Raw genomic sequence first — 43950 nt, forward strand, 5'->3', positions numbered from 1 at the left:
CTTTGACCCGCATGCGCCGAAATCGGCGAATGCAGCTCAGTTTCTGAGCCTCTTTGGCCAACATTCGGCGGAAACAAAGCAAGGGCTGTCCCAGACGGTCGGTCGACTTACACCTTCCGGGACAGCCCCCCCTTACCCCCGCACCCCAAGCACGGTTTTGTTCCGCCTCCCGGACCTCCAACAGCCGCTCTAAGCCTTCGGCTTTCCGGAGCGGAAGACGAGCGAGTGGAACGCCCCGATATGCCTGAACAGCTCCCGGCCGTCCGCAGGGAGCGGCTTGTTCGGGTCGAACGACAGGTACATCGCCCGGTAAGGCTCCGGCACCCAAATATATTGGTGCACATACGGGGTCAGCGTAAACCCGCAGCGCTCCCAGAAACGGATCCGCCCTAAGTTCTCCGGCTCCGGACCGGCCTCGGCCTCGAGGATGAGGCCGTCCAGCCCCATCGCCCGGGCCTGCCGCTTGATCTCGTCCACCAGCCTCGCGCCCCATCCCCGGCGGCGCTCCGCCTTGCGGACGGCGATATAATCGATAAGCAGCGCATTTGCCTGCCGCAGCAGCCCGGTGAACGCCATCGCGACGACCTCGCCGCCTTCCACGGCGACATGCCCGTAGCCGACGCCCTTCGCGAACGAATTGGCGATAATGCGATCGGGCTTCCCGTTAGGAAAAGCCTCGTGGTACAATCGCAGCGCAGCAGGCCAATAACGGTCGTCCGGACGGTCAAACGTAATGAACTCCATGCGCTTCATCCTCCGCGTTCCGAGCAATAGAGCCGCTGCCCCACTTCCTGGGCTCGCGGCTCTCCGTGCTTTATTTGCTATGCATTTTAAATTCGAGGAACAGCTCGTTGTAGTGGGCGAGCATCTTTTTCCCCAGATTGTCGTAGACTTCGAGCTTGTCCGTCAACTCCGCGTCCGGATAGAAGCGCTTGTCGCCCGAGATGTCCTCCGGCAACAGCTTCAGCGCTTCGCTGTTGGGCGTGGAATAGCCGACGTACTCCGCGTTCTGCGCCGCATTCTCCGGGTCGAGCATGAAATTGATGAACCGGTGCGCCGCCTCCAAATTCCGGGCCGTCTTCGGAATGACCATATTGTCGAACCATAGGTTCGAGCCTTCCTTCGGCACGACGTATTCCAGCTTGTCGTTCTCGTCCAAAATTTCGGCCGCGTCACCCGACCAGACGAGACCGACCGCAGCTTCCTCGTTCGCGAGCAGCATCTTGATCTCGTCCCCGACGAGCGCCTTGACGTTCGGCGTCAGCTTGTTCAGCTTTTTCAACGCTTCCTGCAGGTGCTCCTCGTTCGTGTCGTTCAGCGAATAGCCGAGGCTGTTCAGCCCCATGCCGATCACTTCGCGGGCGCCGTCCACGAGCAAAATCTGGTTGCGCAAATCCGGCGACCAGAGGTCTTCCCAGCTCTCGAACGTCTTGCCTTTAACCAGCTCCGGGTTGTACACGATGCCGACCGTCCCCCAGAAATAAGGAACCGAGTAGACGTTGTCCGGATCGAAGCTCAGGTTCAGGAAGCGCGGATCGATGTATTTCAGGTTCGGAAGCTTCGTCTTGTCGATCGGCAGCAGCAGGTTCTCTTCCCGCATTTTGCTGATCGCATAGTCGGAAGGAACGGCCACGTCGAACGTCGTGCCGCCCTGGGCGATCTTCGTCAGCATCGCTTCGTTGGAATCGAACGTCTGGTAGATGACCTTGACGCCCGTCTCCTTCTCGAACTTCGCGATCAGATCGGGATCGATGTAATCGCCCCAGTTATAGACGGTTAGCGTATTGCCTCCGGAATAGCCCTGCTCCGAATTCAGATAAGACGTCAAATACATGAGCGCGAAGCCTGCGATCAGCACCGACGCGAACAGCCTGACGATCTGCTTCATGGCCGCGCACCCGCTTCCACGATGCGGCCGCCCCGCCGGTTAATCAGATAGTATCCGATCACAAGCGCGATCGTAAACAGGAACAGCAGCGTCGACAGCGCGTTGATGGACAGCGACACGCCCTGCCGCGCCCGCGAATAAATCTCGACGGACAGCGTGGAGAAGCCGTTGCCGGTGACGAAGAACGTGACGGCGAAATCGTCCAGCGAGTAAGTGAGCGCCATGAAGAAGCCCGCAAAAATGCCCGGCTTGATAAACGGCAGCACCACCTTCGACAGCACGTCCCATCCGTTCGCCCCCAGGTCGCGGGCGGCGTCGATCAAGGCCGGATTCATCTCCTGCAGCTTCGGCAGCACCATCAGCACGACGATCGGCACGCTGAACGCAATATGCGAGATGAGCACCGAGCCGAACCCGAGCTTCAGGCCGACGATCGTGAACAGAATGAGGAACGAAGCCCCGATGACGACGTCCGGATTGACGATCAGCACGTTGTTGAACGAGAGCAGCGCGTTTTTGGCCCGGAGGCTTCGCACCTTATGAATGGCCAGCGCCCCGACTACCCCGAGCGCCGTCGAGATGGCCGACGAGAACAGCGCGATGACGAACGTGTTCAACACGATGATGAGCAGGCGCGTATCGGAGAACACCTCTCCGTACCATTCCAGCGTAAACCCGTCGTAGCCGTGCATCGTGCCGCCGCTGTTGAACGAATAGTAGACGAGATACAGAATCGGGGCGTACAGAACGACGAACACCGCGATCAAATACAGGTTGGACCAGGCCCACTTGCCTTTGCTTGTGCGGCTCATCCTCTCGCCCCCTTTCTGCGCTGGCCGGTAACGACCATAATGACGGCCATGACGATGACGAGGAAGACGGCGATCGTCGCGCCCATTCCCCAGTCCTGCGTCACGAGAAAATGCTGCTCGATCGCGGTGCCGAGCGTGATGACCCGGTTGCCGGCAATGAGCCGCGTGATCATAAAGAGCGACAGCGCCGGAATGAAGACGGCCTGGCAGCCCGACTTGACGCCGCCGATCGTCAGCGGGAACACCACGCGGCGGAACGTCGTCCACGGAGACGCCCCCAGATCGCGCGCCGCCTGCACGAGCGACGGGTTCAGCTCCTCCAGCGAGTTGAAGACGGGGAGCAGCATGAACGGGATGAAGATGTAGACCGATACGAAAACAAAGCTGAAGTCGGTGAACAAAATTTGCTGTCTGCCGATGCCGACCGCCTCCAGGAAGGCGTTCGCGGCGCCGTATGTGCCGAAAAGGCCGATGAACGCGTACGCCTTCAGCAGCAGATTAACCCAGCTCGGCAGGATAATCAGCAGCAGCCACAGCTGCTTATGCTTCGCTCTCGTCAGCAAAAACGCCGTCGGATAAGCGATCAGCAGCGAGAAAAAGGTGATGAGCAGCGCGTACCAGAACGAGCTGAGCGTCATGCGCATGTACACCGGCGTGAAGAAATGCGCGTAGTTGCCGAGCGACCAGTTCCCTTCGATATCCTGAAAGGAATAGTAAACGATCAGCACGATCGGTGCGACGACGAACAGCGCGATCCACGCGACGTACGGGACGAGATAATAATTGCGGGCGCTAGTTCTCATCGCCCACCTCGGTGAACGCCTCGATGCGCTTGTCGAATTCTTCCTCGGTCTCCCCGAACCGCATAATATGGATCGCTTCCGGGTCGAAGTCGAGGCCGATCTCTTCGCCGACCCGAACCTTCCGGGTCGAGTGGACGAGCCAGCGGTTGCCGGATTCGTCGTGGCCCGTGATCTCGTAATGAACGCCGCGGAAAAGCTGCGAGTCGACCCGGATTTGCAGCTTGCCCGCCCCCGCCGCAGTAATCTCCAAATCCTCCGGCCGGATGACGACTTCCACCTGTTCGTTCGGATGGAAGCCCCCGTCCATGCAGTCGAACGAACGGCCCGCAAACTCGACGTAATAGTCGCGAATCATGACGCCCGGCAGGATGTTCGACTCTCCGATGAAGTCGGCCACGAACCGGTTGATCGGCTCGTCGTAAATGTCCGTCGGCGTGCCGCTCTGCTCGATGCGTCCTTTGTTGAGCACGAAGATCTCGTCCGACATCGCCAGCGCCTCCTCCTGGTCGTGGGTGACGAAGATGAACGTGATGCCGAGACGCCGCTGCAGCTCCCGCAGCTCCGACTGCATCTCCGTGCGCAGCTTCAGGTCGAGCGCGGAGAGGGGCTCGTCCAGCAGCAGCACCTCCGGCTCGTTGACGATGGCGCGGGCGATGGCGACCCGCTGGCGCTGCCCGCCCGACATCTCGCGAATCTCCCGGTTCTCGTAGCCCGTCAGATTGACGAAGCGCAGCGCTTCCTTCACCTTCTCGTCGATAACCGCCTGCTTCAGCTTTTTGACCCGAAGGCCGAAGGCGACATTCTCGTAAACGTTCAAATGGGGAAACAACGCATAATCCTGGAAAACGGTGTTCACCTGCCGCTTGTTGGCGGGCACGCCGTTGATCCGTTGGCCGTTCAGGTAAATATCGCCCTTGGACGGCTGGATGAAGCCGGCGATCAGGCGCAGGATCGTCGTCTTGCCGCAGCCCGAAGGCCCGAGCAAGGTGTAGAACTTGCCGGGCTCGATCTCGAAGCTGACGTCGCTCAGCACGGCGTCGTCTCCGTCGTACTGCATCGTCACGTTGTCGAAGCGAATAATGGGTTGACTGGTCATATCGGCCTCCAATCTTGTCCCGGGACTTCCGCCATTCGTTGCGGTGCTTCGGTCCCGCCTTGTGTTCTATCTTTTGAACGACGATTTCTTAGTGATTCCAAACGATGAAGTCGGTTTTAGTTTAAACAGAGCGCTGACAAGTTTCAACAAAATTATTAGAAAAGTCTCTCCGCTCTGCGGAAGAGAAAGCGGCCGCGGCACGCACTCTAAGATCGATTTTCGATCTTACAGCGCCACTTCCATAAGAAAGAGCCGCCTCCCCTTCGGAGCGCGGCCCTTCTTACTCTTCATATCATGTTTAACCTGCAGCTTAAGACGAGAAAGCGATCCGGTCGAAGGCCTGCTCCAAATCGGCGATCAGCTCGCCGTGATTTTCCAGGCCGACGTACAGACGCACCAGCGTCTCCTGCGCCCCTGGCCGGTAGGACGACTTCGGGTTCACGGTGACGAGGCTCTCGTAGCCTCCCCAGCTCACGCCGATGCGGAAATACTTGAGCCGCTCCGCCCATCTTCTCATAACGTCCAGCGGCAGTTCCGTCTCGAAGGAGAACAAGCTGCCGCAGCCTTTCATCTGCCGCATCGCCAGCTCGTGCTGCGGGTGCGACGGAAGCCCCGGGTGGTTGACCCGGGAGACGAGCGCGTGGGCTTCCAGCCAGCGGGCCACTTCCAGACCTTGCCCGTGGAGCTTCTCCATGCGCAGCGGCAGCGTGCGGAGCCCTCTCATCATGAGGCTCGCCGTGGCGGGCGTCATGATGCCTCCGAGGAGCATATATTCGTTTTTGACCAGCGCCTTCATCCGTTCGCGGCTGCCGATCACCGCTCCCCCCAGCGCATCGCTGTGGCCGGAGACATACTTGGTGAGCGAATGCACCACCAGATCGAAGCCGAATTCGAGCGGATTCTGGTAGCAAGGGGTCGCCCACGTATTGTCGATGATCGTCGCGATTCCTTTGCTTCTCGCAAGCTGCGCCGCCGCGCGCAAATCCTGAACCTGGAACAGCATGCTGGTCGGGCTCTCCAAATAGAGAAGCGTCGTATTGTCGCGGATCGCCGATTCGATCTGCTCCAGGCTGGAGCCTTCCACGAACGTCGTGTCGATCCGGTACTTTTTTAGATAGCTGCCCATAAATTCCTTGGCGGGTCCGTATGCCTCGTTTACGCACACGATATGATCGCCCGACCTGACGACAGAGAGAATCGCCGAGGAGATCGCGGCCATGCCCGACGCGAAGCATCGGGCCTCCTCCCCCCGCTCGATCCGGGCGAGCCGCCGCTCCAGTTCCCTTACGGTCGGATTCGTGCCTCTGCTGTAGACGCTTCTGTCCGTTTCGTTCTGCATGGCGGACAGAAAGTCGTCGTAGGAACGGAAGGTGAACAGGCTGTTCTGGTAGATCGGCTTGGTGACCGCTCCCTCGTGCCGTTCGTCGTGCGGGTCGTGCGCAACGGCGGTTTGAACGTCGAGCCATTGATCGTCGGTCATTGTCATTATCCTTTCCTCGCGCGTATGCCGTCAGGGTTCCGCATATCAACCTTTCTCGGCTCCCTGGGTCAGGCCTTGAACGATCAGCCTCTGGCATAATGCGAACAAAATCATCGTCGGGATGACCGACAGCACCGTGGCCGCGGACATCGATCCCCAATCGACGTCGAACTTCGTAATGAAGCTGTTCATCGCGACCGGAATCGTCTTCAAATGCTCGCTGTTGATGACGATGACGGAGAAGAACAGCTCGTTCCAGTTCTGAACGAAGGAGAAAATGAACGTGGCGGACAAGCCCGGCAGCATGACCGGCAGGATGACCCGGATCAAGGCGCCGAGCCTGGAGCAGCCGTCGATCTGGGCCGCTTCCTCCAGGCTGGACGGAACGCGCTGGAAAAACCCCTTCAGCATAATCGTGCTGAAAGGAATGCCCATGACGGTGTAGATCAGGATCAAGCCCTGCGTTGTGTTGACCAGATTCATTTTCGACAGCATCAGATACAACGGAGCGAACCCGATAAAGGCGGGAATGACCTGTGTCAGGAAGAAGAAAAACATAATTTGCCCGCTGCCCCGGAACTTGTGCCTCGCCAACACGTAGCTGCTCAGAGTCGCCACGGCCAGCACGATGACGGCCGCCGACAACGAGACGATTACGCTGTTGAAAATATAGACGTGAAACTTCGTAATTTTGAATATATTTTCGTAATTGGCCAGCGTGAACGTCTTCGGCCAATAATAGATCGGCAGGCTGAAAATATCTTTCTGCGGCTTTAACGAAGTGATCAGCATCCAATAGAGAGGAAACACCATCACCACGAGGTAGACCGCCATGACGAGAAGCCGGACGGCCCGCTCCGCCGCATATGCTTTGCCCCGCATCAGAAATCACCCGCCTTCTCGCGTCTCGCGGCCGCGAAATAGAACACCATGAACAAGACGAGCACGACCATCATGACGACACCGACGGCCGAAGCCTTCCCGTAGTCGCCGCCGAAGATGATCTTGTCCATCATATACGTCGCCAGAATGTGCGTGCTGCCCGCGGGACCGCCGTTCGTCATGGCATAAATCAGGTCGGGAAAGTTCATGATCCAAATAATCCGAAGAATGACCGTCGTCAGAATGGTCGGCATAATGTAAGGAATCGTAATCCGGAACAGCCGCTGGAGCCGGTTCGCCCCGTCCACTTCGGCGGCTTCGGATATTTCTTCCGGAACCGACTGCAGGGCGGCCAGCAGCATAATGGCGAAGAAGGCGATCCCGTACCAGACGTTGGCCGTAATGACCGCGAACATCCCCCACTTCGGGCTGGACAGGAAGGGGATCGGCGTGTCGATCAGCCCGATCTTGATGAGCAGGTTGTTGATGACGCCGATCTGCCCGTTGTACAGCCACCGCCAGATCAATCCGATCAGGAAGCCGGACATCGCCCACGGGAAGAAAATCATGCCCTGGTAAAACCCTCGGCCGAAGAAGCGGTTCTTGAGCAGCAGGGCTATGCCAAAGCCGAGGACGAATTGGCAGATGAGCGAGAAGAAGACCCAGTAAACGCTGTTCTTTAAAGCGGTTATAAATTGGGGATTGTCCAGAATCTCCTTGAAATTGCCGAATCCGACAAAGCGCGCGTCCGACAGATCGAACAGGGTGTAATTCTGGAAGGCCATCGTCACGCCCCGCAGCATCGGATAATACGTGAAGACAAGCACCAGAAGGACGGCGGGCGCCAGGCACCCCGCGATGAACCAGATGGCGGAACGGGAGTTGCGGGGCTTGTCTATAACGGCTGGAACGGAACGGTCGCTGCCGTTCATAGGCCATTCACCTCTGAAACTAAAATATTTGATGGGCAGGCGTCGCGCTGCCCATCAAAATAGGGTTTTCCTGTTTAGGACTGCTGTTGGGCTTTCTCTTTGTTCCAGAAGTCGCTGAACTCTTTGGCCAGGTCTTGGGCCGAAATCTTGCCGAAGATGAAGGCTTGTCCCTTCTCGATGCCGTTCTGTTTGTAGAGGGCATACCCCTTATAATTCGTGAACGGCTTGACGCCGACGTATTTGTCCGGCTCCTGGGCCATCTGAATATAAGGAGCGTAAGCGCCCGTTTTGAAAAACTCGTCTTCCGAAGCCGTCGTATGGATGGGAATGACGCCGGACGTCTTCGCGAACTTGAGGTTCTGTTCCGGCGACGAGAGGAACGAGATCAGCTTCCACGCTTCTTCCTTATGCTCCGAATAGGAGGTCATTCCCCACCCGGCGGAGCCGAGTACGAAGTGCGATACGCCTTCGGGGCCCGTCGGCAGCGGCGCGGTCGCCCACTGGCCTTCTTCCAAGCTGCTGGCGACCGTCTCGATCGTGTCCGGATCTTGAATCAGCATCGCCGTCGTTCCGCTGGTGAAGCCCTGCACCTGTTCCGAGAACGCCCAGTTGGCCGAGTCGGGAGGCGAGATTTCCTTGTAAATCTTCTTGTAAAGCTCCAACGCTTCGACCGCGCCCGGCGTCGAGAAAATATTCGAGCCGTCCTTGTTGAACACGGAATCCGAAGGATTCACGTTGGCGCCGTTGTAGTCCTGCACGATCTGCGTAATATATTGTTCGGCTCCGGAGCCGCCGCGGAACGAATAGCCGTACTTGTTCTGCGCCGGGTCCGTCAGCTTCTTGCCGACTTCGTAAAGCTCTTCCCAAGTCTTCGGGGCGCTCAGGCCCTTCGCGTCGAAGAGGTCTTTGCGGTAGAAGAGCTGCCGTTGGTAGATCCCGTAAGGAATATAGTACACGGTGTTGTCGATGTCCTTCGCCATCGTGAGCGCGCTCGCGGTCAGCGTGGAGAAGTCGGGCCAGTTCGCGGCGTACGAGTCCAGCTTCTCCAGGTAGCCGTTATTGACGAATTGCTTGACCGTCACGTCCCGAACTTCCACGACGTCCAGCGTTTGCTTGGCGCTGAACATCTGGTTGATTTTGCTGTCCGCGCTCTCCAGCGGCGGGGTGATCAGTTCTACCGTAATGCCCGGGTTCTGAGCCTCGAACTCGCCGATCGCCTGCTTGAGGAACTCGGTGCGCTTCGGGCTGGACAAGCTCTCGATCATCGTCAGCTTCACTTTCGGTTGCCCGGAACTTTCGCCGGACGCGCCGCCTTCGCTGCCGCCGTTCCCGCCGCATGCGGCCAACATGGACGCCATTACGGGAATGGATACAAGACTTGCCACTTTCGTCAACTTGCTCATGGAAAAATACGCCCCCTCGTCAATAGCTGCAAAATTGCAAAATAATGAAGCCTTTAGCCTAGCACCCTGACAACCTATTAACCTATCAACCTATCAGACAGGAAGATTGTAGCATGGAGAAGAAAAAGCTGTCAAGAAAGGATGTTACCTTTCCTGACAGCCGTTTCAATGGAAATCGCCCTTACCGCGCGGCATTGCGAATGGCCTTTTCGACCAAATCCATCATCTTATCGAACTCCTCCCGCGCTTTAACGGGGTCATGTTTTTTGATGGCTTCGGCCATCGTAAAGTGGAACTCGTACGTATCGTCGAAAATCGTCTTCTGTCCGAACGGATATTGCCAGAAGTGCTCCATCATCTCCCACATCGATCCGATGACGCCCTCCATGACGGGATTGCCCGCCGCTTTGTAAATGCACTGATGAAAATGCATGTCGAATTGGGATTTGTCGCCGCCGATGCGCTCCAGGCGCTTCATCTCGCCGAGATAATATTCCATCCGCTCGATATCCTGCGGCGTGGCGCGAACCGAGGCCAGCTCCACGCATTGCCCTTCCAGCGCCCGCCTCACCTCGCAGACGTGCAGCAGCATCTGCCGGAAATCCTCGACCTTCACTTTGGCCGACAGTCGGTACGTGCGAACGTCCTTCACGTAAATTCCTTTGCCGTTTATAATCTCGAGAATGTCCATCGCTTCGAGATAACGAAGCGCCTCCCGCATGGAGGAGCGTCCGACCTGAAGCATCTGGCACAGCTCATCTAGAGGAGGAAGCTTGTCTCCTTCCTGGAAATTGCGCTCTATAATATAAGATTTCAGTTCTTTCGCCGCTAGTTCGTGAACCAATTCCCGCTTGACCGGTTTCATACCGACCACTCGCCCTTCCACTTATTAGCTATCAGATAGGTTAAATCATAGAATTGTATGATTGCAATGTCAACCTTCCAGCTTATGGTACATAGTGGAAGGAGAGCTCGGGTTACAACGCCAGCCAAATTCCCCTTCTCCAAAAAAAAGAAACCGCCCCGAAGGACGGCCTCTCCGCTTCAAATCCGGTTTATCCGTTCTGCTCCCGAAGCGCCCGGAGTCCGAGCGCCAGCGATCCGCAAAGTCCGGCGTTGTCGCCCAATCCGGGCGGCACGATGTAGTCGTCGATGCCCTCGAGAACGGCCGCGGCGTTGACGTAACCGTTCAGATTGCGGCGCACTTCCTCCCGAATAAGCGGGAACAGCTGCAGCTGATGCATAACGCCGCCGCCGAGAATGACTTTCTTGGGCGAGAGCAGCAGAATCGTTCCGGCCACCGCTTGTCCGATGTAGAAAGCTTCCATCGCCCAGGCCGGATGATCCGGCGCGAGCTCGCTGCCCTTGACCTTCCAGCGCTTCTCGAGCGCCGGGCCCGCCGCGACGCCTTCCAGGCAGTCGCCGTGGTACGGGCAGAAGCCCTCGTACTTGTCGTCCGGATGGCGCCGCGTCAAGATATGCCCGCCTTCCGGATGAAGGAGGCCGTGCACCAGCTTGCCTTCCGCATATACGCCGACCCCGACTCCGGTGCCGATCGTGTAGTAGACGCAGCTGTCCAATCCTTTGGCCGCGCCCCAGGTCGCTTCTCCATAGGCCGCTGCGTTCACGTCGGTATCCCAGCCGAACGGCACGTCGAACGCCTTCTTCAACGTCGGCAGGAACGGGTAATTCGACCAGCCCGGCTTGGGCGTCGTCGTGACGTACCCATACTCGGGGCTCGCCGGATCGATATTGATCGGTCCGAACGTGCCGACGCCGATCGCCTCCACTTGTTTATCCTTGAAATAAGCGATAACTTGTTCCAGCGTCCGCTCCGGTTGTTCCGTCGGGAAGCTGACGCGATCCTCGATGATGCCTTCCTCGTTGCCGTAACCGCAGACGAATTTCGTTCCGCCCGCCTCAATGGCGCCAATCCGCATGATAGCTCCTCCTGCTTGTAAAAGTTCGCAATTCCTATTGTACTGTCTGTCGCGCAATAAATCTAAGCTTATGTTAGACCCGGCCGTCCGTGCACGTCTCCGCTACCCTTGAAGCCACACGTACAGCGGAACGCTCAGCACGCTGGCGGCGACCCCGGCCAGGCTCATCGCCAGCCCGCTGACGCCGGCCTGCGCCTCGGATTCCCTCGCGAGCCTGCCGGTGCCGATGCCGTGCGCCGCCGTGCCGACGGCCGCTCCGATCGCAAGATCGCTGTCGATCCGCAGCAGCTTCAGCACCGCGGGCCCGAACATGCTGCCGATCAAGCCCGTCAGCACGGTGAACACGCCCGACAGCTGCGGGTTCCCGCCCAGTTGTCGGGCAATGTCGATGGCGATGGCCGACGTGACCGATTTGGGCAGCATCGATAGCATCAGCTCCCTCGTGCCGCCCAGCAGCCAGACGACCAGCGCGGAGGCTGCCATTCCCGTGACCGAACCCGCCAAGACGCCCAAGGCAACCGCCCGCAAATGCCGGCGCATCGTCCGAACCGCTTTGTATAGCGGAACCGCCAGCGCCACCGTCGTCGGACCGAGGAACAGCGTGATAACGTCCCCGCCTTGGCGGTACTGATCGTAGGGGATATGGGCAAGCAGCAGGAAGACGATCAAGGCGCCGGTTGTCGCGAACAGCGGATGCAGCCACTTCCAGCGGCGGTTCAGGCGCAGCGCGAGCGCGTAAGCTCCGATCGTCAGCGCGATGCCGAACGCCGGCTCCCCGGGAAACGCCCGAAGCTCAGACACGATCGCCTTCCTCCTCATGCCGCGCCGCGAGCTTGCCGGTCACCCATCCCGTCACCGCTAGCACCGCCGCCGTGCTGACGAACAGGTTGGCGACGATCGGAAGCCACTGCGCCCCGATGTCCCCGAAGTAGACGATCACGCCAACGATCGTCGGGGCGAAGAAGAGCATCATATGCTTGAGCAAAAATTGCGCGGACTCCTCCAGCCAGGCGAGCTTGACCCAACCCGCCAGCAGGGAGACCGTGAGAAGCATCATCCCGAGCACGTTGCCGGGCAGCGGAACGTGCAGCAGCTTGTTGCCGGCGATGCCTAGCAAATTATATAGAAACAAAATCGCGAGTCCCCTCATCTTCCGTTCCTCCGCCCCTTCCTCCCGTTATCCCATCTTGCACGATCCGACGGGCTTGAAGAAGCCCGAACCGGCCTTTTCAACCGACCAGCTTGCAGCATCTCGGCGACCCTAACGAATCGCTGCGAGACTTGGATAAAGCGTCCGCTCGAACACTGGTCGATGCCATCATACACCATTGTCAGGCAAAGACGCTACGTCTTCTGAAGCTATATTGATCCGGGAGTCGTTGACCGGCATGGACTGAACAGCGGGGATAAGCCCGCAAATGCGCTGCCGGGGACATGCGAATATCAACAAGACGGTTTTTTCCGTCGGTAGACGTACCAGCGCAAAAAAAGAATCCCGTCCGATTCAACAACCGGTTCGGGATTCTTTATTTTAACCATTACAGCACGCGGCGTGCCGTTACGTAGTTTTTGGACCAGTAGCTCGAATTGAGATTGGAGATCGTAACGCCCTGGCTGCTGGTGGCGTGCAGGATCTTGCCGTTCCCTGCGTAGATGGCCACATGGCCGATGCCGCTGCCGCCCGACTTGAAGAATACGAGATCTCCCACGCTTAAGTAAGCCTTCGTCACTTTCTCGCCGACGGTCGCTTGCGCCGAAGCCGTGCGAGGAAGCGATATGTTCTGCTGCTTGAATACGTATTGCACGAACGAAGAGCAATCGAACGTGTCGGTGCTGCCGCTCGCCGAACCATATAGATAAGGGGTTCCGATAAACTCTTTGCCGATGGATAAAAGCTCCAGAGACTCCTCCGTTGCAGCGCTCGCTTGACCCGAATGGCCGGCCGCCATGCCGAACCATCCAACCGTCGCCAGTACGCAAATTGCCATGATTTTCAGCTTCATCTTGTTGCGGATGCCAACCATGAATCGTCTTTCCTCCCCGAACGTTGCTGTTGAGATTGGACCGTTTTCCACTGGAATCACTATAACACATTCGAAATATCCTATAATTTTCCATGGTGAAAACGAATCCAGTGCCGTCAACGCATCGCAGGGGTTTCTGAGAAATGGGTGAGAATTTCTTAATGATCGGAACTCATTTCTCTCATTAAACGTCTATAGCTGATGGCCAGGCTCTCGAACGGATCTCTGCGGCAATCGTCCTGCTCGACCACGTACCATTCCACGCCGATGTCCCGGCACGCCTGCACGATACCGGAGACGTCCATATTGCCCTCGCCGAGCTCGGCCGTCACCGCCTCGTCCCGCACGACCGCCATGTCCTTCAGATGAACGACCGCCATCCGGCCTTTCAACTTGCGCACCCAATCGGCCGCCGGGCCGCCGCCCGCTTGCGCCCAATAGACATCGAGCTCGAAGCCGAACGCAGCCGGGTCCGTCTCCTCCAGCAAATAATCCATACCGATTCTCGTCCCGTCCACTCTCGCAAATTCGAAACGGTGATTGTGATAAATAAATTGCAGACCGTTCTCCGCAAGCCGCGCGGCGATCGGGGCCATCTCCCGGACGAACGCGGCGTATCCTTCGCGGGATTCCCGGTACGACTGCGGCATCGAGCCGAGACCAACGTAACGGCAATTCCAGAGCTTATGCTCCCGAATGACCGCCTCCAAATCGTCCTGAAGCCGGTCGTACCCGACATGCGTCGCGCAAATGCCGAGTCCCGCTTCGTCCGCCAGCTCCTTCACCTGCTCCGGGGGCATTCGGCCGATGGCCGACACCTGCACGGCGGCGTAGCCGATGTCCGCGATTTTGCGCAGCGTCTCTCCCAATCGTTCGGGGCTCTGCGTGAACTCTCTTACGGTGTAAAGCTGGGCTGCGATCCGATCCTTGTTCATGGCTTCACTCGCTCCTCGTATCGTTATCCTTCCATGGGCGCGTTCTGCGCTCTGGCCTGTTCGAGCATTCGCTTGCGGTACGCTTCGGGACTCATTCCCGCCATCGCCTTGAACAGCCGGCTGAAGTGCGCCGGATGGGCGAACCCGACCTCGCGGCAGACGGACGACACCGAGCGCTCCGGCTCGAACCGGAACAAAATTTTCGCCTGATTGACTCTGCGGTTGTACAAGTATTTGAACACCGTCGTACCGGTAATTTTTTTGAACAGATTCGACAAATAGGGCTTCGTCAGATGAAGGGCGTCCGCGATGTCGTCGAGAACGATATCTTCGGCAAAATGCGCTTCCAGATAGGAGATGATTTCTTGCACAAGCTTCTCGCGGTGGGAACGGTGCCCCAGGTCGTCGACCGGCGCCGCGCACCATTCGCCGATTCGCTGAAGCAGCTCCAGGAACCGGAGCTCAAACCGTCCGACGGCCGGCGTTAACGCTTCCCGCTTCCCGTAGGATTCGTTCATCAGCGACAGAATCCGCTCCATCTCCGCCCGGTCCGCCGCCGGAAGCGGAATCCGGATATTGCGCAGCTCCTCGAACGGCTTCAGCAGCGCGGACGCCGGCTCCGGCTGCAGCAGCCGGAACAGGTAGGCGGGATCGAAATGCACGATCGACCGGACATACGGAAGATGCGGCGAAGGATTCGGACTGTGCAGCGTCATTCCGTGCATCAGAATTAAATCGCCCGGCTGAAGCGCCATCAGCTTGTCGCCGATCAAATACGTGCATTCGCCTTCCTGAAAGTAATAAATCTCATAGAAAGCGTGAGAGTGGAACGAAGATCGCTCGATCGGCGCATCGTTCCGATAAGACATCTCGATCGGCTGCTGCAATTGCAGAACGGACGGCATGGCTGGCGCTTCCCCCCGGGCCAAAGGTGGTGTTACGAGCATTGTATCATGGCCGGGCTTCGATCCGAATCGCCTTGTTCTGAGCAACGAGGCACAGTTCCGCCGCCTTGAAGGCATGTTCCTGCGTCATGGCGCGCTCCGTCCGGTTCAGACAGTCGAGAATCAGCTCGCCGAAAAACGGAAAGCCGACTTTCCCCCCAACCTCGTAATGCCGCTGGCCGTCATGGTTGACCAGATAGACGTGATCCCCTCGAGGGTCCCGCTCCACGTCGATATATTTGCGGATTTCAATGTAACCGTCGGTGCCGAGAATGAGCGTTCTTCCGTCGCCCCAGGTCGCCAGGCCGTCCGGCGTGAACCAATCGACGCGGAAATAGTTCGTCGCCCCGTTGTCCCCGAGCAGCGTCGCATCCCCGAAATCCTCGAGCTCCGGAACGTCGGGATTGGCGTAGTTGGCGACTTTGCTGTGCAGCACCTCGGCGTCCCGGCAGCCCGCGTAATAGAGAAACTGCTCGATCTGGTGGCTCCCGATGTCGCACAGAATGCCGCCGTACTTCTCCTTGCGGAAAAACCAGTCCGGCCGCGACGCCTTGTTCAGCCGGTGCGGACCGGTCCCGATCACCTGCAGGACGCGTCCGATCGCGCCTTCGCGGATCAATTGCCCCGCGTAGACGGCGCCTTCGTTGTGAAGCCGCTCGCTGTAATACACCATGTATTTGCGGCCGGTTCGGGCGACGGCCTCCTTGGCGGCCGCGAGTTGATCCAGCGTCGTGAACGGCGTTTTGTCGGTAAAATAGTCCTTGCCCGCCTCCATCGCCCGGATGCCCAGCGCAGCCCTATCGGACGGGATCGCGGCGGCCGCGACCATCGCCACTTCGCGGTCCTCGAGAATCGTCTCCAGCGAAGGAGCGGCCTGGGCCTGCGGATAAGTCCGAATAAACTGGGCGACCTTGGCCGGGTCCGGGTCGTACACCCATTTGAGCGTGCCGCCCGCTTCGAGCAGCCCGTTCGTCTGGCCGTAAATATGCCCGTGATCCAGCGCCGCCGCCGCGAAGACGAATTCGCCCGGCCGGCAGACCGGCTTCGGCTTGTTCGCCGCCGTCGGCGCGTAATGCATTCCGTCGGATCGGTTCACTTGGGCCTGACCTCCTCACATCGAGTTCGTTCGTTTGTTAGAACGTATTGCTCAGATCGACGGGTTTGGACGCCGCCGCGGCTGTATCCTTCCTGAAGGTCGAGCGGGAAATCCGCTTGCTTAATTCGGCAAAATGACGCTCTTCGTCCAAGGGCAAATTCGCCCAGTCGTCCGTCCAGGAGGACAGGTGGATCGCGTTGGAGATCGTCAGGCCGAGGATGCCTTCCTCTCCCGGCGCGACCAGCTCTTCGCCGTGCAGAATGGCATTGGTGAAGTTCTGGATAATGCCGGCATGCTCCGGGTTCTCGCCTTGCGGGGGAATCTCGACCTTCCAGCATTCGGGCCGTGCGAACGGCGTTGAATTGCCGGCGTTGAATTGGGACTCCGGCACCCGCAGCCGCCAGAACGTCATTTTCCCGTCTTCGATGACGATTTTCCCCCGGTCGCCGGTTACTTCGAAGCGGTTCGTGCCCGGCGCGTCCGCGGTGGACGTGATGAACACGCCCGTGGCGCCGTTCGCGTATTCGGCGTAGGCCGTTACGTCGTTCTCTACCTCGATGTTCCGGTGCTTCCCTTCTTGGCAGAAGGCGCGAATACGCGTCGGCATCATGCCGATCGTCCATTGCCACAAGTCCAGCTGGTGCGGGCACTGGTTGATCAGAACGCCGCCGCCTTCGCCGGCCCACGTCGCGCGCCACGTTCCCGAGTCGTAATAGGCTTGCGAACGATACCAGTCGGTGATGATCCAGTTCGTTCGCCGGATCTCGCCGAGCTCGCCGGAAGCGATCAGCTCCCGCAGCTTCCGGTACAGCGGATTCATGCGCTGGTTGTAGACGATGCCGAATTTCTTGCCGCTGGCCGCGGCCGCTTCGTTCATCTCCCGCACCTGCTTCGCGTATACGCCGGCCGGCTTCTCGATCAGCACGTGCTTGCCTTTGGCGAAGGCGCGGATCGCTTCGGACGGATGATCGTAATGCGGGCAGGCGACCAGAACGGCGTCGACAAGGCCGGATTCCAGCATCGCCTCGGAATTTTCGAACACCGCCACGTCCGTCCAGCGCTCCTTCGCCCACTCCCGCCTGCTCTCGCTTCCGTCGCATACCGCCGCCAATTCCGCGCCGGCGATGCGGCCCGACCACAGCAGATCGGCATGCGAGCTGCCCATGTTGCCGACGCCGACGATTCCATAACGCACCTTAGGCGTTTCCGCCTTTTGCCCATTCGATTGAACTGTCATGCGTGTTTTCTCCTCCGTTCTCAGCCTCGGCAAGCCAACGCCTTCCGCTCGGCTGCGGCGATCTTCGCCGGTTGAGACCGTCTTGCAGCCGTTGCCAAGCGTTTGATTGTCATTTCCGCTTCAATGGCAGGAAAGCGGCCGCGCCGTTGCCGCTGCGGCATGGCGCGCGTTTCCGGCAGGGCGTGTTCGCCTCCCGCGTAAGCGTTTTAAGTTGCCGTTCAGGGTCATTTTAGCACATCCGTCAGCGTGGAAAGGCTCGATTCCGGCATTGCGTAACCACAGTCAAACGAACAAGGAAAGTGCGAAACGACAGTTAAGAGTTGGCGCTATAGGAGGGGAATGGCGGGAGCAGGAGCAGGCATGCGGCACAGCCGGTGGCGGATGGGCGAACTAGAGGCGGGGGGATGTGAGGAACTCCGTTCCTCTCTTGCGGCTCTCTGGTTGCTTCAAACTTGACGATTCGATTGTCCGACATCGAAACGGAAGGCACGCTCTATGGTAGGGCACAGCAACTTGCCTTAATGTTCACGACGATTGACGATGACGAACGGCAGTCTTGGCGCGGTAGTTGAGTTCAATTGCAGTGGCATCATTACCGAGTCTTGCTGCAGCAGCAACGCCCCCTCGCCTTCAGCGAGCCTGGCGATTTCTGCAGGTTATCCCCAAACTTATCCCCAATTTAATCACATTATCCACAATTTCGCCCTATAGTTCCTATCCGCAATTTCGCCCCCTGGCTCCTATCGTCCGACTGCGCCTCATGTCCCAATCCTCGCCTCGCCGAACGACGAAGGAGGCCGCCCGGAATCGTCTGCGTTCCGAACGGCCTCCCCTGTCTTCGTCTCCGGGTTATCCCCTTGCCACGCCCGCTTGCAGCCGGCTCTCCATATACCGCTTCATCTCGCGCAGAAGCTCGACGGACGCGTCGATCTCCACCTTGCGCGTGGACACGCTCTCGACGCTGCAGCCGATCGGCATCCCTTTCTCCAGACCGAATTCGAACAGCTCCTCGAAAATTTCGCGCGACAGGCGAACCGACTTCTCCAGAATATCGTGCGAATGAAGCAATTCGTTCTCCAACCACCTCGGTATGCTGATGCCGAGCCACTTCATGAACGCCAGCGTCTTCTGCGAGCCGCACGGAGCCAGATTGAACAGGATAGGCGCCATGTCGATGCCGTTCTCCCGGCAATGATAATAGTAGTCCGACAAGAAATTTTTCGATGCTTCCACGTCGTACACCGCCTGGGAGATAAAGAACGAGCATCCGCCGTTCTGCTTCCCGACCACGCGCAGGTGCTCGTCCCCCTTGCTCTCGTGGCGCTCGGGAATGACGACGCCTCCCAGCGTCAGCCGTCTGTTCAGCTCGCCGCTAAGCCTGTAAGCTTCCGGCAACCGCATCGTGACGGCCTGCTTGCCGGACGAGGCGCCGACGAACACGGAGAAGCGGTCCTCTCCCCCGTCCGCCCGGATCCAATCCGCAAGTTCCTCGCTCGTCTGCTTGCCTACCACCTTGTAGATGATTTTCGGAACGTCCAATCCGCTTAAATATTTATGGCTGTACTCGGTCGGATCGATCGTGGACAAATACGGGAACGGCCGATCCTGGTCGATGCGGTCGGCTTCGTCCTGCACGTCGTACAGCACCAAGCCGTCGATACCGCTTCCCGCCAGCCGTTCCACCTGCTTGCGCGCGATTTCGGCAATTTTCTCCTTGTCGTACGTTTGCTTCGGGGGCGTCATGCCGTATGTCAAAATGCCGGCTTGCCGGTTTGCGATTTTCTGCTTGAGCATTCGTGTTCTCCTTAAGGCAGAGTATCGAAGGTGCGTCCTCTTCAAAGCGGTTACAACTTCTAATTTCCAGTTTAACACTTCGATATTGCGGCTTGAAGCCTTTCTTTGCTTATCCATAAAACCAAATTTTTATAACCGGCTATAGCCGCAGACTATAACGACCGAACGACGCACCGTCGAGCGATTCCTGCAAAAAAACAACCCTATGCCCGGCGGTTTAAGCCGAAACATAGGGAAGTCGGCGGCGAGAGCGTCTATCAAACGTTGAAAGCCTTCATCGCCTTCATCAGGTCTTTGACCGACGGCCGCTTGCCGTACATGAGCACGCCGGCGCGGTAGATCTTGGCGGACAACCAGCCGAGGATCAGAACGCTGGCCAGCAAAATGCCGACCGACAGCGCAATCTCCCACCACGCCGGGTTCGCGAGGCCGATGCGCAGGAACATGATGAACGGAGAGAAGAACGGAATGTAGGAGCAGACGACGACGAGCGGGCTGTCCGGGTGCGACAGGCTGAAGAGCGCGATGTAGAAGCCGGCCAGCGACAGCATCGTAACCGGCATGACCGCCTGGCCCAAGTCCTCGGTCCGGCTGACGATGGAGCCGACCGCCGCGAACAGCATCGCGTACAGGAAAAATCCGGCCAGGTAAAAGAAGACGGCGAATACAATCATCTTCGGATTGATCGTGTCCAGCCGGATGCCGAACGACTTCAGGGACTCGACGTTTTGCGGCAACATCAGGTTGGCGACCGCCGCTCCGACGAGCACCGCCAGTTGGATCAGCCCGACGAGGAACGTGCCGATCACCTTGCCGAACATTTGCTTAAGCGGAGATACGCTTGTGACGATGATCTCCATGACGCGCGAGCTTTTCTCGGACGTAATCTCGGTGGCGATCAACTGCCCGGTGATCATAACGGACATGAACAGCAGAATCAGAATGGCGTACGTCAGTCCGATCGCCGTTCCCTGCTCCTCCGCCGTCTTGCCGGTCGCCTCGTCGCTAATTTGAACGGCCTCCAGCTTCACCGGATCGAACAGCTTCGACAATTGCTCCTTCGTCAGTTTCGCGTCCCGTACCGCCTGCTCGGTCTTTACCGTCCGCAGGGCGGTCTGCAGCGCTTCCGACGTGCCGGTGTCCAGCATCTTCTTCGAATAATAGGTCACATCCGGGAAGCCGGCTTCCGGGTTGTCCGCGAACAGCAGATAGCCTTTGATCTTCTTGTCGGCGATCGCTTGCTTGAGCGCCGCCGTCCGATCCTCGGCCGATCCCGACGCCTCGACCGGCACGAGGCTGACGTCCGGCTTCTCCTGCTTGCCGAAGTAAGCCTCCAGCCCTTGGACGATCGAGCCCTGCTCACCCGCGACGTAGCCGACCTTCGTCGGTCCTCCCCCGGACGCGAACTTGTTGATGAAGGAAGGAACGTTCGCCCCCACGACGAGTACGATGCCCAGAATGACCGTCGTGATGATGAACGATTTGTTGCGGATTTTGTTCCGCATCGTAAACGACATGACGGTCCACATGCTATTCATGGCGGTCACCTACCGTTCGGATAAAAATTTCGTTCAGCGTCGGCTCCAGCAGCTCGAACCTTCGAACCGGACCTTGCACGAGCGCGTGACGGAGCACCTGCTGAGCGACGTCGGGCGTCCGCACCTTCAGCTCATAGCCCCCGTTCTCGTGCCGGGTCATGCCGAGCACGCCTGGAATTTGCTCCAGCCCTTCGACCGGCCGGTCGGCCGCAAGCACGACCCGCTCCTGCGGGAAGCGCGACTTGATCTCCTTGATCGATCCCTGCAGCACGGGGTTCGACCGGTGCATGATCGTAATGTTGCGGCACAGCTCCTCGACGTGCTCCATCCGGTGGGTGGAGAACAGAATGCTCGTGCCCGCGTCGCGGAGTTCCTTCACCGTCGACTTGAGCAACTCCACGTTCACCGGGTCCAGACCGCTGAACGCTTCGTCCAGAATGAGAATGCGGGGACGGTGGATGACGGCGGCGATGAACTGGATTTTCTGCTGGTTGCCCTTGGACAGCTCTTCGACTTTCTTGTTGTAATATTCCGAGATTTCAAAGCGCTCCAGCCACCTCTTCAGATTGTCGTCGGCGTCTTTGCGCTTCATGCCGCGCAGTTGCCCCAGATAGATGATTTGGTCGCTCACCCGGATTTTCGGATACATGCCTCTCTCTTCCGGCAAATAGCCGAGCATGCGCAGCTGTTCTTGTCCATAGGGCTTGCCGAAATAACGGATGCTTCCCTGATCGGGCATAATGAGTCCAAGCACCATTCGCATCGTGGTCGTCTTGCCCGCGCCGTTGGCGCCGAGCAGACCGTAAATTTCCCCTTCGGCCACTTCCAGGCCGATGCCGTTGACGGCGGTTTTGTCGCCGTAATGCTTCACGACTTTCTCTACAACTAACGGCTTCATCGCCTTGCTTCCTCCTTCCGAATGAGACAGTCCAGAATTTCCTCCAGTTCCATGCGCCGAACCGTCATCACCTGGCAGCCCGCCGACCGGCCGTACGCTTCCGCTTCTTCGGGCAGATCGGTCTCCAGCCGGTAAATCCCCGGGGCGGACTCCGTCAAGCCTTGAAGCCCGGGCGCCCGGGCCAGCTTGGCTTGCGCGTCCGGCTCCTGCGAAGCCAGTACGATCGAGCGCCAGCCGTCGAACAGCGCATCCTTCTCGTAGAATCCGAGACTTTTGCCCCGATGGAGGAACAGGATGCAGTCGGCCAGCCGCCTTACTTCCTCGGTAATGTGCGACGCGATCACCAAGGTGCGGTCCCCTTGCTCCATGTAGCGCCCCAGCTCGCTCAGCATCGTTTTCCAGGCAAAAGGGTCCAGGCCGGACGATGGCTCGTCAAGCAGCAGCAGCTCCGGGTTGTGGGCCATGGCGATGGCCAGCTCCACTTTGCGCCGCATGCCCTTGGACAGCTTGCGCAGCTTGGCGGTGCCGTCGGCGTCGAAGCTGCGGAGCAGCTTGCGGTAGCGGTCCCAGTCCCATCCGGGGTACCACTTGGCCGCGAAGCGGGCCTTCTCTTCCGCGGTCAGCGAGTCCTCGTAAGCGTGAGGAAGCTCCGCAAGGTAGCCGATGCGCAGCTTGACGCTCTCGTCGGTTTCCGGCCGCACCGGCTCTCCCAGCAGCTCCGCTTCGCCTTCGCGGTAAGGCTCCAACTGCATGAGCAGCCTGAACAGCGTGCTCTTGCCGGAGCCGTTCGGACCGACGATGGCGGTCACAAGTCCGCGCGGCATTTCCACGTTTAATGGCCCTAACGTGAACCGTTCCCCCCGAACGACCACCTGGCGAAGCGATACGGCGATATCATTCCTCGGATGCGCGGTCATCCGCCTCCCCCTTTCGTCCCGCAGTTCGTCTGGCGATCACATCCCGAAGGATGCTCTCCATCTCCTGAGGCGTGCAATGCAACTGCAAGCCGGTCTCCACCGCCTTCTCGAACGCTTCGACGACCCGTTCGTGCCGATGGCCTTCCCGGACGACCGCGTCGACGCCGGCCACGAACGTCCCCGTGCCCTGCCGGGTTCGGAGCAAGCCTTCGCTCTCCAAATCCTGATACACCCGGCGTATCGTAATGACGCTGCATTTGAGTGCGACGGCAAGCTCCCGAATGGAGGGCAGCAATGTGCCTTCGGCCAGCTCTTCGCCCAGAATAAGCCCCCGGAGCTGCGTCTCGATCTGATGGTACAAGGGCTCCGGGCGGTTCTCGTCAATTTGAATCGGTATCCACACATGCCCACCCCTTCTCCTGACGGATCAGAAGATATACCTCCTGATTTGCATCCGGCGAATCGTCAATCGATAGGCAAGCCCGAGCGCAACGGCTGCGACGAGAAGCGCCGCCGCCGGCAAGAGCAAGGGCTGCTTCGATACGGCGCGAAGCACTTCCCGAATGAGGCTGACGTCTTGCCAGGCCGCCAGAGCGCTGATCAGGCCCACCAGAAGCGTATATCCCAAGTACCATATGACGAACATCTTCCCAGGGAAGCCGAGCTCCAGATAAAGGTAAGCCGCCTGGACGGTCAACCCGTACCCTATCCAGACAAGACCGGCCGCTATCCATTCCGCCGCCCCGGCCGTCTTATCGAAACTCGAGTGAGCGATCGCTTGCATCGCGATAAACAGACTTCCCGCAATCGCCATGACGAGCACGGCTTGCGCAATCCGCGCCCCGACGATGGCGCGAATCGGAATGGGCATCGTGCGCCAATGGGCGATTCGCCGGGTGAACGGGTCGTTCCGCCAATAGGTGAAGACGGTCCGGTTCATGAGACAGCCGAATAGCGGGAAACCGAACAAATAAAGCCAATCCCGCATCCCGTTCAAATAGCGATCCGCACCCGTGTGAACGTCTGGTACGTCGAGGGCGCCTGTGACGAAGACGCCAAAGTAAATCGCGAAAAAAGCCGTTACCGCCACTCCGGTCCATTCCCTTCGCAGCTCGAAGGCGACGATGGCGACGATCGCCCGCCATTCCTTCATGTTCGGGACCTCCTATCCTAAAGGCGGTGTTTATACTGTGTATATCGTTATATACAGTATAAACACAATGGGAATTTCCTGTCAACAGGAGAAAATCCAGGCCCGTTTTCCTTTGTCTCTTCGCAGTCTTATAATAGGGACAGACGGTTCGTTGTTTATAGGAGGCCAATGATGATTCGAAAACCGCAGGGCAATCGCCGCAAGCCGGAGGACGCCAAGACGTTCGCCGTGCCGGAAGCCGCGGAGCTGTTGCCTTTTCTGCTCAGCCGTTTGTCCCACACCGGGCGCAATTCCGTCAAATCGATGCTGGCGAGAGGCCAGGTGTCAGTGAACGGACGCGCCGAGACGGCGTACAATTACCCGTTGAAAGCCGGAGATTCCGTCACGATAAGCAAGAAGCGAATCGAAGAAAAGCCGCGCCTGCTCGGCCTATCGATTCTTTACGAGGACGACGATCTGATCGTCGTTCACAAAGAGGCCGGCTTGCTCTCGATCGCTTCGCCCCATGATACGGAGGCCGTTACCGCTTACCGCCAGCTCATGGACCACGTTCGGCGGCAGCATCCGTCGAACCGCGTTTTTATCGTACATCGGCTCGACCGCGACACTTCGGGCGTCATGATGTACGCCAAGAGCGAGAAGATTCAGCAAGCGCTGCAGAACAACTGGCAGGAAGCGGTGCAGGAGAGGACTTATATCGCGCTCGTGGAGGGAAGGGTGCGGAAGGCGGAAGGGACGATATCCTCCTGGCTGAAGGAGAGCAAGACGCTGAAAATGTACTCCAGCCCCCACCCGGGCGACGGGCTGCATGCGGTTACGCATTACAAGACGCTGCGAACGGGCGAAGGTTTTTCCTTGCTGGAGGTTCGTCTGGAGACGGGGCGCAAAAACCAGATTCGCGTCCATATGCAGGACATCGGTCATCCGATCGTCGGCGACAAGAAGTACGGCTCCCGCTCGAAAGCCATCGGCCGCCTCGGACTGCATGCAAGCGTCCTCGCGTTCGTCCATCCGGCGACCGGCGAGCGATTGCGCTTCGAGAGCCCGCTGCCCAAGGCTTTTCTGGCCCCGTTCCGCACCGCGGAAACCTCGTAATAAAAAACGGTTGAGGCGAGGCGACTGCGCCTTGCCCAACCGTTTTTTTTCATCGGTCAAATGCCGAAAATCGCGTTGATCACCGGTTTCGTATGCCCGCCCGGATACAACAAATACAACAGCACGTAAACCGTAATGCCGGTAATGGCGGTAATAAACCAGATGACGGCGGTCACCCGTCCCCATCTGCGGTGCTTCGCAAAGCTTTGCCGGAACGCCAGCGTCAGCGTCGTGATGCCGAACACGGCCGCAACCATGGCGAGCACGATGTGGAAAATCAGGAAGATCGTATACAGCGTCTTCAGATTGTCCGGCCCGCCCCATTCGGTGTTGCCCACGAAGACCGTTCGCGACACGTATATCAGGAAGAACAGCACGGCCGCGACCGCTCCGGCCAGCATCACCTTCTGATGGGCTTCCCGCTTGCCTAGGAGGATCAGCCGCCACCCGATCGCGACCAATATCGCGCTCAGAGCGATAAAGCTTGTACTGACGGTCGGGAAAATCTCATACCAGGACATGAACAGTTCACCTGCTCCAATGGACGATTGATGGAAGCCTGTCCGCAAGCGCATGAGACGCCGTTGCCGGCGGGGAGGCTCCTAGCTGATAACATTGTACCTTGCGCCCGCAAGATGTTCAAATGCAGACGACGCAACGTCACACATTGTTCAAACGTCCGGAGGACGCATGGTCGAACGCCGGATCGTCCTCTTGGGCCCGTTCCTTCCGGTACCATTGCATGAAGACCGTGAACAGCGCCCAGATGTTGATAAACTCCTGCAGCAGCTTCATGACGATCCCGCCGAGCTGCTGGTCTTCGCGCGGCCCCATGACGCTGAAAAATCCCGGCCCCTTGAACTGCGCGAGCAGCTCGGCCGGATTGCCGGACACGCAATAGCGCATCGCTTGCGCCCATACCTGCGGATCGTTGTAAACCGAAAACAGCGGTTCGCTGGCGAAAATAATGAGGACGCACGCGGGCGTCAGCAGCAAGCCGTTAAGGAAAATGTAGCCGAGCCGGCGCAGCGAAGTCAGCTTCGCCCATTCCGGGACGGGGCACAGAATGTGCCACCAGTTCAGCAGAGCGGCAAGGAGCAGCCCGACGTAGTAAACGCCGTGTACGAAGTAGTGCACCATGATCCAATCGTGAATGTCCGGGATGTGATACACCGAGAACATCAAATTGAACAGAAAAAGTCCGAACAGCGGCTGCGCGAGAAACTTCAGCGGTCTCCAGAAGCGCAGCCGGAATAGCGACCGCCACAGCCATGCGGGAATCGCATAGAGCAGCATCGGCGGAACCATGACATAAGAGATCGCCATATCGGTCATATGGAACGTAAACATCAGATGCCCGAGCAGGCTGAGCGGTCCTCCGTGGACGAAGTAGAGCAGCACTGCCGCCAGGTAGAACGTCAACTGCTTGCCGATGGGGACCGGTTCCGAATCGGCGAACCGTTCGCGCCAAGGACCGACGATAAAGGCGTACAGCGTTGCAACGGCCAGCATGAAGACGAGAAAATACGGGCTCCACAAATCGCTGAACGAAAAATACTCCAAGCCCAACACTTCGCTCTCCCCCTTTCGATAGAAAGTGAAAAAGAGGCGGGAACGCGGCCCGCCTCTTTGCAGTTTAACCTGTAACGATTACCACCATACCCAATAGCTGGCCATGATGACCATCGTAAACACGACGATCACGCCGAACGCGATGCCAATAATCGGGAACATATGGCCGCGATCCTTCATGTGCATCCAGAACGCAAGCTGAACGAAAACTTGAATCATGGCCATACCTACAAGAATAATGTAGGTGAATTGGGTATTGATCTCGCCCGCCGCCACTGCGGCGAAAGCGATCAGCGTCAGTGCGAGGGACAGCACGAAGGCAACGATATGCTTGCGCGGGCCTTCGACCTTATGGCGTCTAGCTTCTCCTTCGGATACCGAATGGTTGCCGCTCGACATCTGGTCAACCCACCTTTCCCATCAGGTAAACAACGGTGAAGATGAATACCCATACTACGTCGATAAAGTGCCAGTAAATCGCCGACACATAAATTTTGGGGGCGGTGACGACGGTCAGGCCTTTCTTCAAAATTTGAAGAATGAGCAAGCCGATCCACAGAACCCCGAAGGCGACGTGCGCGCCGTGGAAGCCGACCAGCGTATAGAACGAGGAACTGAACGCGCTCGTATTCATGCGATGGCCTTCTTTGACGTAATTCGTGAACTCGTAAATTTCCAGGCCGAGGAAGGCCAGGCCGAGCACGATCGTGATCAGAAGCCAGCCCAGCATCGGCTTCACTTGGTTGCGGTGCATCGCTTGAACCGCGAATACGCTCATCAAGCTGGAGAACAGCAGGATCATCGTAGCCGCGAATACCATCGGCAGCTCGAACAGCTCGGAAGGCTTCGGGCCGTCGCCGATGTTGTGACGAAGGGCCAGGAAGGCCGAGAACAGGGTGCCGAACAGCACGGTCTCTGCTCCAAGGAAGAGCCAGAAGCCCAGCACCTTGTTGCGCCCTTCCAGGGTCGCCTTCTCGGGCTCATGGGGCAACTGTCCGTTTGCGATCTCATGCGCGCTCATGCGTGCACCCCCTTCTCTTGTTCCTCTTCTTCGATATGGAAGCCGTGATCGTCGAACACCGAGCGGAGGAACATGCAGAACAGCGTAACGGCAATCCCGCCGATGGCGAGATACAGCTTATCGTACATGAATCCGAAGCCCGCGATAAACAATCCGATGCTCATGATGAGCGGAAGGAAGGACGGCGAAGGCATATGGATCGGGCCGGGCGGTTCCGCGGGCGTCATCTCGGTATGGCCTTCCATCTTCTCCTTCCACCATGCATCGAAGCCGCGAACGAGCGGCAGTTGCTTGAAGTTGTATTCCGGCGGCGGCGACGGGATCGACCATTCGAGCGAGCGTCCGTCTTCCCAGGCGTCGGCCTTGGCGTTGCGCGGTTTGGCCGACGTCACGACGACGTTCACAAGGAACGCGATCGTGGCTACGCCCATCAGGAAAGCACCGATCGTGGAGATCAGGTTCATCGTGTCGAACCCTTGGTTCGGCAAGTACGTCCATACGCGGCGCGGCATCCCCAGCAAGCCGAGAAAGTGCTGCACGAAGAACGTCAAGTGGAAGCCGATGAAAAACGTCCAGAACGTCAGCTTGCCGATCCATTCGTTCAGCATGCGGCCGAACATCTTCGGCCACCAGTAGTGCAGCCCGGCGAAAATGCTGAACACCAAGCCGCCGACGATAACGTAATGGAAGTGACCGACGACGAAGTAGGTGTCGTGGTATTGGTAGTCGGCCGGCGCTACGGCCAGCATGACGCCGGTTACGCCGCCCATGACGAACGTCGGAATGAATCCGATCGCGAACATGGAAGCGGCGGTGAACCGGATGGAACCGCCCCACAACGTAAACAGCCAGTTGAATACCTTGACCCCCGTCGGCACCGCGATAAGCATCGTCGCGATGGAGAACAAAGCGTTGGCGACGGGGCCGAGACCGGTGGTGAACATATGGTGCGCCCAGACCATGAAGCCCAGGAAGGCGATCAGGACGGTGGCGAACACCATGGAGCTGTAGCCGAACAGCCGCTTGCGGGCGAAGGTGCTGACGACTTCAGAGATCACTCCGAAAGCCGGCAGAATAAGAATGTAAACCTCAGGGTGACCGAACACCCAGAAGACGTGTTCCCACAATACCGCGCTGCCGCCGCTCGCCGTCTCGAAGAAGTTCGCCTGGAACAACCGGTCGAACATCAGAGCGACCAGGCCGACCGTAAGTACCGGGAAAGCGAAGACAATCAGCGCCGAAGTGATAAAGATCGTCCATGCAAACATCGGCATCCGCATGAAGGACATTCCCGGTGCCCTCATGTTGATGATCGTCGCCATAAAGTTGACGCCGCCGAGCAGCGTACCGATACCGGCGATCTGCAAGCCGAGCACGTAGTAGTCGACGCCGTGTCCGGAGTTGTAAGTAGGGCTGGCCAGCGGCACGTAAGACGTCCAGCCGGCGTCGGGCACATTGCCCGCAAACCAGCTGATGTTCAGCAGCAAGCCGCCGAAGAAGAAGGTCCAGAAGCCAAGCGCGTTAAGAAACGGAAACGCGACGTCCCGCGCGCCGATCTGCAGCGGAATGACGGCGTTCATCAACGCGAACAGCAGCGGCATGGCGGCAAGGAAGATCATCGTCGTGCCGTGCATCGTAATCAATTCGTTAAAGGTGTCGGCTCCGACGAAATTATTCATCGGCTTGATCAGCTGAATCCGGATCAAAATCGCTTCCAGACCGCCGACAAGGAAGAATAATCCGCCCGCCAGAAGATACAATATCCCGATCTTTTTGTGGTCAACGGTTGTGAGCCAGTCTAACAATCCGTGATACCGCTTGACCTTGTGCGCGTGTGCAGCCAAAGCCGCGTACCCCCTTCGCTCCTTGCCGATTTAGTAGTCCAGTTTGTAGTTGGCCAAGTACTTGGCGATGCCGTCGAGTTCCTCGTCCGTGAGGCCGATGTCCTTCGCGGAAGGCATCGTCGCGCCGGGCTTGACGCTGTTCGGATCCGTGATCCACTCTTTGAGGTTATCTTCGATCGGCGTCTCGTCGTTGTACAGGATGCCGCCGATCGTCTCGCGGCTGCCGATGCCCGTCAGGTTCGGCGCGCTCGCACCGCTGTTCGTCTCACCGATGGCATGGCAGGACAAGCACTTGCTCTGGAACGCTTCCTTAATCTTGCTGTCCTCCGCGTATTGAGCCGGTGCCTTCATTGCGGATACCCAGCGGTCGAACGAAGCCTGGTCGACAGCTTTCGCCTTGAAATCCATCAAGCTGTGGGAAGGGCCGCATAGCTCGGCGCACTTGCCGCGGAAGATGCCTTCCTTCGAAAATTCAAGATACATCTTGTTCGTAACGCCTGTATTCGTGTCCATCTTGCCGCCAATGGACGGAATCCAGAAGGAGTGCTTCACGTCGGCGGACGCCAGTTCGAACTCGACCTTCTTGCCCGTCGGAACGACCAGTTCCTGGGCCGTCGTGATGCCGTAGTCCGGATACTCGAATTCCCACCAGTATTGGTGAGAAGTCACCTTGACCTTCAAGGCGTCCTTGTCGTTGGAGTAGTCCTTGGACAATCCGAATACCGTATTGATCGTCGGAACGCCGAGAATCAACAGCAGAATAAGCGGGATGACCGTCCAGATGATCTCCAGCTTGTGGTTGCCCTCGACCTGCTTCGGAATCGAATTGTCGCCTTTGCGCCGGCGGAACCGGAGCAGGACATAAATACAAATGGCGAATACAACCACGACTACGAGCGCCATGATGCTGATCGACAGCTTCATCAGGTTGAATTGCTCCTGGGCAACAGGGCCTTGCGGTTTGAGCGTGGACAGATCGTCCCTCCCGCACGCCGACAAGAGCAGTACCATCCCCGCCAAGAGCGGGACAAGCCGCTTCATTACACGCCACCGATTCATCTTTTCAACCCCATCTCGACGTTTTCATAGACTGCCTGGAAACTTGTGGCGACACAGTCTACGTGTGTTTCATGGATGTCTGGAAACAAAAACCTTCCTAATCACTCTAATAACTATAAAGATTGGCACGTCATTTTGTCAATGTTCACAGACCAGTTCACAAATTGTTCTCAAAACTGTCAAAATCGTTGGTGCTACTGGGTTTGCGGCTCGTTAAGCGAACCTTGGCGGAGGCCTGAAAGGGTTTCCGAGCGCCCCGTGCAAACGTTATCTTGGCTGGGGCCGAACCGGATCGCGGCGACCTTTTCTCTCCATCATCTTTTACCAAAGACACCTGGTTTTATGTATGTTGACTCGGCATACTTTTCGTCCGTTGCGCAAACCCTAGGGCAAGAAGCTTCCCAAGGAGGATGGAACCATGGCTGCCCGACACTCGCTTGCGCGGCGCCGGATATTGGCGACCGTTTGCGGTTTGGCTCTCGTCTGCGGATTGACCGCGTGCAATTACACCTCCTATTATCAGAAGAGTTCGAACGATTACGCCAGCCGCGCGAAGAACGATCCGAAGATGACCCGAGTCCGTTCTTACGGCTCGTTAACGCACAATCCGAAGCAGCATGACAACCGGTATTTCGAATACAGCTCCAAAGCGTCCTACGATGTGAAAAGCTTGCCCGGCGTCAACGCCGCCATCGTCATGTTGACCGACAAGAACGCTTACGTCGCCATTTTGACGGACTGGACGGCAACAGGGACCAAATCGCACGGAGGCGCGTCCACACGGGAACAGGACAACACCGGGACGACCGAAGGCGTGTACAACGTCGACACGGGCGGCCGCACGGATGTCGGCCCCCGGGTCGCCACTCCTTACAATTCCTACTTTACCCACAAAGACGTCTCGGACCTCTCCTCCGAACTGAAGCAAGTGATCGGAGACACCGTTCGCCGAAGCAACCCCCGCGTCCAGGAAGTTCATATTTCGGCGAACAAGGAATTCGTCAATCAGATGCTCGAGTTCGCCAAGCAATCCTGGGGCGGGAAGCCGCTTGCTCCTCTGACGCCCCGGTTCAACCGTTTGATGAAGTACACGTTCGCTTCAAGCGACGAAATTCCGCTTCCTTTATACGAGAGCGGAACGCCCCGCTAAGCGGAAGAGACCGCCCGGCAGCCAGAAGCCGGGCGGTCTCTTTTGTCGGCGATGCGTTACACAGTTCTCCGAATCATAAAAAAAAGACCGGCCGCAGACCCGAGAGCCGCAAGCCGATCTTCACCCGCCTAAGAAGCCGGTGAATTTAATTTAACCAACTCTCGCTCCACGAGCAGAGTCAACTCGTCTTCGTAACCGCCTGTAATCCGATATTTGCGGATGTAATCTTTAACGAACTTGCGCGGGTCCTTGGGTTGGAAAATTCTAGTCAATTCTCTGAGACTTTCCTGAACTTCGTTGTGGCTTCGTTTTGCCATTGTAAGTCCCTCCCGGCGGAACGAATCCCGCAAGTTATGGCTGTTGCTGTCACACCCCGGTTGTCAGACAATTCAAACTTCACTTTCCCATTATACCAGTAAACGGGCGGGGTTAAAAGCAAAACCGTCACAATTGGACTTCAAACCAGTGCTTCGAGCCGGACAGCGCGAAGCGGCTGCCGGGCTGCAGCTCATAAATGAGACCCGGTTCGAGCCTTTCTCCGCCGGACAGGAACGTGCCGTTCGAGGAATGATGATCCTCCAGCAGGAACAGACCGCGCTCCTCTTCGTACTTTAACGAACAATGCTTGCGGCTGACTTCGCTGGCGTCGTAAGGAAACAGCAGCCCGCATTGCGCGGCGTCCCTGCCGAGGGTCAGCCAACGGTCCGACACTTTGAAGCCGCTTCCCGCAAATTCCCCTTCAAGCCCCCACAGGCTGGGGCAGCCTTTCTCGGCCGGAAGGGCTGCTTCCGGGCGATCCGGCACGGGCGGCAGCGGAACGGTATATTCAGGCAAGGTATTCCGCGGATTGGCTGCGTTCGCCTTAGCGCCAAGGGGCTCGGGCCCGGATCGAACGGGATCGCCCTCCGCCTCGTCGAAAGCCTCTTCCGCCTCGTCCTGCGCGTTCTTCGCCTTCGTCGTCATTTGCAAGAACGCAATAACGGCGATGACCGCCACGGCGATTCCGATTCCCATCGCGGCCAGAAGCGGCAGCGTGCCGACGCTCGCCTGGGCGGCCGTCGCCGTCGTGCGATCGGCCGCATTCGCGGGCGCGGCGCCGAATCCGAAGCCTATCGCCGTTCCCGCTCCCCACAACCTCGCCGTTCTTGCAGGCGAACGGGTCTTCGTTCCCCGAGCCCTCCTCGATTGCTCCGGCGATCGCGCGCCGAGTCGGCACCTTCCTGTCACCAACGCCCGCAGGCCGGATCCCCGGACCCGGTCCACGACCGTCACCATCAATTCGATCCCCCCTCTTATATCTATATCGGAACGAACGGGCAACGTCTTCACCCCCGGTTGGATGCGATTGATTCTGATTATTGTAAACGCTTACTATTCCTTTGTAAAAAAGATTGTCCTCCGCTTGCCGGACACGACTCCAGTATACCGGAATTGTCGCCGGGCAGCAACGAAGACAACCCATTTTTTAGGCGTTATTAAGGTTATTTCCTGACATTAACTCCTCCCGCAGCCGCCGGTGAGAAGGGAGCTGATCGCAGATTTCATAACGGACCGGGGCTTCATGGGAACCAAGCCTTTCCAAGCCCCACCGTTGCAGTTGACTAACGGATACGCGGTACCCTTGCCTTAACGTGACGTACGCCTGAACGATCTCTTCCCCGGACTCGTCTGACATTCCGACGACGGCGGCGTCTGCGATCCCCGGGTGTTTGCGCAGCTCGCGCTCGACGGCCCGTGGATAAATCGGCCCTTCTTCCTTCCGGATTCGGTTGATTTTGCGTTCGACGACAGTGATAAAACCGTCCTCGTCCATGAAGGCCATATCTCCCGTTCGGAGCCAGCCGTCTATTCTCGTGCCTTCGGCGGCTTCCTTCCCGTTCCAATAGCTCGCCGCAATTTGCGGGCCTTTCAAGGCCAATTCGCCGACTTCCCCATGTGCGAGCGGTTCGAGATTCGACTCGCCTACGATTCTGACCTCGGTATCCGGAAGCGGAAGCCCGGTCGTTCCCGGCATTCGGAACCGGTTCGGCGGCTGCGCCAGCACGGCCGAGGCCGCTTCCGCAAGCCCGTACTCCGCCCGTTCCCGAGCGGCGTAATCCCTTCGTCCGAATGCCAGGTCGGCGAAATACCGGAGCAGCGCCTCCTCATCCTCATAACGCCAGGCCTCGTATTGAACGGCGCCGGCAATCAAGTTGGCGTGCGTCAGCCTCGCGGCTTTGGGAACGCCCGTCGTCCCCCGCGTGTAGCGGATCATCGCCGCATCGTTCGCCGCGTCCGCCTCCACGCAAACCGCCGTATCCGCGAACGAACCGAGCAGACGGCTCCATCGCTCGATGCCGTCCTGGCGGGGAAGGAAGATTCCCTGTCTGCCGGGGCGGATATGCCGCAGCGAGCGAAGACGGCCGAGAAGAGCGCTTCGGCCGTCCGCGGCCGAAGTCGCGATCACCGTTCGCAGCGCCGTACCGTCCCGAAGGGAGGCGATTCCGGGCAGGCGGTCGTCCGATACGACCAGTGCTACGGCGCCGGTATCGACGAGCCGCCGCTTAGCTTCCTCTTCCTCTTCCTCTTCCTCTTCCGTATCAATGGGAACAACCACGGCTCCCGCCATCAGAGCGCCGAGGAACGCTACTAGCGATTGGACGCATGCGGGAAGCCATACGGCGACCCGGTCGCCCTTCGCGAAGCCGAGCCCATGCAAGGCGTTCCCGAATCTGCGGCTGGAACGCAGCAGGCTGGCGCAGGTCCAGGATGCGCCGATAGCAGGGACGCTCGCGGCCGGATGCTGTTCCGCCCAAGCGATTAGCAGCCGGGCGGCGTTCCCGCCGGGGTATTCGCATTGGTGCGGTACCTGCCAAGGATAACGGAGCAGCCACGGCTTTTCCGGCCGAACGTCGGGGGCAATATCCACTTTGATCCCGTCCTTTTCCCTCTTGTTTTAACCAATTTATTCGGTTACCTGTCCAAACTATGACTGCGGCGCGCGGCAGCCGATAACAAAAGAGAACCCCCGTCCGGCGTCTGCGCCAGGCGGGGGTTGAGGAAAGACTACCTTCTATAGTTGCTCTTGCTTAAGCACGTATTCCGTTTGATCGAACAGCCACTTGCCGTCTTGCTTCACAAGTTCGTTCCCTTGAATCAAGCGAATCTTCACGTCTTGCTCCTTCACTTCGGCGATTTTGGACTGCACGACGACGGCACGGTCGTCGCCGAAGCTGACGATGGCCGACTTCTCGATCGTGTAGGTAATGTCAACCTGCGAGAAAACATTCTTCAGCGATTCCAAAGTCTCATCCAATCCCTCGAAGGGGACGACCGTCGCCTTGAACGCATCCGTATCCTCGGCGTTGTAAGCGTCGTTCTGCGCTTTAAGCAGCGCATCGATGGCTGCTTTGTCTTCGTCGGGAACGGCAACGGCCTGATTCAGCAGAGCGTCCGGGTTGTCGTATTCGACGCCCAGCGTTTCGATGTTGTAAATCAGCCATTGGCCCGAGGCGTCCGGATGCAGCGTATATTGATTTTCCGAAGTGTTGTTGAAATAATAGTCCCCGCTGACCCGCTCCGTCCGCTCCTTCGTCACAACGACGGCTTCGTCCTTGGAGAAGGAGACGATTTTCTTGTCCAAAACGGTGGTGGACGTTTTTACCCGCTCCATCCGTGCCGGAAGCGTCTGTTCTAACGCCTCGCGAATCGGAGCGTCTTCCGCGACCAACTGGATGATCCCCTTCGAATCCGAAGCGGCTTCAGCCAGCTTAAGCTTATCGAAGAGGCCGAGAACGGCCGCTTTCTCCTGGGCGGTCGGTCCCTTGTCCACGATTTGAACGGTGGACGCCGCCGCATCCCAGCTGACGTCCTTGCCGGACAGCGTCGCGATGAAGCGTACGCCTACGACCGTGCGTCCGGACAACGATTGCAGCTGCCCGTTGATGGGAACGGTCTTGCCGTCCACGAACGCGACGTCGCCGCCTACGGTCATTTTGATCTCGTGTTCGTCCGATTTGGCCTGGATCGTCTTCGTCTTGGCATCGTAGTTGATCGTGTACCCCAGCTGCGTAAACAAGGACCGAAACTCCACGAAGGTGCTTCCTTTAATGCTTGCCGGAGCGACCTGAAAGGTCAGCGCTTTCCCGTTCAACAGAACTTTAATCTCTTGCGGCTTGCTCGCCGCCGAAGCCGTTCCGGCCAGTCCGAACAGCAGCAGCCCGGTCAATCCGAGCATCGACCAACGTTTCACTTATGCATTCCCCTTCTCCCATGAATTGTAAAACTATTCTTCTAATGTAGGACAAGTTCTTCCAGGGATCAACGGGGAAATCGCATTTTAACCAAAATTTTAAATGCGCCGGACGCGCTTTTAGCCGAGAAGGTCCGCCAAATCCTGCAGGCTCGGCTTGCGGAATTCGACCGTGACCTTCCCGCCTTCGAGCCGAACGTCCCGGACTTTCAGCAGCTTCGGCAATTCGTCTCCCAGCGGTATGACCACATCGTCGACGGTCCCTTCGGGCAATCGAATGTCCTTCAGCTTCGCCTCGACCACCTCGGCGATCAAATTCGGACTTTCCCATCTGACCCGGTACGCAATCTGCAAGCCGAGGGGCACGCGGTTTCTCCATTTGGCGTTCACGTCCGCGACGAGGAGACGGTCTTCCAGCCGGAACCGGGCTCCCGTAATGAGCAATCCGGGCCGGTATTCGGGCTCGGCCGCGAGCTGCTTCTTGCCCAGATTGTCGACATCCTCCTCCGACAGAACGAGCTCGGGCTTCAGGCGGCGGACCATATCCAGCGCGCGCTGCTCCAGCGGCACTTCTTCGTATTGAAGATCGAGCGGCTGCGACGGCGACACGTACCAATAAGCGCCCGCCGCGGCTCCCCCCGCCAGAACGATTAGAATCAGTAAAGCGACGAGCCATTTTCTCACGAACATCCGCTCCTTCCCGATTTTTGACGAAACGATGATTGACTTCGGGCTTACGTAAGAGTATAACATTAGATAAAATTCAATGAAGGGAACACGTTCCCCGCTCCCTCGAACCCCAGAGAATCGGCGATTGCTGCGAGCCGACGTTCGAGCCCGGCGGAATATCCTCCCCGAGAAGCCGCGCCGAACGTCTTCGTAAGCGCGGACGGCCGCCCCCGTTACGGGCCTCGCGTCTCCTGGCGGGACGCGGCTGGAGTGCCTTCGGACGAAGCGGATGCATACGCTGGCGTTCAAGGAACGAGGGTGGTACCACGGATGACAATCCGTCCCTTTCGGGACGGTTTTTTTGCGTTTAGGATGGAAGTTTTCCGTTGCGGCCGAGTAAGCCGTTTATCGTTTTTGACTTTCCGAACGAAAGGGTGTTTCCGATGTCGAATACGTCTTCCGAAACCGATGTCCGTCTCGAGGATATTTTGCACGCCCACCGCGTTCTGCAGCCGGTCGTCGTTCCGACGCCGCTTCAGCCGAACCGTGGATTGTCCGTTAAATACGGCTGCAACGTCTTTTTGAAACGGGAGGACTTGCAGGTCGTGCGTTCGTTCAAGATCAGGGGCGCGTACAATCTGATCTCTTCGCTGCCGGAAGAAGTGCGCAAGAACGGCGTCATCTGCGCCAGCGCCGGCAACCACGCCCAGGGTGTCGCCTATTCGTGCCATGCGCTCGGCATTCGCGGCATCGTCTACATGCCGACCACGACGCCCCGGCAGAAGATCAACCAGGTGAAGCTGTTCGGCGGAGACTACGTGGAGGTTCGCCTGCTCGGCGACACGTTCGACGACGCCTACGCCGAAGCCGTGCGCGCCAGCGAGCGGGAAGGACTGCCGTTCGTCCACCCGTTCGACGATCCGCGCATCGTCGCGGGCAACGGCACCGTCGGCAAGGAGATCGTCGAAGCGAGCTCGCAGCCGATCGACGTCGTGCTCGTGACCGTCGGCGGTGGCGGTCTGGCCGCCGGCGTCGCCGCTTATGTGAAGAAAGCGAGCCCCTCGACCGTCGTCATCGGCGTCGAACCGGAGGGAGCCGCTTCGATGCTTCGGTCCAGGGAAGCCAAGTCCGTCGTTGCGTTGGACGAGATCGACAAGTTCGTCGACGGCGCGGCGGTCAAGCGGGTCGGGGACTTGACGTTCGCGATGTGCGAGGAGCTGCTGGACGAGATCGTCACCGTGCCGGAGGGCCGGGTGTGCACGACGATTCTCGAGCTGTACAACGAGCATGCGATCGTCGCCGAGCCCGCGGGAGCATTGTCCGTAGCGGCTTTGTCCGCGCTCTCCGACCGGCTGAAGGGCAAAAATGTCGTCTGCATCCTCAGCGGAGGCAACAACGACATCGACCGGATGCAGGAGATCAAGGAACGGTCCATGATTTACGAAGGGCTCAAACACTATTTCATGATCAATTTCCCCCAGCGCGCCGGCGCCTTGCGGGAATTTCTGGACGACGTGCTCGGCCCGACCGACGATATCGTGCAGTTCGAATATACCAAAAAGCACAACAAAGAGAACGGACCCGCGCTTGTCGGCATCGAGCTGAAGAGCCGCGAGGATTACGAGCCGCTCATCGCGCGAATGAACCGCAAGGGCTTCGTGTTCATGGAGCTGAACAAGGATCCGTTATTGTTCAACCTGCTGATCTGAAGCGCAGGCTCCCGTCCCCCTCGAGGGGGACTTTTTTTGTTCGGCGGCTTACAGCTCGCACATCCGCACGGCGCGACGCTGTAACACGCTAACGTCGGCTTACAGCACACAAATCCGCACGTCACGGTGCACTAATCCGACGCTATCACCATCGTGCTTCCGCTAACCGGCCTCGATTCGGCCCTCCAGCCGAACGAGGCTTTTTCTTGCCTTCACCGATGCCCTGGCCCCGCGCCCGCCGCTCCGTTCGAAACATTTAACGCAGCACGGGTTCTTTTTCATGTGCCGTTAATCGGGAATTTACAAGCGCCCGGTACATTAAGATAGAACAGAGGACCGGCCCCGAGCGGGATTTCCATGCGCCGGTTGGGGGAACAATTGTGCATGGACGACTTGTAAAGGAGAGAATACGGATGCGGGAGATCGCGAACCGAATCGCCGGACTGAAAATTCTCATCGTTTACGCCAGCTTCGGGGAAGGGCACCGGCAAGTCGCGATCGCGCTCAAGCAAAGTTTCTCTGGGCTTGGCGCGGCGAATGTCGTCCTTCTCGATCTGTTGGCGGAATCCCACCCTTTTCTGAACGAGTTCAGCCGCTTTTTTTATCTGAAAAGCTATTCCTTATGGCCCCAGGTGTACGGCTGGATGTACGACGCCACCCGGAGCCTCAAGCCGAATTCCCTGTTCTTCCACTGGCTGCATTCCTTCGGAGCGGCCACGCTGCGCCGTCTGATCGACAAAGAGCGTCCCGACGCAATCATTCATACTTTTCCGATGATGGTTCTGCCTCTGATCGCCAAGCGGGTCCGCCGTCCGATCCCGATGTACAACGTCGTGACGGACTTCGATTTGCACATGCGGTGGGTCCACCCGATGGTGGAAAAATATTACGTCGCCACCGACGACCTGCGCGACGCCCTGGTCCAGAAAGGCGTTCCGTCCGCCCGCGTCGCAGTGACCGGCATTCCGCTCCGGCCCCCCTCCTCCGGCGCCCGAGCCGGAGCTTGCGTCGCCGAGCGCTACGGCCTCAATCCTTCGCGGCCGACGGTGCTCGTCATGGCGGGCGCATACGGCGTGCTGGCCGGCATCCGCGATCTTTGCCGCCAGCTGACGAGCGCCGGACAGGCGCAAATCGCGCTTGTCTGCGGCCGCAACCGTACGCTGGAGGCCAATATGCGACAGGAATTCGGATCGGCGAACGGCAACGTTCAAGTCTACGGCTATGTCGAGCAGATCGACGAATTGATGAGCCTCTCCTCCTGCATCGTCACCAAGCCGGGCGGTCTGACCTTGTCGGAAGCGCTGCATGCCGGGCTCCCCATCTTCCTCTATCGGCCGATGCCAGGCCAGGAACGGAACAACGCCCGCTATCTCGCCGCCAAAGGAGCCGCCGTCATCTGCCGCACGCCCCGCGAGCTGGCTTCCTCCGTGACCGGGCTGCTCGGCGATCCCGCGCGGCGAAACGCCATGCGACGCGCCATCGGCGCGCTCCGCAAAGAGAGAGCCGCAGACCGCATCGCCTTGGACATCGCACAAAATTTACCTATAATCAGATTTAACGAAAACAGTGTAAACGGAACGTAACCCGGCCTCTCGCGTAGAACATAAACGACAGGAAAAAGGAGACCTCCGGTGAAATCGACGCAGACGAAGTCTCTGTTCGCTCCCAATGTGGCGCTGCTGGCCGCCATTCTGTATCTCGTCGAGTTCGCCCGGGGCGCGGCGCTGATCAGCTTCATTCCGATCTACGGCAAGGACGCGCTCGGCCTGGAACTGGACGTGATCGGCATCGCCATCGCGGCGCATTCCTTCACCGATACCGTCGTCAAATTGGCCATCGGCTACCTGATGCAGCACCTGTCCGTCCGGACGCTGGTCAGCGGGGCTCTTCTCGTCTCGCTTACCGGCATGCTGCTGATCGGCTTCGCTTCCGTTCCCTGGATGTTTGTCTTCGCTTCGGCGCTTTTCGGCATCGGCATATCGCCGATCTGGATCGTCTGCCTTACGAAGGTTAGGGCGAACCGGCGTGCGACGCAGATGGGCGTTCTGTACACGATTTGGCTCGTCGGCCTGGGCAGCGGTCCGGCCGTGACGAACTTTACGCTGGAGTTCAGCGAGACGCTGACCTTCTGGGTGATGGCGGCCGTATCGGAAGCCGCCTGGCTCCTGTCGTTGTTCATTCCCAAAGCTTCGCACGCCGAAGTGGACTATGTGCCCTTTCGGCGTCAGCTTGTCCTTCTGGGAGAGCGGTTGCGGGAGATGAACCTGCTGCTGCCCGGCATGGTGCTGCAGACGCTGGCGGCCGGCATGCTCATTCCGATCCTCCCGAGCTTCGCGGAAGACAGCCTGGGCTTGTCCCCCTCGCAATATTCGCTGCTGCTGCTCATCGGAGGCGGCTGCACCGCCGTCGGCCTGATTCCGATGGGACGGCTGTCCGACAGCTTGGGGAAGAAATGGTTTCTCGTCACCGGCTTCTGTCTTTTCGGCACCGCCCTGTGCGCGCTGACGGCCATAACGGCGGTCGGACTGCCCTTCGCCTGGGCGTTCTTGCTGGGCGTCGCGTACGCGGCGGTGCTTCCCGCTTGGAACGCCTTGCTGGCGGCTTACGTGCCGCCCGGCCAACAAGGTCTCGGCTGGGGCGTCTTCTCGACGGTGGAAGGCGTCGGCGGATTGCTCGGTCCCGGGATCGGCGGCGTGCTGGCCGCTTCGTTCGGGGAGCCCTTCGTCGTGAGGCTCGCCGGGATCGTTTTTATCGTCATCAGCCTGTTTTATTTGTTGTTTCCATTTCGAATGTTTCGCGGGGAGGGCACCGCTGGAGACGCTGCGAGGTAGATCATGATTTCGAATTGGGCCATGCTTGGCGCCGAGCGGTGGCAAGAGATCACCGCCTTTTTTCAAGACCTGACACTCGACGATATCCAGAATTTTCTCAATCGCTATTCGGATTTGGGCCCGCTTCCGGGCATTTTGCTCCCTTTGCTGGAAGCGTTGCTGCCCTTTCTGCCGCTGGTCGTGTTCGTGGTGGCCAACGCTTCCGCCTACGGCATGTGGCTCGGCTTCTTCCTGTCGTGGATCGGAGCCTGCGCAGGCGCTTTGATTGTGTTCATGCTGGCCCGGCGATTGGGCGGAAAATTCGGCGAACGGATCCGCAAGCGAATGCCCCAGATGGAGCGTTTTTTCTCCTGGATCGAACGCAAGGGGTTTACGCCTATTTTCGTATTGTCTTGCTTCCCGTTCTCCCCTTCCGCCCTGGTCAATATCGCATCCGGCTTGTCCAAAATTCCGCTGCACACGTTTCTGATCGCGATCGCCATGGGCAAAGCCGTCATGACCTTTACGCTGTCGTTCCTCGGGCACGATCTTCGCGCGCTCATCGAGCATCCTTGGCGAATGGCCGTCGCCGGACTGATTTTAATCATCCTGTGGCTGGCGGGCAAAAAGCTGGAATCGCGCTATTTGTAGCGCGGGCTCCGGCTTTTTGGGCTTAGAGCGGTGCAAAATCGGGAGCGGAGGGAGGACAAGCATGGACTGGGTAAATACGATCGGGTACGCCGTCGCCATCGGAGCCGCGCTGCTGCTCATCGGGGGAATGTTCCTGCTGATTCCCCTAACGAGAGCCCGAACCGGGCGGCGGAAGCCTCGGCTCCCGGAAGGGAGCTTCACTTGTCCCGGACTCCGTTCGAGGACGAATGCCCCGCTTGCGCGGAACCGGTCACGCATCGGAACGAATTCTGTCCTTCATGCGACCTTCGTCTGTTGGACGGCTGAGCCGCTTCCCGGGCGTTCCGATGGCTGGGATTGCCGGGCATAACCCCAAGGCGCGGTGGCACCCTATTGGTGATTTTCACCGCGCACAGGGAAGGGGGAGTGGCCATGTCCGGCGAATTTCCGTCCGCCAAGCAGAGAGCCGCCAGCCAGGCGCAGTCGCAAGCGGACCGCACAGGCAAAAGCAAGGATCGGGCTAGCCGCCTGCAATCCGAAGCCGACCGCGCCGCCGTGCCGAAGCACGGCTTGTAAAGCCAGCATTCATCGATTCGGCACACAAATACGAGGTGACCCTATGAGCGAAGATAAGTCCATGCTTCCGATCTCGGGCGAGCATGTCGAAGCGGACGGCGTTTACAAAAACGAATGGGGCCGCGAGCTGGAGCTGCAGCGTGGAGACGTGTTCCCGCCGGATCCGCAGCTGGGGACGACGGAATGGGAATGGGCGGAGATGAGCTTCGACAACCATCACGAGGGCGAGACCGATCCCCGGCTCTATCCGAAGAAGGACGACGTCGACAAGCTGGGCAAAATTACGCATCCCCGCCGGCAAATGGACCGGGGCAAGAAATGAGACGCCCGCCTTGCAGGGACCGCTCGGGACGAACAGCCGCCCGAAGCGGTCCTTCTCGCATCATGCTGTGACAACATCCTAGGCCTCTGCGTCTTTGGCCGCTTTTCGCGGCTTCCCGGAGGCGGCTTCCGGCTCTTCGTCGCCCTTCTCGCGCTGCTGCCAATGATCGATCAGGCGGTCCAGCCGGCGCAACCGGTCTTCGTATGCGAACATCGCCGAAGTGATGACCAGCAGCCGGGCGCGCGTCACCGCATCGGCGTCTCCCGAGGCGGTAATTTGCTCCGTCAGCTTCACGCCGTCTTCCAGCGGAGGGGCGGCCGAGACAGCTCCGGGCTTCATTTTCCCTTCCCACTTCCACAACAGCTGCTCGTGATAGCCGCACAGCGCCTCGATATGGCGGTCGGCCGCCTTGTTCCAGGAGGCTTCGCTCGACACGGCCCAATACTGCTCCTCCACCGCCTCGATCAGACTCTCTCCGCGCCGGAGCGTCAGCAGCATCTCCTTGTAAACGACGAGCAGCTTCGATCTTCTGACACGCGAACGGCGCAGCCACACCCGCTCTTCCGCGAACATGCGGTAGCTGTCGTCCAGCTTCTTGAGCAGCTCCTCCAGCCGGCTCTGCTCCTGGCGGAAGACGTTCTCCTTCAGCTCGTTCGAGACGGACGTGCGAAGCAGACGCGACAACAGCCCCTGCGCTTCCTGCACCAGCTTAAGGAACCGCCCGTGATGCCGCGGCGGCGCGACCGCCACGTTGACGATGAAGGCGGAGGTAATCCCGAGCAGCAGGCCGCCGAGGCGGTCGAGCGCCACCGGCCACCCTTGGCTGCGCGCCTCCATGACGACGACGACCGCCACGAGCGTCAGGCCGATCGTTTCTTCGATTTTCATCTTTAGGCAGAGCAAAATAACCAGGATGCACACGATGCCGACGGAGATGGGCGTGCTTCCGAGCAACCAGAAGGAGATGAGGGCGATGGCAACGCCCAGTACGTTGCTCTGGAGCTGGTCGAGCACCTGCATCCAGCTGCGGTAGATCGACGGCTGAATGGTGAAAATGGCCGTGATCGCCGCCAGCAGCGGCGAATCCAGGCCGAGCCATTCGCCCGCCCAGAGGGCGACAGCCACCGCCAGGCCGGTTTTGAATACGCGGGCGCCGATCGTCATGCGTCCGCCCTCCTCTCCGTCAGCGTCGGAATGCGGCCCTTTCGTTCCGGGCAGCTCCGGTCTTCCCCGAACTCGGGCGCGCCAATGGGTCCGGCGAATGCATCCGGACGAATCGAGTTCTCTATCGTGTTGAGCGGCATAGCCACGGTGTTTCCTCCATCCGGTCATACGTTAAACCTAACAACAAATAATAGCTTATTATAGGGCTTGCTGAACAAGATCAATTTAAGCTGCTCCCAACGCATGAGCCTAGACCGTGATTTTCTTTGCGGTTTTCATGCAAAAAATCGGACGGAACGCAATGAATCTGAAAAAAGAGAAAAAAA

Annotated in this window: 45 protein-coding genes and 1 other annotated feature; of the genes, 8 read left to right on the forward strand and 37 right to left on the reverse strand. The window is 58.8% G+C overall.

Going from position 1 to position 43950, the window contains the following annotated elements:
- Positions 1 to 189: 189 nt before the first annotated feature.
- The 24 genes from G485_RS0123875 to G485_RS0123990 form a co-directional block, all read right to left on the reverse strand.
- Entirely contained in the window at positions 190 to 744 is a 555-nt protein-coding gene (locus tag G485_RS0123875; protein WP_027094612.1) for a GNAT family N-acetyltransferase, read from the reverse strand.
- Between the two features lie 70 nt (positions 745 to 814).
- Entirely contained in the window at positions 815 to 1888 is a 1074-nt protein-coding gene (locus G485_RS0123880) for an ABC transporter substrate-binding protein (protein WP_027094613.1), read from the reverse strand.
- Entirely contained in the window at positions 1885 to 2700 is an 816-nt protein-coding gene (locus tag G485_RS0123885) for an ABC transporter permease (RefSeq protein WP_027094614.1), read from the reverse strand. The genes G485_RS0123880 and G485_RS0123885 overlap by 4 nt, the downstream gene beginning before the upstream one ends.
- The gene (locus G485_RS0123890; protein ID WP_027094615.1) at positions 2697 to 3503 is read right to left on the reverse strand and encodes an ABC transporter permease; all 807 of its coding nucleotides are present in this window, start codon (positions 3501 to 3503) and stop codon (positions 2697 to 2699) included. Before G485_RS0123890 ends, G485_RS0123885 begins: the two co-directional genes overlap by 4 nt.
- Positions 3493 to 4599 carry an ABC transporter ATP-binding protein gene (locus G485_RS0123895; protein ID WP_027094616.1) on the reverse strand — a complete coding sequence of 369 codons (1107 nt, stop codon included), beginning with the start codon at positions 4597 to 4599 and terminating at the stop codon, positions 3493 to 3495. Before G485_RS0123895 ends, G485_RS0123890 begins: the two co-directional genes overlap by 11 nt.
- Before the next feature lie 310 nt (positions 4600 to 4909).
- Positions 4910 to 6085: a trans-sulfuration enzyme family protein gene (locus G485_RS0123900; RefSeq protein WP_240489263.1), complete on the reverse strand. Its 1176-nt coding sequence runs from the start codon at positions 6083 to 6085 to the stop codon at positions 4910 to 4912.
- A 39-nt stretch (positions 6086 to 6124) separates the two neighbouring features.
- Complete coding sequence (locus tag G485_RS0123905) at positions 6125 to 6961, reverse strand: carbohydrate ABC transporter permease (protein WP_027094618.1); 837 nt, start codon at positions 6959 to 6961, stop codon at positions 6125 to 6127.
- Positions 6961 to 7893, reverse strand: a complete 933-nt coding sequence (locus G485_RS0123910) for a carbohydrate ABC transporter permease (RefSeq protein ID WP_084423481.1) — start codon at positions 7891 to 7893, stop codon at positions 6961 to 6963. The genes G485_RS0123905 and G485_RS0123910 overlap by 1 nt, the downstream gene beginning before the upstream one ends.
- A 74-nt stretch (positions 7894 to 7967) precedes the next feature.
- Complete coding sequence (locus tag G485_RS0123915) at positions 7968 to 9296, reverse strand: ABC transporter substrate-binding protein (RefSeq protein ID WP_027094620.1); 1329 nt, start codon at positions 9294 to 9296, stop codon at positions 7968 to 7970.
- Positions 9297 to 9477: 181 nt separating this feature from the next.
- Positions 9478 to 10161 (reverse strand): FadR/GntR family transcriptional regulator, encoded by a 684-nt coding sequence (locus tag G485_RS0123920; RefSeq protein ID WP_027094621.1) that lies wholly within the window; start codon positions 10159 to 10161, stop codon positions 9478 to 9480.
- 190 nt (positions 10162 to 10351) lie between these two features.
- Positions 10352 to 11236 (reverse strand): ROK family protein, encoded by an 885-nt coding sequence (locus tag G485_RS0123925; RefSeq protein WP_027094622.1) that lies wholly within the window; start codon positions 11234 to 11236, stop codon positions 10352 to 10354.
- A gap of 102 nt (positions 11237 to 11338) precedes the next feature.
- Complete coding sequence (locus G485_RS0123930; protein ID WP_027094623.1) at positions 11339 to 12037, reverse strand: LrgB family protein; 699 nt, start codon at positions 12035 to 12037, stop codon at positions 11339 to 11341.
- Positions 12030 to 12386, reverse strand: a complete 357-nt coding sequence (locus tag G485_RS0123935; RefSeq protein WP_027094624.1) for a CidA/LrgA family protein — start codon at positions 12384 to 12386, stop codon at positions 12030 to 12032. Before G485_RS0123935 ends, G485_RS0123930 begins: the two co-directional genes overlap by 8 nt.
- A gap of 388 nt (positions 12387 to 12774) precedes the next feature.
- On the reverse strand, positions 12775 to 13260 hold the full coding sequence (locus tag G485_RS0123940) for a C40 family peptidase (protein WP_027094625.1): 486 nt from the start codon (positions 13258 to 13260) through the stop codon (positions 12775 to 12777).
- 158 nt (positions 13261 to 13418) lie between these two features.
- Positions 13419 to 14195: a sugar phosphate isomerase/epimerase family protein gene (locus G485_RS0123945; protein WP_027094626.1), complete on the reverse strand. Its 777-nt coding sequence runs from the start codon at positions 14193 to 14195 to the stop codon at positions 13419 to 13421.
- Positions 14196 to 14218: 23 nt separating this feature from the next.
- The gene (locus G485_RS0123950) at positions 14219 to 15100 is read right to left on the reverse strand and encodes an AraC family transcriptional regulator (protein WP_027094627.1); all 882 of its coding nucleotides are present in this window, start codon (positions 15098 to 15100) and stop codon (positions 14219 to 14221) included.
- A 46-nt stretch (positions 15101 to 15146) separates the two neighbouring features.
- A complete protein-coding gene (locus tag G485_RS0123955) occupies positions 15147 to 16235 on the reverse strand; it encodes a Gfo/Idh/MocA family protein (protein ID WP_027094628.1) in 1089 nt (362 codons plus the stop codon).
- Positions 16236 to 16272: 37 nt separating this feature from the next.
- On the reverse strand, positions 16273 to 17472 hold the full coding sequence (locus tag G485_RS0123960; protein WP_051318548.1) for a Gfo/Idh/MocA family protein: 1200 nt from the start codon (positions 17470 to 17472) through the stop codon (positions 16273 to 16275).
- Between the two features lie 849 nt (positions 17473 to 18321).
- Positions 18322 to 19266 (reverse strand): methylenetetrahydrofolate reductase, encoded by a 945-nt coding sequence (locus G485_RS0123965; RefSeq protein ID WP_027094630.1) that lies wholly within the window; start codon positions 19264 to 19266, stop codon positions 18322 to 18324.
- Positions 19267 to 19523: 257 nt separating this feature from the next.
- Positions 19524 to 20804 carry an ABC transporter permease gene (locus tag G485_RS0123970; RefSeq protein ID WP_027094631.1) on the reverse strand — a complete coding sequence of 427 codons (1281 nt, stop codon included), beginning with the start codon at positions 20802 to 20804 and terminating at the stop codon, positions 19524 to 19526.
- Positions 20797 to 21702 carry an ABC transporter ATP-binding protein gene (locus G485_RS0123975; protein ID WP_027094632.1) on the reverse strand — a complete coding sequence of 302 codons (906 nt, stop codon included), beginning with the start codon at positions 21700 to 21702 and terminating at the stop codon, positions 20797 to 20799. The genes G485_RS0123970 and G485_RS0123975 overlap by 8 nt, the downstream gene beginning before the upstream one ends.
- The gene (locus tag G485_RS28070; protein WP_051318549.1) at positions 21699 to 22619 is read right to left on the reverse strand and encodes an ABC transporter ATP-binding protein; all 921 of its coding nucleotides are present in this window, start codon (positions 22617 to 22619) and stop codon (positions 21699 to 21701) included. Before G485_RS28070 ends, G485_RS0123975 begins: the two co-directional genes overlap by 4 nt.
- Complete coding sequence (locus G485_RS0123985; RefSeq protein ID WP_027094634.1) at positions 22597 to 23022, reverse strand: GntR family transcriptional regulator; 426 nt, start codon at positions 23020 to 23022, stop codon at positions 22597 to 22599. Before G485_RS0123985 ends, G485_RS28070 begins: the two co-directional genes overlap by 23 nt.
- Positions 23023 to 23046: 24 nt before the next feature.
- On the reverse strand, positions 23047 to 23772 hold the full coding sequence (locus G485_RS0123990) for a hypothetical protein (protein WP_027094635.1): 726 nt from the start codon (positions 23770 to 23772) through the stop codon (positions 23047 to 23049).
- Positions 23773 to 23940: 168 nt separating this feature from the next.
- Here G485_RS0123990 and G485_RS0123995 point away from each other — a divergent pair, with 168 nt between their 5' ends.
- Entirely contained in the window at positions 23941 to 24867 is a 927-nt protein-coding gene (locus G485_RS0123995; RefSeq protein ID WP_156922568.1) for an RluA family pseudouridine synthase, read from the forward strand.
- 56 nt (positions 24868 to 24923) lie between these two features.
- Here the strand turns inward: G485_RS0123995 and G485_RS0124000 are convergent, their stop codons facing one another.
- From G485_RS0124000 to coxB, 6 genes are all read right to left on the reverse strand, one after another.
- The gene (locus G485_RS0124000; protein WP_027094637.1) at positions 24924 to 25388 is read right to left on the reverse strand and encodes a DUF420 domain-containing protein; all 465 of its coding nucleotides are present in this window, start codon (positions 25386 to 25388) and stop codon (positions 24924 to 24926) included.
- Between the two features lie 139 nt (positions 25389 to 25527).
- Complete coding sequence (gene ctaG, locus G485_RS0124005) at positions 25528 to 26439, reverse strand: cytochrome c oxidase assembly factor CtaG (protein ID WP_027094638.1); 912 nt, start codon at positions 26437 to 26439, stop codon at positions 25528 to 25530.
- A 78-nt stretch (positions 26440 to 26517) separates the two neighbouring features.
- Positions 26518 to 26838, reverse strand: coding sequence for a cytochrome C oxidase subunit IV family protein (locus G485_RS0124010; RefSeq protein WP_027094639.1), 321 nt, complete (start codon positions 26836 to 26838; stop codon positions 26518 to 26520).
- A gap of 4 nt (positions 26839 to 26842) precedes the next feature.
- Positions 26843 to 27460, reverse strand: a complete 618-nt coding sequence (locus G485_RS0124015) for a cytochrome (ubi)quinol oxidase subunit III (protein ID WP_027094640.1) — start codon at positions 27458 to 27460, stop codon at positions 26843 to 26845.
- Entirely contained in the window at positions 27457 to 29304 is a 1848-nt protein-coding gene (ctaD, locus tag G485_RS0124020) for a cytochrome c oxidase subunit I (RefSeq protein WP_027094641.1), read from the reverse strand. Before ctaD ends, G485_RS0124015 begins: the two co-directional genes overlap by 4 nt.
- A gap of 30 nt (positions 29305 to 29334) precedes the next feature.
- On the reverse strand, positions 29335 to 30345 hold the full coding sequence (gene coxB / locus G485_RS0124025) for a cytochrome c oxidase subunit II (RefSeq protein WP_027094642.1): 1011 nt from the start codon (positions 30343 to 30345) through the stop codon (positions 29335 to 29337).
- Between the two features lie 436 nt (positions 30346 to 30781).
- Between coxB and G485_RS0124030 the strand changes: the two genes are divergently transcribed.
- On the forward strand, positions 30782 to 31513 hold the full coding sequence (locus G485_RS0124030) for a hypothetical protein (RefSeq protein ID WP_027094643.1): 732 nt from the start codon (positions 30782 to 30784) through the stop codon (positions 31511 to 31513).
- A gap of 128 nt (positions 31514 to 31641) precedes the next feature.
- Here G485_RS0124030 and G485_RS0124035 read toward each other — a convergent pair whose 3' ends face one another.
- The 5 genes from G485_RS0124035 to G485_RS28080 form a co-directional block, all read right to left on the reverse strand.
- Positions 31642 to 31830, reverse strand: coding sequence for a hypothetical protein (locus tag G485_RS0124035; RefSeq protein WP_027094644.1), 189 nt, complete (start codon positions 31828 to 31830; stop codon positions 31642 to 31644).
- Between the two features lie 127 nt (positions 31831 to 31957).
- Entirely contained in the window at positions 31958 to 32788 is an 831-nt protein-coding gene (locus tag G485_RS0124040) for an FHA domain-containing protein (protein ID WP_027094645.1), read from the reverse strand.
- Positions 32789 to 32978: 190 nt separating this feature from the next.
- The gene (locus G485_RS28685; RefSeq protein ID WP_027094646.1) at positions 32979 to 34421 is read right to left on the reverse strand and encodes an AMP-binding protein; all 1443 of its coding nucleotides are present in this window, start codon (positions 34419 to 34421) and stop codon (positions 32979 to 32981) included.
- 144 nt (positions 34422 to 34565) lie between these two features.
- A complete protein-coding gene (locus G485_RS0124050; protein WP_027094647.1) occupies positions 34566 to 35744 on the reverse strand; it encodes a copper amine oxidase N-terminal domain-containing protein in 1179 nt (392 codons plus the stop codon).
- Positions 35745 to 35864: 120 nt separating this feature from the next.
- A complete protein-coding gene (locus G485_RS28080; RefSeq protein WP_156922569.1) occupies positions 35865 to 36428 on the reverse strand; it encodes a hypothetical protein in 564 nt (187 codons plus the stop codon).
- A 73-nt stretch (positions 36429 to 36501) separates the two neighbouring features.
- Positions 36502 to 36762, forward strand: a binding site (T-box leader).
- A gap of 94 nt (positions 36763 to 36856) precedes the next feature.
- On the opposite strand from G485_RS28080, the gene ilvA reads away from it, so the two are divergent.
- The 6 genes from ilvA (at position 36857) to G485_RS0124090 (ending at position 42460) form a co-directional block, all read left to right on the forward strand.
- Complete coding sequence (gene ilvA, locus G485_RS0124060) at positions 36857 to 38122, forward strand: threonine ammonia-lyase IlvA (protein WP_027094648.1); 1266 nt, start codon at positions 36857 to 36859, stop codon at positions 38120 to 38122.
- A 413-nt stretch (positions 38123 to 38535) separates the two neighbouring features.
- Positions 38536 to 39705: an MGDG synthase family glycosyltransferase gene (locus tag G485_RS28085; protein ID WP_051318551.1), complete on the forward strand. Its 1170-nt coding sequence runs from the start codon at positions 38536 to 38538 to the stop codon at positions 39703 to 39705.
- A 48-nt stretch (positions 39706 to 39753) separates the two neighbouring features.
- On the forward strand, positions 39754 to 40953 hold the full coding sequence (locus G485_RS28090; RefSeq protein WP_051318552.1) for an MFS transporter: 1200 nt from the start codon (positions 39754 to 39756) through the stop codon (positions 40951 to 40953).
- 3 nt (positions 40954 to 40956) lie between these two features.
- Positions 40957 to 41583 carry a TVP38/TMEM64 family protein gene (locus tag G485_RS0124075; RefSeq protein ID WP_240489264.1) on the forward strand — a complete coding sequence of 209 codons (627 nt, stop codon included), beginning with the start codon at positions 40957 to 40959 and terminating at the stop codon, positions 41581 to 41583.
- A 411-nt stretch (positions 41584 to 41994) separates the two neighbouring features.
- Positions 41995 to 42138: a hypothetical protein gene (locus G485_RS30570; RefSeq protein ID WP_169732365.1), complete on the forward strand. Its 144-nt coding sequence runs from the start codon at positions 41995 to 41997 to the stop codon at positions 42136 to 42138.
- 43 nt (positions 42139 to 42181) lie between these two features.
- Positions 42182 to 42460, forward strand: coding sequence for a hypothetical protein (locus tag G485_RS0124090; RefSeq protein ID WP_027094651.1), 279 nt, complete (start codon positions 42182 to 42184; stop codon positions 42458 to 42460).
- 78 nt (positions 42461 to 42538) lie between these two features.
- Here G485_RS0124090 and G485_RS28095 read toward each other — a convergent pair whose 3' ends face one another.
- Both G485_RS28095 and G485_RS30290 read right to left on the reverse strand, forming a co-directional pair.
- Positions 42539 to 43624: an aromatic acid exporter family protein gene (locus G485_RS28095; protein WP_084423482.1), complete on the reverse strand. Its 1086-nt coding sequence runs from the start codon at positions 43622 to 43624 to the stop codon at positions 42539 to 42541.
- Positions 43621 to 43770, reverse strand: coding sequence for a hypothetical protein (locus G485_RS30290; protein ID WP_156922570.1), 150 nt, complete (start codon positions 43768 to 43770; stop codon positions 43621 to 43623). The genes G485_RS28095 and G485_RS30290 overlap by 4 nt, the downstream gene beginning before the upstream one ends.
- Positions 43771 to 43950: the final 180 nt, after the last annotated feature.

The organism is Cohnella thermotolerans DSM 17683, assembly GCF_000429825.1.
Taxonomy (GTDB): Bacteria; Bacillota; Bacilli; order Paenibacillales; family Paenibacillaceae; genus Cohnella; species Cohnella thermotolerans.

What these genes read in the sequence shown, in the direction of transcription:
- G485_RS0123875 (WP_027094612.1), bottom strand. Translation starts at nt 744, where the DNA reads ATGGAGTTCATTACGTTTGACCGTCCGGACGACCGTTATTGGCCTGCT.
- G485_RS0123880 (WP_027094613.1), bottom strand. Translation starts at nt 1,888, where the DNA reads ATGAAGCAGATCGTCAGGCTGTTCGCGTCGGTGCTGATCGCAGGCTTC.
- G485_RS0123885 (WP_027094614.1), bottom strand. Translation starts at nt 2,700, where the DNA reads ATGAGCCGCACAAGCAAAGGCAAGTGGGCCTGGTCCAACCTGTATTTG.
- G485_RS0123890 (WP_027094615.1), bottom strand. Translation starts at nt 3,503, where the DNA reads ATGAGAACTAGCGCCCGCAATTATTATCTCGTCCCGTACGTCGCGTGG.
- G485_RS0123895 (WP_027094616.1), bottom strand. Translation starts at nt 4,599, where the DNA reads ATGACCAGTCAACCCATTATTCGCTTCGACAACGTGACGATGCAGTAC.
- G485_RS0123900 (WP_240489263.1), bottom strand. Translation starts at nt 6,085, where the DNA reads ATGACAATGACCGACGATCAATGGCTCGACGTTCAAACCGCCGTTGCG.
- G485_RS0123905 (WP_027094618.1), bottom strand. Translation starts at nt 6,961, where the DNA reads ATGCGGGGCAAAGCATATGCGGCGGAGCGGGCCGTCCGGCTTCTCGTC.
- G485_RS0123910 (WP_084423481.1), bottom strand. Translation starts at nt 7,893, where the DNA reads ATGAACGGCAGCGACCGTTCCGTTCCAGCCGTTATAGACAAGCCCCGC.
- G485_RS0123915 (WP_027094620.1), bottom strand. Translation starts at nt 9,296, where the DNA reads ATGAGCAAGTTGACGAAAGTGGCAAGTCTTGTATCCATTCCCGTAATG.
- G485_RS0123920 (WP_027094621.1), bottom strand. Translation starts at nt 10,161, where the DNA reads ATGAAACCGGTCAAGCGGGAATTGGTTCACGAACTAGCGGCGAAAGAA.
- G485_RS0123925 (WP_027094622.1), bottom strand. Translation starts at nt 11,236, where the DNA reads ATGCGGATTGGCGCCATTGAGGCGGGCGGAACGAAATTCGTCTGCGGT.
- G485_RS0123935 (WP_027094624.1), bottom strand. Translation starts at nt 12,386, where the DNA reads ATGAGGGGACTCGCGATTTTGTTTCTATATAATTTGCTAGGCATCGCC.
- G485_RS0123940 (WP_027094625.1), bottom strand. Translation starts at nt 13,260, where the DNA reads ATGGTTGGCATCCGCAACAAGATGAAGCTGAAAATCATGGCAATTTGC.
- G485_RS0123945 (WP_027094626.1), bottom strand. Translation starts at nt 14,195, where the DNA reads ATGAACAAGGATCGGATCGCAGCCCAGCTTTACACCGTAAGAGAGTTC.
- G485_RS0123950 (WP_027094627.1), bottom strand. Translation starts at nt 15,100, where the DNA reads ATGCCGTCCGTTCTGCAATTGCAGCAGCCGATCGAGATGTCTTATCGG.
- G485_RS0123960 (WP_051318548.1), bottom strand. Translation starts at nt 17,472, where the DNA reads ATGACAGTTCAATCGAATGGGCAAAAGGCGGAAACGCCTAAGGTGCGT.
- G485_RS0123965 (WP_027094630.1), bottom strand. Translation starts at nt 19,266, where the DNA reads ATGCTCAAGCAGAAAATCGCAAACCGGCAAGCCGGCATTTTGACATAC.
- G485_RS0123970 (WP_027094631.1), bottom strand. Translation starts at nt 20,804, where the DNA reads ATGAATAGCATGTGGACCGTCATGTCGTTTACGATGCGGAACAAAATC.
- G485_RS0123975 (WP_027094632.1), bottom strand. Translation starts at nt 21,702, where the DNA reads ATGAAGCCGTTAGTTGTAGAGAAAGTCGTGAAGCATTACGGCGACAAA.
- G485_RS28070 (WP_051318549.1), bottom strand. Translation starts at nt 22,619, where the DNA reads ATGACCGCGCATCCGAGGAATGATATCGCCGTATCGCTTCGCCAGGTG.
- G485_RS0123990 (WP_027094635.1), bottom strand. Translation starts at nt 23,772, where the DNA reads ATGAAGGAATGGCGGGCGATCGTCGCCATCGTCGCCTTCGAGCTGCGA.
- G485_RS0123995 (WP_156922568.1), top strand. Translation starts at nt 23,941, where the DNA reads ATGATGATTCGAAAACCGCAGGGCAATCGCCGCAAGCCGGAGGACGCC.
- G485_RS0124000 (WP_027094637.1), bottom strand. Translation starts at nt 25,388, where the DNA reads ATGTCCTGGTATGAGATTTTCCCGACCGTCAGTACAAGCTTTATCGCT.
- G485_RS0124010 (WP_027094639.1), bottom strand. Translation starts at nt 26,838, where the DNA reads ATGTCGAGCGGCAACCATTCGGTATCCGAAGGAGAAGCTAGACGCCAT.
- G485_RS0124015 (WP_027094640.1), bottom strand. Translation starts at nt 27,460, where the DNA reads ATGAGCGCGCATGAGATCGCAAACGGACAGTTGCCCCATGAGCCCGAG.
- coxB (WP_027094642.1), bottom strand. Translation starts at nt 30,345, where the DNA reads ATGAAGCGGCTTGTCCCGCTCTTGGCGGGGATGGTACTGCTCTTGTCG.
- G485_RS0124030 (WP_027094643.1), top strand. Translation starts at nt 30,782, where the DNA reads ATGGCTGCCCGACACTCGCTTGCGCGGCGCCGGATATTGGCGACCGTT.
- G485_RS0124035 (WP_027094644.1), bottom strand. Translation starts at nt 31,830, where the DNA reads ATGGCAAAACGAAGCCACAACGAAGTTCAGGAAAGTCTCAGAGAATTG.
- G485_RS0124040 (WP_027094645.1), bottom strand. Translation starts at nt 32,788, where the DNA reads ATGGTGACGGTCGTGGACCGGGTCCGGGGATCCGGCCTGCGGGCGTTG.
- ilvA (WP_027094648.1), top strand. Translation starts at nt 36,857, where the DNA reads ATGTCGAATACGTCTTCCGAAACCGATGTCCGTCTCGAGGATATTTTG.
- G485_RS28085 (WP_051318551.1), top strand. Translation starts at nt 38,536, where the DNA reads ATGCGGGAGATCGCGAACCGAATCGCCGGACTGAAAATTCTCATCGTT.
- G485_RS0124075 (WP_240489264.1), top strand. Translation starts at nt 40,957, where the DNA reads ATGATTTCGAATTGGGCCATGCTTGGCGCCGAGCGGTGGCAAGAGATC.
- G485_RS30570 (WP_169732365.1), top strand. Translation starts at nt 41,995, where the DNA reads ATGTCCGGCGAATTTCCGTCCGCCAAGCAGAGAGCCGCCAGCCAGGCG.
- G485_RS0124090 (WP_027094651.1), top strand. Translation starts at nt 42,182, where the DNA reads ATGAGCGAAGATAAGTCCATGCTTCCGATCTCGGGCGAGCATGTCGAA.
- G485_RS28095 (WP_084423482.1), bottom strand. Translation starts at nt 43,624, where the DNA reads ATGACGATCGGCGCCCGCGTATTCAAAACCGGCCTGGCGGTGGCTGTC.